Genomic DNA, 54,887 nt, shown 5'->3' with positions numbered 1-54,887 from the left:
TATCGGCCTTCTACGAGGAGTCCGCCGAGACCGTTGCCGGTCATCTGGATGCCGGTAGGATGGTCGCCGTGCTGTCGGAAGGCGATCCGCTCTTCTATGGCTCCTACATGCATCTGCATGTGCGCCTCGCCCATCGTTTTCCGACCGAGGTCATTCCCGGCGTTACCGCCATGTCGGGCTGCTGGTCGGCGACCGGCCTGCCGATCGTCCAGGGCGACGACGTGCTGACCGTGCTGCCGGGCACGATGAGCGAGTTCGAACTGACCCGGCGCCTCGCCGACACCGATGCCGCCGTTATCATGAAGGTCGGCCGCAACCTGCCCAAAATCCGGCGGGCGCTGGAGGCCACCGGCAAGCTGACACGCGCCGTCTATGTCGAGCGCGGCACCATGCCGGGCAGCGTCTCGATGCGGCTCACCGACAAGCCGGACGACAAGGCGCCCTATTTCGCCATTGTGCTCGTTGCCGGCTGGTCCGGACGCCCTGTCGCGTCGGCGGGTGGCGCATGAGCGGCCGCCTCACTGTCATCGGGCTCGGACCTGGCAACGCCGATCAGGTGACGCCGCAGGCGAGCCACGCCGTCGCCGAGGCAAGCTTCTTCTACGGCTACAAGCCCTATCTCGACCGGCTGGAATTGCGCCCGGACCAGACCCGCATCGCCTCCGACAATCGCGAAGAGCTTGCCCGCTCCAACGAGGCGCTGGCGAAGGCGGCCGAAGGTCACAATGTCGCCGTCGTCTCCGGGGGCGATCCAGGCGTCTTCGCCATGGCGGCGGCCGTCTGCGAGGCGATCGAAGCCGGCCCCTCCGAATGGCGCGCCATCGACCTCGCAATCGTGCCTGGCGTCACCGCCATGCTCGCTGTCGCTGCCCGCATCGGGGCACCGCTCGGCCATGATTTCTGCGCCATCTCGCTGTCCGACAATCTGAAGCCATGGGACCTGATCGAACTGCGCCTGCTGGCGGCCGCCGGCGCCGGCTTCGTCATCGCGCTTTACAATCCCATCAGCAAGGCGCGCCCCTGGCAGCTTGGCCGCGCCTTCGAATGTCTGAAAGCCATTCTGCCGGGCACCACGCCCGTCATCTTCGGCCGCGCCGCAGGCCGGCCTGACGAGCGCATCGAGGTGTTCCTGCTGGCGGATGCCGATGCCGACAAGGCGGACATGGCAACCTGCATCATCATCGGTTCGCCGGAAACCCGGATCATTAGGCGCGGTAACAGGCCGGCGCTGGTCTACACGCCGCGCTCCGCGGCAGGCTCGACAAGATGATCGACCATGTCGGCAAGCTGATCAACGGTCGCAGCCGAAGGAACCTCCGGCAGCACAGGCCTGCGCACCATGACGACGTCGAGGCCAAGCGCCCGCGCCGCGGCGATCTTGCCATAAGTCGCCGCGCCGCCGCTGTTCTTGGATACGACGATGTCGATGCCGTGCCGCTGGAGCAGCGTGTGTTCCTCCGCCTCGCGAAACGGCCCGCGCGCCAGGAGATAGGTGGCATCGGGCACTGCCAGCTTCGGCTCGACCGGATCGACGCTGCGGATGAGATAGTGGTGCTGGGGCGCGGCTTCGAAAGCCGCGACCTCCTGCCGGCCGAGAGCCAGGAATACACGGCGCGGCGCCGGTCCAAGCGCCTGCACGGCATCGCCTGTCGTATAGACCTGCGTCCAGCGATCGCCCTCGACAGGCTCCCAGCCGGGACGGCGCAGAGCGACGATCGGCACCCCAGCCATGCGCGCGGCCTGCGCCGCATTGGCGGAAATTCGCGCCGCGTAGGGATGCGTGGCGTCGATCAGCAGCTCGATGCTTGTCTCCTTGAGATAGGCGGCCAGACCATCGGCGCCGCCAAACCCTCCACTGCGTACCGGCACGCCCTGCGTCACCGGGCTTTCGGTGCGGCCCGCCAGCGACAGCATCACCGAGTAACCGGCTGCCAGTTTTCCAGCCAGTTGCCGGGCTTCGGTGGTTCCGCCGAGGATCAGAATGCGGTGGGTCATCATGCCTGCTAAGAGTCTACGCGGCGCCAACCAAAAATGGCTCACCATCGTTGGCATAGGCGAGGACGGTGTAGCCGGTCTCGGCGACGAGGCCAAGCAGCGGATCGCCGACGCTGAAATCATCTTTGGCGGCAAGCGGCATCTGGCGCTCGTCTCATCATTCGCCAAGGGCGATCCGCGCCCATGGCCGGTTCCCTTCGATGCCAAGATGCACGACGTGCTGTCGCTCGCCGGCAAGCGCGTTTGCGTTCTTGCCTCCGGCGATCCCTTTTTCCACGGCGTCGGCGTCACCCTCGCCCGCAAGGTCATGCCGCGGGAGATGCATGTCATTCCCGCGCCGTCGGCCATTTCGCTGGCGGCCGCTCGCCTTGGCTGGGCGCTGCAGGACATCGAAACCGTCTCGCTGCATGGCCGCCCCATCGACCTGATCCGGCCATTGCTGCAACCCAACGCACGCATCCTGGCCCTGACATCCGACGGCGATGCACCGGCGGCAATCGCCCGCCTGCTCACCGAGCTTGATTTCGGCGCCTCGCGGTTGACGATCCTGGAGGCATTGGGCGGGCCGAACGAGAACCTGCGCACGGCCCGGGCCGATGCCTTCAACCTCGAAAACATCAATCCGCTCAATGTGCTGGCGCTCGAAATTGAATCTGGTCCGGATGCGCGTATCCTGCCTTTGACATCAGGCCTCGCCGATCATCTGTTCGACCATGACGGCCAGATCACCAAACATGACATCCGCGCCATCACGCTGTCGGCGCTGGCGCCGAGGCGCGGCGAACTGCTGTGGGATATTGGCGCCGGCTCCGGTTCCATCGGCATCGAATGGATGCTCACCCACCCTTCGATGCGCACTGTTGCCATCGAAGCCGACCCGATCCGCGCCGCCCGCATCAGCCACAACGCTGCTGCCTGTGGCGTTCCCGGCCTCATCGTGGTCGAAGGCAGCGCACCCAAGGCGCTTGCAAGGCTCGATACGCCAGATGCGATTTTCATTGGCGGGGGCGGCAGCGACGCCGGCGTGCTGGCCGCCGCCATCAAGGCGCTGCGCGCCGGCGGCCGCCTCGTTGCCAATGCCGTGACGCTGGAAATGGAGATTCTGCTTCTTGCCCGTCATACCGAGCTCGGGGGCGATCTGACCCGCATCGCCATATCCCGCGCCGCGCCTGTCGGTTCGATGCAGGCCTGGCGGCCGGCGATGCCGGTTACCCAATGGAGTTGGATCAAGCCATGATGGTCGCGGGCATCGGCAGCCGAAAGGGCGTGAGCGTCGAGGACGTGCTTGCCGCGATAGAAACCACGCTCGAAGCGCACGGGCTGGCGATGACGGCGCTCTCGTCGCTCGCCACCGCCACGCTCAAGAAAGATGAACAGGCGATCGCTGCCGCAGGTCGCACACTCAACCTTCCCGTCATCGTTGTCGATGAGGCAGCGCTTAAAGCAGCGTCGACGAAGGCGCTCAGCAACTCCAGCCTCTCGCAGGATCTGGCCGGCACACCGTCGGTTTCCGAAGCATCGGCGCTGGCCGTCGCCGGCGAAGGCGCCAGGCTGCTGGGACCACGCATCGTGCTCGGCCCGGTCACCTGCGCCATCGCCATCAGCGGAGACGCGGCATGACCGTGCATTTCATCGGCGCCGGTCCGGGCGCCGCCGACCTCATTACCCTGCGCGGCGCGCGGCTGCTGGCAAGCTGCCCGGTCTGCCTCCATGCCGGCTCGATCGTGGCGCCCGAATTGCTGCAGCATTGCGCCCCGGGAACGACGCTGATCGACACCGCGCCGATGTCGCTCGACGAGATCGAGGCCGAATATCTTGAAGCCCATAAGGCCGGCCATGATGTCGCGCGGCTGCATTCCGGTGACCTGTCGGTATGGAGCGCGGTTGCCGAACAGATCCGCCGGCTGGAAAGGCACGGCATTCCCTACACGCTGACGCCGGGCGTTCCCTCTTTCGCTGCCGCGGCGGCTGCTCTGCGGCGCGAGCTGACCATTCCCGAAGTCGCCCAGAGCCTGGTGCTGACCCGCGTCTCCGGCCGCGCTTCAAAAATGCCGCCTGGCGAAACGCTGGCCGGCTTCGGCCGCACCGGCGCCACGCTTGCCATTCATCTTGCCATCCACGCCGTCGATCGCATCGTCGCCGAGCTGACGCCGCTCTATGGCCGCGATTGCCCGGTGGCGGTCGTCTTCCGTGCCTCCTGGCCGGACGAGCGCGTGCTGACCGGCACGCTGGAAACCATCGAGGCGCAACTGGCCGCCGACCCGATGGAGCGTACGGCCATCATTTTCGTCGGCCGCTCTCTGGCAGCGGAAGGCTTTGGCGAGAGTTCATTGTACGACGCCCACTACCAAAGGCGTTTTCGCGGACGGGACGGATTGTGAGCGACAGCACCAAGAATAAGGGCGAGAACGCCGCGCTCCAACAGGCGCTTGCCCGGCTGAACTTCAAGCCGCGGACGCTTGAGCCCGGCCATGTCTGGCTCGCCGGCGCCGGCCCCGGCGATCCCGGCTGCCTGACGCTGGAAGTGCTGGCGGCGCTGAGTGAGGCGGATGCGCTGGTCTACGATGCGCTGGTCTCCCCGGACGTCGTCGCGGTTGCCGAAAACGCCGAGCTTTTCTTTGCCGGCAAGCGCGGCGGAAAACCCTCGATGAAACAGGACGACATAACCGCCCTGCTGGTCCGGCTGGCGCGCCAGGGCCGCCGCGTTGTCAGGCTGAAGGGCGGCGACCCCTATATTTTCGGCCGTGGCGGCGAAGAGGCGCTGGCGCTGGCGCGGGAAAACATCCCGTTCCGCGTCCTGCCCGGCCTCACCTCGGGCCTCAGCGCGCTGGCCGCCACCGGCATCCCCGCGACCATGCGCGGCATCAACAAGGCGGTAATCCTGGCGACCGGCCATGCCGCCGGCACCGATGACGATCTCGACTGGGCCGCGATCGCGCGCACCGGCCAGCCTGTCGTGGTCTACATGGGCATGGCCAATCTGCCCGTAATATCGGCCGCATTGCTCGACGGGGGGCTGGCGCCATCGACGCCGGCGGCGGTGATCGTCGCCGCGACGACGCCGCAGGAACGCATCGTCGTCGCCACGCTGGCCACCATCGCCGAGAAAGCCGCCGCCGCCAGCCTCTCCTCACCGGCGCTGATCGTCGTCGGCGGCATCGTCGCCATGCGCGCGGCGCTGGCGGGTGCGTCGTGAGCGCCCGCGCGATCATCATCGGCGCGCCGCGCTCCGGCTCGGGCAAGACCAGCGTCACCATCGGTATTTTACGCGCACTCACCCGGCGCGGCCTGAAAGTGCGCGGCGCCAAGTCCGGCCCCGATTACATCGATCCCGGCTTCCACACCGCCGCCACCGGCCTGTCCGGCGTCAATCTCGACAGCTGGGCGATGTCGCCGTCGCTGCTCAACGCACTGGCCGTGAATGCCGCCGACGACGCCGATTTTGTCATCCTCGAAAGCGCCATGGGCCTGTTCGACGGCATTCCGGCCGCGCCGGGCCGCAGCGGTTCGGCGGCCGATCTGGCACGGCTCTACGGCCTGCCGGTGCTGCTGGTGCTGGACGTTTCCGGTCAGTCGACCACGGCGGCGGCCGTCGCCAAGGGGTTCGCTACCTATGATCCGGAGGTTCGCATGGCGGGCGTCGTGCTCAACCGGCTGGGCAGCGAGCGCCACCGCCGGCTGTCCGGCGACGCCATCGAGGCGATCGGCCTGCCGGTCGTCGGCGCCATCCTGCGCGATCCCACCTTGAACCTGCCCGAGCGCCATCTCGGCCTCGTCCAGGCCGGTGAATATGATGACCTGATGGCGCATCTCGACCGGTTGGCCGACATGGCGGAAAAGTCGCTCGACCTCGACGCCGTCATGGCGCTGGCAACACCTCTCGCCCCGGAGCCCGGCAGCTTCGACGATGCGCTGCAGCCGCCCGGCCAGCGCATCGCACTTGCCGAGGATACCGCCTTCACCTTCCTCTATCCGCACGTCGCGGCCTACTGGCGCAAGGCCGGCGCGGAGATGGTTCCGTTCTCGCCGCTCGCGGACGAGGCGCCCGACAACAGCTGCGACGTCTGCTGGCTGCCCGGCGGTTATCCCGAGCTTCACGCCGGCCGTCTCGCCGCTGCTGCGAATTTTCGGAGAGGAATGGCAAGGTTCGCCGGGACGAAGCCCATCCATGGTGAGTGCGGTGGCTTCATGGTGCTTGGCGAAGCTCTGGAAGATGCATCTGGCGAAACACACAAAATGCTCGGCCTGCTCGGCCATTCAACCAGCTTCGCCAGGCGCAAGATGAACCTCGGTTATCGCGAAGCACGGCTGCGCGCCGACTGTCCGCTCGGCCCGCGGGGCGCGTTGATCCGCGGGCACGAATTCCATTATGCGCAGATGACGGCTACCGGCGATGACGAGCCCCTGGCCGACCTCGCTGACGGGCAAGGCAATCCGATCGGCGCCTCGGGCTACCGGCGCGGCCAGGTCAGCGGCACCTTCTTCCATGCCATCGCAAGGGGCTGAGGCATGAAGTTCCCGAAGGTCACCCTTTCGCCCCGGCAAATCCCCAGCGATGTTGCCCTCTGCCTGGTCTTCTTCACCAGGCTGCCCTTGCCCGTCATCGACTTTCGCGGCCGCAGCCTTGCCGCCGCGATCTGGGCCGCCCCGGTCGCCGGCCTCGTCGTCGGCCTGATCGGCGCCATCGTCTTTGCCACGGCGGAACGGTTTGGCCTTGCCATCGGGTCGGCGGCAGCCCTTGCCTTGGTTGCAACCGCGGTCACCACCGGCTGCCTGCACGAGGACGGGCTGTCCGATGTCGCCGACGGCTTTGGCGGCGGCAAGTCGCGCGGCCGCAAACTCGAGATCATGCGCGACAGCCGCATCGGCGCCTATGGCGCCATGGCGCTGGCCCTGTCGCTGCTCATCCGCTGGAGCGCACTCTCGGAATTCGTCGATCCCACACAGGCCCTCTTCGCCCTCTTGGCCGCCCATGCCGCCTCGCGCGGTGTATTCGGCGCCTTCATGCATCTCTTGCCGCCGGCGCGCGACGATGGCCTCTCGGCCGGCGCCGGCACCGTCTCGCGGGAAATCGCCATAGCCGGCGCCGTGCTCGGCGCCATCCCGCTCCTCCTGCTTGGAATCGGCGGCGCCATCGCCGCGCTTATCCTGCTCGGCCTGCTCTTTGCCGCCTTCCACGCGCTTTGCCTCAACCAGATCGGCGGCCAGACCGGCGACACGATCGGCGCTATGCAACAGGTGAGCGAAATCGCGGTGCTGCTCGTCGCTTCCGTAGCCCTTTCCTGACTCTGTTTCGGAGAATTTCCTTCCATGCCTTTCAAATCCCTAGATGAATTGCGCGCTGCTTGCCTAGACCTGCCTGATGGCGATGACGCCGCCGCGAGCGCGGTCGCTCGCCGCCAGGACACGTTGACCAAGCCGCAGGGCAGCCTCGGCCGGCTTGAGTCCATCGCCGCGTGGCTGGCGCGCTGGCAGGGCCGCGACATGCCTAGGCTCGAGCGGGTGAAAGTTTTCGTCTTCGCCGGCAACCACGGCGTTACCGCGCAAGGCGTGTCGGCTTATCCTTCGGAAGTCACGGTGCAGATGGTGGCGAATTTCGCCGGCGGCGGTGCGGCCATCAACCAGCTCGCCCGCATCGCGGGCGCCGAACTCGATGTCATTCCGCTCGATCTTGACCATCCGACCGGCGATTTCACGCAAACGCCGGCGATGGACGACAAGACGTTTCTTGCCGCGGTCTCGGCCGGCTACGATGCGGTGACTGATGATCTCGATCTCGTCTGCTTCGGCGAGATGGGCATCGGCAACACCACGCCGGCCGCCGCGATCTCGGCGGCGCTGTTCGGCGGCGGTGCGGAAAAATGGACCGGACGCGGCACCGGCGTCGACGATGCCGGCCTCAAGCGCAAGGTGGTCGCCATCGAATCGGGCCTGGAGCGCCACGCCGCCATTCTTGCCGACCCCCTGGGGGTTGCCGCGGCGCTCGGCGGCCGCGAACTCGCCGCCATCTTCGGCGCCACGCTTGCCGCCCGTCACATGGGCATACCGGTGCTGCTTGACGGCTTCGTCTGCACCGCAGCCGCGGCACCTTTGGCAAAGCTGCACTCCACAGGCCTTGCTCATACGATCGCCGCCCACGTCTCGGCTGAATCGGGTCACCGCGGCCTGCTCGAAGCGCTCGACCTGCCGCCGCTGCTCGACCTCGGCATGCGGCTCGGCGAAGGCTCCGGCGCTTGCCTCGCCGTCAACATCGTCCGCTCGGCGCTGGAGTGCCATGCGAGGATGGCGAGCTTTGCCGAGGCCGGCGTGTCGGAGAAGTAACATCTTCCGGTTGTAGCGATTCTCGAATAGATCTGGTGGATGAAAAAGCTTCACCCGGCTGCCGCTGCTATGACTATCGCCGTGCTGCTTGCTGGTGTGCTTCGGCACAGTGGATATTCAACTTACGGCCCGATCGACACCGCAATTCTCGTTGTTTTTCTGGTTTTCTTCTGGTGGCTCATCAGCGATTTCTCAGGCGGAAAGGCCGCCATTGATGCCGACGACGGTCGGAGCGCGGACAACGGCATGGCTTTTCGGTTCGGCAAGTTTCTGAGCCGCGTTTTTCGGCGCCAATCGTAGTCTTTGACCAAGCTGCAAAATCCTACATCTCTCCTGGCCAAAGGCGGCCCGGCGGCGAAAGCAGCCGATGAACGAGCGCGGCAATTGAACCGGCCCATTCAGGTCTTTCCACCAAGTCTTTGAAGAATTTGGTGGGTGCGCACAGGATTGAACTGTGGACCCGCTGATTAAGAGTCAGCTGCTCTACCAACTGAGCTACGCACCCACTCGGCCGGCAAAAACCGGCGTTGGCGGGCATATAGCCGCCGATGCCGGTCCTGTCCAGCCCTGCCGGAATCATTTCCCGACAAATCGCTGAAGTGACGCAGATGGTCAGACGAACAGCTTGCCTTCCGCCACCTTGACCGCGTTGCCACCGATGCGCGCCGAGACCAGTTTTCCGCCCTGTACACTTAGTTCCAGGCGGATACGCGAGGGCCGCCCCATCTCCAGCCCCTGTTCGATCCACAGCTGCGAAACGCCATCCGTCGGAGCGTCGAAATGCATGACGGCGCCGGCGAAAGCCGCCGCCGCCGAGCCGGTCGCCGGGTCCTCGTAGGAAGGCGTGCCGGGCACGATCATGCGCACATGGAAGGCGCTCTCGTGGTTCACCGTCTCTCGGCAATAGACATAGGGACTGGCAAAGGCCCATTCGCTCTTGCGCGGCGCCAGTTCCGACCAGGCCTGATTGTCGAGCCGGATCCGGCCGGCCGCCTCCAGATTGGCCACCGGTATGGTCACATAGGGCACGCCCGCCGACCAGAACGCGACGCGGTGATTCTCGAAACCGATCTCGTGCGGCGCCAGGCCAAGGGCGGCGCCGATCGCCACCGGGTCGGCTTCGAGCTTCAGCGGCTCCGGCAACTTCGCCAGGTCGAATTCGGCGAATGTCGCGCCATCATGCTTGCTGACGGCGCAGCGCACCGGGCCGATGTTTTCCTCCAGCACGAAAATGCTCGCAGCGCCATCATTGTCGGCCATTTCAGCGAGCGCGATATCGGCCAGTTCGGCCAGCGCGATCGCCGAACCCACGGTCGGGTGGCCGGCGAAAGGCATTTCATAGTCGGGCGTGAAGATGCGGATGCGGGCGCGGTGCTTGGGATTGTCCGGCGGCAGCACGAACACCGATTCCGACAGGTTGAACTCTCGCGCGATGGCCTGCATCGCAGCCGTGTCCAGTCCGCCGCTGTCCAACACCACCGCCAGCGGGTTGCCGGCCAGCCGATCGGTCGTAAACACATCGTAAAGCAAGTAATCGCGTCTCATGGAGGAAACCTTCCGCTTTGATCCGAATTTCTGCCTCAATCCCAACATGAGCGAAATTTAATTTGATATTCGAACCATTAGCACTGATCTGTGCACTCATAGGGACTTATTGCGCTTCAGGGGGTCCGGCGTGGACCAGATTGTCAATCTGCCAAAGACGGAATCGGATTCCGCCATCGAGACCGCGCTCGGGCTCGACCAGACGGGGCGGCGCAAGAATCGCCGCCGCGGCTGGCTCTATGCGCTGCTGGCGCTGATCGTCCTTGTCGCGGCTTTTGCCGGCTACCAGTGGTATGCCGGCTCGCCGGTCAAGATCGACTATACGACGGCGCCCGCCGCCAAGGCCGACCTCACTGTCGAGGTTTCGGCGACCGGCACCTTGCAGCCCCTCACCCAGGTCGACATTTCCAGCCAGCTCTCGGGCATCATCCGTTCAGTCTCGGTCAACGAGAACCAGCAGGTCAAGAAGGGCGATGTGCTGGCCGCGCTCGACACCGCCAAGCTGCAGGTGCAGATCGAACGCGCCGAGGCATCCGCCAAGGCGGCCGCCGCCAATGTCGCGGACGCCACCGTGACGCTGGCCGAGAATGAAAGCGCGCTCGTGCGCGCCGCCGCCCTCACCAAGCGCGGCATGGCCACCGACCAGTCGCTCGAAGCGGCGACCGCGACCCGCGACCGTTCGAAGGCAGCGCTCGATAGCGCCGAGGCCAATCTCGCCATCGCCAACGCCGACCTGAAATCGCAGCAGACCGACCTTGCCAACAGCACCATCTATGCGCCGATCGACGGCATCGTGCTGACGCGCTCTGTCGACCCCGGCCAGACGGTCGCCTCCTCCTTGCAGGCGCCGGTGCTGTTCATCATCGCCGCCGATCTCAGGAACATGGAACTGGTGGCGGCGGTCGACGAAGCCGATATCGGCGCGGTGAAGCCGGGCCAGCATGCCCGCTTCACCGTGGATGCCTTCCCGGAGCGGCCGTTCGACGCCGAGATCCGCGACATCTCCTACGCCTCGGTCACCACCGACGGCGTCGTCACCTACAATGCGCGGCTCGAGGTCGACAACAACGAGCTGTTGCTGCGCCCCGGCATGACCGCCACTGTTTCGGTCGTCACCCGGCAGGCTAAGGACGTGCTGACCGTCCCCTCCTCCGCTTTCCGCTATCGTCCTGCGCAGCAGGCCGCCCGCGGCTGGAGCCTGAGCGACCTGTTCACCGGCCGCATGGGACGTCCCGGCGGCAATCGCCAGCGCCAGGCGGCAGCGCCGCCGACCGACGGCTCACGCATGCTCTACGTGCTGGAGAAAGGCCGTCCGCATCCGGTCAACGTCAGGATCGGCTCGACCGACGGCGAGCTGACCGAGATCACCTCGGGCCTGTCAGAGGGGGCGCAGGTCATCACGGCCTCGCAGCAGCGGAGCTGACTTCGTGGCGATGGGCGCCCCCCTCATCACCTTCGACAAGGTCTGGAAGAGCTACGGCCATGGCGAAGCCAAGGTGCACGCGCTGGCCGGCGTCGACCTGGCGATCCGGCGCGGCGAATTCGTCGCCATCATGGGCCCGTCCGGCTCCGGCAAATCGACGGCGATGAACATCATCGGCTGCCTCGACACGCCGACCGCCGGCACCTATTCCTTCATGAGCGTCGATGCTGGCCGGCTCGACCGCAACCGCCGCGCCATGCTGCGCAACCTCTATGTCGGCTTCGTCTTCCAGGGCTATAATCTGCTGGCGCGCACCACGGCGGCGGAAAATGTCGAACTGCCGCTGATCTATCGCGGCGTGGCCGGCCGCGAGCGCCGCGATCTTGCCATGCAGGCGCTGGCGCAAGTCGGCCTTGTCGGTCGCGAGCATCACACGCCGGCCGAGCTTTCCGGCGGCCAGCAACAGCGCGTGGCGATCGCGCGCGCCATCGTCACGAGGCCGACGCTGCTCGTCGCCGACGAACCGACCGGCAATCTCGACACTGCCCGCACGCACGAGATCATGGAGTTGCTGACGCAACTGAACAAGGAGCTTGGCCTGACCATCACCATGGTCACCCACGAGGCCGACGTCGCCGAATATGCCGAGCGCACGGTGCGCTTCCTCGACGGCCATGTCGCCTCCGACACCATGACCGTCGAGGTGGCCTGACAATGCTCTGGGAAACCGTCCGCCTCTCCTTACGCTCGATCCGCCGCAACATGCTGCGCTCGTTCCTGACCTTGCTCGGCATCGTCATCGGCGTCGCCGCGGTCATCGCCATGCTCACCATTGGCGCCGGCACCACCGCCAAGGTCAAGGACGACATCGCCAAGCTCGGCAGCAATCTTCTGGTTGTGCGCTCCGGCCGCCCGGCCGGTCCCGGCGGCCCGGGCGGGCTCGACCAGGTCGTCCGTCCGCTCACCGAAAAGGATCTTGCCGCGCTCATTGCCCATCTGACAGGCGCACGCGCCATTTCGCCGGCCTCGCAGAGGCAGGTCCGCGTCATCTTCGGTACCGAGAGCCTGACCTCCGGCGTCACCGGCACCGACAGTGCCTATCTCGATGCTCGCGACTGGAAACTGGTCTCAGGCCGTTCGTTCAGTGAGTCCGAGACCCGCTCGGGCACCGGCGTATGCCTGATCGGTGAGACGGTGCGCCAGCAGTTCTTCGGTGCCGGCGACCCGGAGGGCGAAATCATCCGCGTCAACCGCACCTCCTGCAAGATCATCGGCCTGCTCGAGCCGAAGGGCTATACCGGCTTCGGCCAGGACCAGGACAATGTCGTGTTGATGCCGCTGCATGCCTATCAGCGGCGCATTGCAGGCAACCGCAACATCGACAACATCTACGTCGCCGCCGACGACCGCACCCCGACCAGCGAGCTGCAGCCGCGCGTCGAGGATATTCTGCGCGACGCCAGACGCCTCACGCCCGACCGCGAAAGCGATTTCGCGATCCGCGACATGACCCAGATCGCCGATGCCATGGCCAGCGCCACCACCACGATGACCGGCATGCTGGGCGCGGTCGCCGGCGTCAGCCTGCTGGTCGGCGGCATCGGCATCATGAACATCATGCTGGTGTCGGTCACCGAGCGCACCCGCGAGATCGGCATCAGGCTCGCCATCGGCGCGCATGAAAAGCACATCCTCATCCAGTTCCTGGTCGAGGCGACGGTGCTGTCGCTGCTCGGCGGCATCATCGGCATCCTGATCGGGCTCTCGCTGGCCGGTCTCGCCTCGGCGACGCTGGCCATTCCCTTTGCGCCGAGCCCGGCAGTCATCCTGCTCGCCGTCGGCTTTTCCGCGCTGATCGGCATGGTCTTCGGCTTCTTCCCGGCGCTGCGCGGCGCCAGGCTCGACCCGATCGACGCGCTGCGGCATGAATAAGGCGATTGGAAAGCAAAGGCGCGGCTACGACGCTGTTTCCCAGGGATTGATCGTATTCAATCCGGCGGCCGCGAATGGGCCGGTGTCGCGGGTGGCGACCGTAAGACCGTTTGCTGCGGCCGTGGCCGCGATGTAGGCATCCGCATTGCCGATCGCCTTGCCTGAGGCTCTCGCCTTTACCATGAGGTCGGCATAGGCGCGCGACGCGTCGAGGTCGAAAGGCAGAATGCGGCCTGCAAACAGTGGCAACACATCCTGATCGAGACGATTGTCCGCGCACGCACCCGATGTTTGGGGTTGCAGGCAGCCACTCAGACCTTCGTATGCCGGCATTGGCGATCAGCACGGAAGGTAAGGTTTAGTCCGCGTTCGCAAAATGCCACTCGATCAGCGGCTTCATGTGCGGCATCAGCCCGTGCGGCAGGTCGGCGGCGTGGCGGATGATGACCGGACCGACGATCTCCGGTTCGGCCTCGGTTGCGACGAAGGCCGAGATGCGCCGCGCGATCTCCTCGGCGGGCTCGGGAACCCGGTATCGGCGGAAGATCACCGTGCCGCTTTCCGTCGACAGGGCATGGTAATGCAGGCCGCGTGCGGCGCCTGAAATGTCGAGGCCGGTTTCTTCCCGCACCTCGCGGATCATATTGAAATCGACATCGACGAGGCCATCGCGAAAATCGGCCGGTTCGAAGGAACCGGCGGCGAAATAGACGCGGCCGGCAGTAACGGTGTGGGCGGCCATGCGAATCGCCACCAGCGCATTGTCGCCGGCCACGAGCATGGCATGGGCATAGGCGTGCTCGGCGCCCGAATTCTCGCGCCGCTTCCGCCAGAGCATGAAGGTGGAGTAGTTGACCGCGTGGCACCGGCCGACGAGGCGATTGTCGCGCCAGGCAAGTCGCGAGAGCAGCACCACGGGACCGTCGAACAGCGCGGGGTTGGCCGCGATCTCGTGCTGCCAGTTCGCGGCGATCGCCTCGGCATTGTCCAGCGCGAAAGGATGCGGGCCGGGGTCGAGCCTGACATCGACGGCGTCGACCGGCAAAATGACATTGCGCGGCAGGTCGAAGCTCACGGTTCAGGCCATGTCCAGCGTGATCGCCACCGGACAATGGTCCGATGCCTTCGGCCGGTCCCAGCCGGCGCGCGGAAAGCGCTCCACTTCCTGGCCGGCAGGAAAGATCGTGCGCCAGGGCTGGCCGTTGCGGATGATGTCCGGGACGGCGGTGGCGTTCTTAGCCGCCAATCCCTTGGACAGCAGGATATAATCGAGCTGGCACAAATGCCGCTCTTGCGGCCCACGCGTGTGGTAGAAGGTCCAGCGGTTCATTTCCGGCCGCCTCTCGACCACGTTTTCGCAAAAACCGCCGGCCGTCAGCACGTTGATGCAGGACAGGTTCTCGTCGACCACCTCGAAACGATAGCCGTCGAATTCGTCGCCGGCGATCTTCACGCGCTGGCGGTAATCGTTCATGTCGCCGCAGATCGCCCAGCGCTTGTCGGCTGCATGATCTGCCCCGAAGCGCTCCTCGATGATCCGGCGCACCGCCTGCGCCTCCGCGATGCGGATCGGCATCGTCGCTTCACGCCCGTCGAGCCCGTTGCGGGGCGAGCCCATCGACTTGAAGTGCACGAGATAGAGCGTCAGCGGCGAGCCGCCCACGGTAATGTCCACTTCCAGGCAGTCGCGCCGGAAGATGCGTTCATTGGGCTGGTTGCCGAGCGCCGCCAGCTCCGGCGTGTGCAGCCCGAACTGTTCATAGGTCACATAGGCGTGGCTGGTCATGCGCACGAATTCGATGGGCTGGCCCTGCGCGGTCTCGCTGCGCATCATCACGGCGACGTCGATGCCGCGCGAATCATTGCCGGCAGCGGTGTACTTCTGGCGGTAGCCCTGCCCCACCATCTTGAAAAGATAGCCATATTCGAACGCCTTGAGGGCTTCGATATTGTCGACCTCCTGCATGCAGATGATATCCGCGCGCGTGGCCGCTATGGCCAGCGCCGTCAGCTGCCGCATGTCGTCCGACTGCGCGATGGCGCGGGCCTGCTCCAGCATCTTGTACTCGGCCTCGCTCTGGATATCGAAGAGAGCCAGCGTCCGGTCCTCGTTGAGCTGGTTGCGGTATCCGGAGAAATCGAACCTGTTCATCAGGTTCTCGACATTGAAGGTTGCAAGACGCAGCGACATATCATGACCTTTGCCCGCAAGCGCGGCAGAAAACAAGGCCGGGCAACCACCAGCTGGAATCGATTGATCCTGGCGCGCCTCGCGCCATGGTTGAGGGAACCTTTCCGTTCATCCGCCGTTCAGACGCAAAGACCCACAGTGGGCCCATCCCAGGGTCGGCGTGGGGTCTGTTCTCTTGGAGAAGTGCAATGAACGCGCTCTTTTCTTCCACAGTCAAATCCGGGCTGATAGCGCTCGGTATCTTCTCCGGCATCACGGCACCATCCGCTGCCGGACCAATCCTTCAGCCGGAGCTGTCGATCCCAGCCAGCACCGCGGCGCCGACGGTCACGCCTGTGCGTGACAGCTGGGCCGGCGGCAACAACCGGAGCTTCAACAACGACTGGAGATGGCGCCGGTCGGGCGGGTGGAACCACGGCAATTGGAACCGCGGCGATTGGGGCGGCCGTCACTGGAGCGGTCGTCGCTGGAACGGCGGCGATGATTGGCGTTGGCGCCGCCACCATTATCGCGGCCGCTACTATGATGACAGCGCCAGCGCCGCGATCCTGGGGCTTGGCTTGGGGCTCGGCCTCGGCAGCATGTACAACAACTACAATTACTACGATGCACCGCCGCGCCGCTACTATCGCGCCGGCCGGCTGTCGAGCGCCCATGTCCGGTGGTGCTACAATAGATACCGCTCGTATCGCGCTTACGACAACACCTTCCAGCCCTACAACGGCCCACGCCAGCAGTGCTACTCGCCCTATCGCTGAGCCAGGCCGCACAATCCTGCAATAAAAAACGGCGCCGCGCGGCGCCGTTTCTTTTGGAGCGTGGATCGCTCAGTTCTTCGCCTTGTCGACCAGCTTGTTCTTGGAGATCCACGGCATCATCGCGCGCAGCTTGGCGCCGACTTCCTCGATCTGATGGCTGTCGTTGTTGCGGCGGATGCCCTTGAAACGCGACAGGCCGGCACGGTATTCCTGCATCCACTCCGAGGTGAACTTGCCGGTCTGGATATCCTTCAGCACCCGCTTCATCTCGGCCTTTGTCTCTGCGGTGATGATGCGCGGCCCCGAGACATATTCGCCCCATTCGGCGGTGTTCGAGATCGAGTAATTCATGTTGGCGATGCCGCCTTCATAGATCAGGTCGACGATCAGCTTGACCTCGTGCAGGCACTCGAAATAGGCCATTTCGGGCGCATAGCCGGCTTCCACCAGCGTCTCGAACCCGGCGCGGATCAACTCCACCAGGCCGCCGCACAGCACGACCTGCTCGCCGAACAGATCGGTCTCGCATTCCTCGCGGAAATTGGTCTCGATGATACCCGAACGGCCGCCGCCGACGCCGCAGGCGTAGGAGAGCGCGAGGTCGAGTGCGTTGCCCGAAGCATCCTGGTTGACGGCGACCAGGCACGGCACGCCGCCGCCCTTCTGGTATTCGCCGCGCACCGTATGGCCGGGCCCCTTCGGCGCGATCATGACGACGTCGACCGTCGACTTCGGCTCGATCAGGCCGAAATGCACGTTGAGGCCATGCGCGAAGGCGATTGCCGCGCCGTCGCGGATGTTCGGCGCGATCTCGTTTTTGTAGATGTCGGCCTGCAATTCGTCGGGCGTCGCCATCATCATCAGGTCGGCCCATTTGGCGGCGTCGGCCACGCTCATCACCTTGAGCCCGTCGGCCTCGACCTTCTTGGCGGTCGCCGATCCGGCCTTGAGGCCGATGGCGATCTCCTTGGCGCCGGAATCCTTGAGGTTGAGCGCATGCGCCCGGCCCTGGCTGCCATAGCCGATGATGGCGACCTTCTTGCCCTTGATCAGGTTGAGATCGGCATCACGATCGTAATAGACGCGCATTTTTGTCTTCCTTCCCGTTTAAAGATCAGAGGCCTTGCGGCCCGGTTTTTGCTCCGAAAAGAGCGAGAAACTGCTGCGTCGCGCGGACGGCATCACCGCCGATCGCCGCCTCAGTCAATTCCAGCCGGTCGCCAAGCAAGAGACGGATCTGCACGTCGCGGGCGACCAGCCCGAAAAAGGTACGGAACGCCGTCTCGGCGTCCGAGAAATCGAGCAGCCCGGCCTGGCGGCCGGCCTCCAGCACCGGCTTCAGGCGCTTGGCGAGGGCAAAGCGCCCGTTCTCCAGCACCACCGCGCCAAGATCATCCTTGCCCGAACCGGCATGGCCGACCGCCACCCGGTTGAGTGCGATCGAAGTGTCGCTGGAAATGACCTTCAACCAGTCGGAAGCAAATCGCTCCAGGCTCGCGGCCAACGACGCAAGGTCGAGCCCCCTGCCGTCGACCGCCGTCACCCGCACCTTCGAGGCCTGCCATTGCACCGTCGCCGTCAGCAGTCCGTCGCGGTCGCCGAACCATTTGTAGAGCGTTTCCTTGGAGCAGCTCGCCCGCCGCGCCACTGCGGTCATGGTCAGATTGTCGCCCTCTTCGACCAGCAGGCGGAGCGCTGCATCCAGGACCGCCTTCTGACGCTCCGTCAGCGCTTCGCCGTTGTCGATATCGGCATTTGCCTGCAACACGCTCTGTTCCCGTTTGATGGTAGAGCCGTAGATCGCCCGAGCTCAGTACCGTACGTTACGGTTCGGCATATTGCGCAATCCGAAGATCGGCGCAAGGCCAAAATGACGAAATGTCTTTCCCGTGTCCCCGCAGCCGCGCAACGCGTATGTTCAGTCGCCGGCTGGCGGATCGCGCAACCGCCCGAGCAAGGCCGATACCGTGTTCAGTTCTTGCGGCGAGAGCTTGTCGCCAACCAGCTCCGCGATCGACCTGCCATAGACGGCCCACATACGGCGGCGCGTCTCTCGTCCCTTGGCCGTGATGCGGACGGTTTGGCCGCGGCCGTCATCAGCCACCGGCAGCTTCTCGACAAACCCATCGGCTTCAAGTCGGGCCAGCAGCCGCGAAATATTGTACTGCGCGAACAGGGTTCGTTCGATCAGCTGGAACGGCCGCAAGCCGCCCTCGCCCGCCTCAGCGAGTTCGTGCAGCACGTCATACCAGGCAAGCGGCGGCAGGCCGCCTTCCTTCAGCGCGTCTTCGGCACGTTCCACCAGCTGGCGTGATACCCGCATCAGGCGTGCCCAGGTCTTGATGGCCTCCGGCGATGGCATGGCTGTCTCGATCATGACGGCATCATAAGAGGTAGATGCAATTGCATCAAGCTTGCCGACCAATGCATTTGCATCTAGATAGATGCCAATGCATCGATATTGAGAGGCAAATCCGATGAAGCATGCCAACACCCTCATTCTCGTCAGCCATCCCCTTTGCCCCTATGTCCAGCGTGCGGCGATCTCGCTGAACGAGAAAGGCGTGCCGTTCGAGCGCGTCGACATCGACCTCGCCAACAAGCCTGACTGGTTCAAGGCGGTCTCGCCGCTCGGCAAGGTGCCGCTGCTGCGCGTGCAGCGGGGGAACGATGAGACGGTGATCTTCGAATCCGCCGTCATCCTCGAATTCCTCGAAGAAACCGAGGCCAATCCCCTCCACCCGGCCGACCCCTATGCCCGTGCCCGGCATCGTGCCTGGATCGAGTATGGCTCAGCCATCCTCAACGCCGTCGGCCGGTTCTATTCGGCGTCGACCGAGGCAGGATTCCTTGCCGAGTCTCGGACGCTGTCGGAAATGTTCGATCGTGTGGAGACCGAATTGGCGGGCGAAGCCGGCCGGACTGGACCATGGTTCGAAGGCGGGCGCTTTTCGCTCGTCGACGCAGTCTACGGCCCTGTCTTCCGCTACATCGATACCTTCGACCGGATCGGCGATTTCGGCATTCTGGACGGCAAACCGCTCGTCCAGGCCTGGCGCCAGGCATTGAGTGGACGCCCGTCCGTCAAGCATGCCGTGGCGCAGGACTATCCACTGCGCCTGCATGCCTTCCTGCGGGCGAAGGGATCGTATCTTTCGACGGTCATTCGCAAGAACGATCCGGCCAGCGCGCTTCCGCCAGCCCAGTTCGCCTGAACGGATGGACCACCGTGCCGGCCACCATTGAGGCGAGGAACTGCGGCGCCGGGGGATTTTCGCCACCGTCGCCACCAGCCTGTTCCGGATGAAGGGCAGCGCCAATGCCCCCAAGCCGAATAGGCCGGGACAATCCTTCGGCGGCCGGGTGAAATCAAGTCGCGGCGCCGCCCCGCGGCTTATGCCTGGGCGGCATCGAAATCGGCGCGCGCTTCACGCACCGCATCATGGTTGAGTTCGGCCCATAGGATGAATTGGTGCAAGGCGCCGAACATCGAATGTCCGAGATCGGTCAGGCTGTACTCGACGCTCGGCGGCTTGGTTGGGAACACTTCGCGATGCACATAGCCGTCGCGCTGCAGATCGTGGAGCGTCTGGGTCAGCATGCGCTGCGAGATGTCAGGCACCAGCCTGCGCAATTCGCCAAACCGATAGGGCCTCTCGGCCAGCGCCATCATCAGCAGCGAACTCCATTTGCCGCTGACGCCGTGGATGACATTGCGAACCGGACAATCGGCAAAATTGCCGCCCCCGCTCATCGCTTTGTAGATCTCCAGCTTCGATTTCAGATTGATGACCTTGCCGTCCATCGCTGGTTCCCTGGATGTGCCTACCTCCCGAAAAACTGCCTTCTTTACGGCGACAGGTCAATTCCTATTTTAGTGCTGGTCTCTTTCTGAGACCACTAGAGCACCCGCCGCTTCGGCACAAATCAGGATCTCCGATGACCAAAACCCTTCTCGTCACCGGCGCCTCCGGCCAGCTTGGCCGCGGCGTCATCCGCTATCTCCTAGACGCGCATGAAACTCCGCCTGCAAAGATCATCGCCACCACGCGCAATCCCGAAAGCCTGGCAGATTTGGCGGTGCGCGGCGTCGTTGTCAGGGCCGCAGACTTCAACGACGCCGCTTCGCTGGAAACCGCGTTCAAGGGTGCTGACAAGGCGTTGATCATTTCGACCGGCGATCTCGATCTCAAAAACGGCAAGCGCCTGAAGCAGCACGAGAATGCAGTCGCGGCGGCCAAAAACGCCGGCGTTTCGCATCTGCTCTACACCTCGATGCCCAACCCGGAACCGGTGTCGCCGGTCCTGTTTGCGGGTGACCACTACAGCACCGAGCAGGCAATCAAGGCTAGCGGCATCCCCTACACGATCTTCCGCAACGGCTGGTACCAGGAGAACCTGTTCATGGCGCTGCCGCACGCGATCGCCTCGGGGCACTGGTACACGTCCGCCGGCGAAGGCCGCATCGCCCATGGCGCACGCGACGACATGGCAGCGGCGATCGCCGCCGGTGTCGCTTCCGGCTCGACCGACAGCAAAACCTACACGCTGACTGGCCCGCAAGCGTACACGACGGCCGAGATCGCCGCCCTCGTCAGCGAAGTCACCGGCAAGCCGCTCGATGTCATGCAGGTTTCGGATGATGTCCTGACGGAAGGGGTAAAGGCATCAGGCGTTCCCGAGGATTTTGCCGGCGTCATCGTTTCCTTCGACGTCAACACGCGCGCCGGCCGCATCGCCATGGTGACGGATGCGGTCGAGATGCTTTCCGGCAGGACGCCAAGGACGTTGAGACAATTCCTCGAGGCGAACAAGGCTGTCCTGGCCGGTTGAAATCCACGCGGCGGGAAGTCTGTTCTCGACTTCCCGCCGCCCCTACTTCGATGTTTTGATCAGGCCATGCCGGATAAGGCTCTCTCCGGTCGCCGCCAGCGCATCTTCGCGCGAACGTGGCTTCCAGCCGAGCATGCGCACCGCCTTGGCATTGGTGGCATTCTTGACCTTGCCCAGCTCAGGCACGAGCTGCGCGACTTCCGGATTGAACAGTGCCACCATGCGCACCAGCCAATCGGGAAGCTCTCTGGTCGAAACGCGCTTCGCCGCATTGCCGAGCCGCTTTCTCAAGGTTTGCGCGATTTCCCGCACGGTCATGAAATCGCCGGCGACCGCCAGGAAGCGCTCGCCGTTGGCAGCTGGATCGGTCATGGTGCGGACATGCAGGTCCGCCACGTCGCGTGCATCGACGGCGCCGAAGGACAGGCGCGGCAGGCCCGGCATGGCGCCATTCATCATGCGTTGGACAAATTCGGTGGAGGTCGAATGGTCCGGGCCAAGCACAGGCCCGAAGATGCCGACGGGGTTGACGGCAGCAAGCTCCAACCCGCCACCCTCGGCGGCGATAAAATCCCAGGCCGCGCGCTCGGCGAGCGTCTTCGACTTCACATAGGCGCTGACCCTTCCCATCGGATCGGTCCAGCTCTCCTCGGTGAACGGACGGCCGTCGGGCGGCATCTTGCCGTAGCCGACAGCCGCGAAGGAGGACGTCAGCACGACGCGTCTGACGCCGGCATCTCGTGCCGCCCGCAGCACCCGCAACGCGCCTTCACGGGCCGGAATGATCAGCTCGTCATCATGCTTGGGCACGCCGGGCGGGAACGGCGAGGCGACATGCAGGACATAGTCGCAGCCCGCAGCGGCTAGCGGCCAGCCGGCATCGCTCATGAGATCGGCGATTGCAAAGGAGAGCCTGTCATCCCACTCGACGCCACCTGCCTTGAGCATGGCCAGGACATCGGCTTGCCGCCTGGCCGAGCGCACAGTCGTGCGCACGCGGTAGCCAGCCTTCAGCAGTTCAAGGATACAGTGGGCGCCGAGAAAGCCAGATCCGCCGGTGACAAGCACCAATTCACCGCTCATGCCCGTCCCCCGAAGCGTCAGCCCAAGGCGATCGAGACAGTCAGATCGCCACCTGCGTGCCGATCTCTACCACACGGCCGGTCGGTATCTGGAAATATTCGGTGGCGTCGGCCGCCGTGCGCGCCAGCCCGATGAACAGCCGGTCCTGCCATACCGGCATGCCGGAATTGGGCGAGGCTTTCAGCGAGCGCCGGGACAGGAAGAAGGACGTTGTCATGATGTCGAATTTCCAGCCTTGCTTGCGGCAGATCGCCAGCGCGCGCGGGATGTTGGGCTGCTCCATATAGCCGAAGGTCAGCGTCACCCGCATGAACAGCTCGTTGACCGTCTCCATCTTGACCCGGTCGCTGTCGGGCACCACCGGCTGCGGCGCGGTCACCACCGAGAGGATCACATTCTGCTCGTGCAGGACCTTGTAGTGCTTCAGGCTGTGCATCAGCGCGGTCGGCGCGCTGAGCGGATCGCTGGTCAGGAACACCGCGGTGCCGGATACCAGCTGCGGCTTCTTCTTCAACAGATTGCCGGCCAGGAAATCGAGCGGGATCTCGTTGCGGCGGGTCTTGTCGAAGAGATAACGGCTGCCGCGCACCCAGGTCCACATGGCCAGCACGATGGTGAAGGCCACCGCCAGCGAGGCCCAGCCGCCTTCGAACACCTTGACGATGTTGGAAGCAAAGAAACCGACATCGATGAAACCGAACAAGGCTGTCATCGCGACCGCCACCCACAGCCGCCATTTCCAGATGCGGGTCATGACGACAAACAGCAGCACCGTGGTCACCAGCATGTTGCCGGTCACCGAGATGCCGTATGCCGAAGCCAGCCTGCTGGATTCGCCGAAGCCCACCACCAGCATCATCACCACCAGCGCCAGCAACAGGTTGACGCGCGGCATGTAGATCTGGCCGGACTGCTTTTCCGACGTGTGCAGGATTTCCAGCCGTGGCAGCATGTTGAGCTGCACCGCTTGCCTGGTCAGCGAGAATGCGCCTGAAATCACCGCCTGGCTGGCGATGACCGTCGCGGCGGTCGCCAGCACCACCATCGGGATCAGCGTCCAGCCTTCGTTCATTTCGAAGAAGGGATGTCCGACCACGCCGTTCTTGGCCAGCACGAAGGCGCCCTGGCCGGCATAGTTGAGCAGCAGGCAAGGGAACACGATCGCCAGCCAGGCGAGCACGATCGGCTTGCGGCCGAAATGGCCCAGATCGGCATAGAGCGCTTCGGCGCCAGTGACCGCAAGGAAGATGGCGCCGATGGTGACGAAGGCGACATCGGGCGAATTGATCAGGAAGGCGACGATATAGTGCGGGCTGATCGCCCACAGGATTTCCGGATCGGCGATGATATGGTTGAGGCCGGACAGGCCGATAGCCAGGAACCAGACCGCGGTGATCGGGCCGAAGATCAGCGCCACGCCGCCGGTGCCGAAGCGCTGCACCGAAAACAGAACCGCCAGGATGACCAGTGTCAGCGGCACGACATAGGGCTGGAAGGTCGGCGTGACGACATTCATGCCCTCGACCGCCGAGAGCACCGAAATTGCCGGGGTTATGACGGCGTCGCCGAAAAACAGCGAGGCGCCGACGATACCGATGCCCAGGATGATCGCCGAGCGCTTCGGGAAACTGCCGCGCGCCAATGCCATCAACGACAGCACGCCGCCTTCGCCGCGGTTGTTGGCGCGCAGCACGAACATGATGTATTTGATGGTGACGATGATCGTCAGTGACCAGATGATCAGCGAGAGAACGCCAAGAATGTCGCCACGGTCGGCCACTTCGCCGCCCGACGACGCCACCAGCGCCTCGCGGAACGCGTAGATCGGGCTGGTGCCGATATCGCCGTAAACAACGCCGAGCGCGCCGAGCATCAACACCTTGGTGCTGTGCTGCTCGATTTCAGGATGGCTCGATTGTTCGACGGTTTCTGCCTCACTACCAGTGTTGGCAAGGGCCATGAACGACACTCCGATAAGCGGGCGGTGCTCTACGCTTGCTGCGATGCAATATCAAGTACCGTCGCGTTATGGCTGCCATGCTTTGCACGCGAGGCTGCCACCATTACCACCCGCAGGCCCTGAGAAAGCGGCCCACCGTGCCGGCCATGCCATACTCCAACGCGTCGGCTGTCAACCCATGTCCGATCGACACTTCGGCCAATGCCGGAACGCGTCGCGCCAAGGCCGGCAGGTTGCTCACCGTCAGATCGTGCCCGGCATTGACCTCAAGGCCCGCAACAAAGGCCGCATCGGCCGTTTTTCCCAGTCTTTCCAGCTCCTTGGCCGCCTTGGCGGAATCGGCATGGCAACTGCCATAAGGTCCCGTGTAAAGCTCGATGCGGTCGGCGCCGGTATCGCGCGCGGCGTTTATGCCGGCAGGATCCGCATCGGAGAACAACGAGACCCGGAAACCGCCCTTCTTCAGGCGTCTCACGATCGGTGTCAGGAACGCTGCATCGGCGATGAAGTTCCAGCCATGGTCCGACGTTGCCTGGGAGGGATCGTCGGGCACCAGGGTCACCTGTTCCGGCTGGTGCTTTTCCACGAGCGCCAGGAAATGCTCGGTCGGATGGCCCTCGATGTTGAATTCGGCCCGCGGGAACTCATCGTCGATCAAGGCCCTGATCTCAGGCAGGTCTGAAAGGCGGGTATGGCGCTCGTCCGGGCGAGGATGCACCGTCAGCCCATGCGCTCCCGCCGCAAGCGCGATGCGGCCAAGCCTGATCACATCAGGCCACGGCAGGTCGCGCCGGTTGCGCAGCATGGCGATGGCGTTGAGATTGACGGAAAGCTTTGCGGGCATGGCTTCGGATCCTGCTCGATTTCGGCGCATCTATACCGCCTTTGACGGGAACAGATAGGGGGTTTCCGGTGTTCCAGAAGATCGCATGACGTTTGTGAAAGGATACGATCCCTTGAATTTCCTCGAAGCCGTGCCGGCAATCCGGCGCATCGATACGGACCGTGAGGATCTCTTCGCCATCGATATCGTCGGCCATGTCTCGGCGGCCGACGCGGAAAACCTGTTCGGCCTGCTCGAAGCGGCTTACGCGCTTCACCCGCGAATCGATGTGCTGGTGCGCGTGATCGATCATGACGGCGTCGACTGGAGCGACATATCGGACGAGACGCTGCGACAGGGCGCGGTCCAGGCCGCAGAGCATATCGGCCGTTGTGCCGCGATCGGCGAGCCGGACTGGACGGCGCAGGCGCGAGACTTCCTCCCTACCCCGCCGCCGGTCGAACTCAGGCATTTCAAAGACGAGGCCGATGCCTGGCAATGGCTCGGCGCCAGGCAACTGGGCTCCGCTACCTGACGATCGTCAACCGTTCGGCCGCCCGGGTGATCGCGGTGTAAAGCCAGCGCTGGCGCGTTTCCTTGAACGCCCAGCTTTCGTCGAACAGCACGATCTCGTTCCACTGCGACCCCTGCGCCTTGTGCACGGTCAGGGCATAGCCATAGTCGAAATCATCGAACCGCTTCTTCTGCTGCCACGGGATATCGGCGTCGGGATCCTCGAACGCCGCCTTGAGCAGCTTGATCTTGGCGACACCGCGGTCCGGATCATCCTCTTCGGGCGACACCAGAAGGTTGATGCCAGGTTTCACCGTCTCGCGCGACGAGGTCATCACCTTCCACAGCGAGCCGTTGAGCAGGCCCTTGGCGGGGTCGTTGCGCAGGCACACCAGCTTGTCGCCGGCCTGCGGATAGTCGGCATTGAACCCCTTGAGCTCGCGCAGGCGCTGGTTGTAGCGGCGGCGCGTGCGGTTGGTGCCGACCAGCACCTGGTCCGCCCTCAGCACTAGGTCCTGGTTGACGTCTTCCTTGCCGATCACCTGCGCAGTGCCGTAGTCGCCGCGCATGAATTCGCGCCCCTCGCGCACGTCGAGCGCCAGCCGCAGGATCGGATTGTCGCGCGCCTGCCGGTGGATTTCGGTGAGCAGGAAATCCGGCTCGTGGTCGGTGAAGAAGCCACCGCCCGAGATCGGCGGCAACTGGCCGGGATCGCCCAGCACCAGGATCGGCGTGCCAAAGCTCAAGAGGTCACGGCCAAGCTGCTCGTCGACCATCGAGCATTCGTCGATGATGACCAGTTTCGCACGCGAGATCGGGCTCTGCCGGTTGAGCGAAAAAGTCGGCGACATCGACGTCTTGCCGGTCACCTCGTCTTCGACCGATTCCTCCCCCTTGGGCCTGTAGATCAGCGAATGGATGGTGCGGGCATTAACCGCGCCCTTGGAGCGCAGCACCTGCGCCGCCTTGCCGGTGAAGGCGGCGAACTGCACCTGGCCGTCGACATGTTCGGCGAAATAGCGCGCCAGCGTCGTCTTGCCGGTGCCGGCATAGCCGAACAGCCGGAACAATTGCGGCTTGCCGGCCTTGAGCCAGCGCGCGACCGCTTGCAGCGCCTCGTCCTGTTGGGGTGAAAATTCCATCTGATCGTGTGACCGGATTCGCAAGGGAAAGACAAGATGGCGGCCACCGCCATCGAGGCAGCCGGCGGCAAACAAGGTTATCAGGCGAGGACGGGAACGTAAAGGGAACGGGCGGCGTGTCCGCACGATCACCCGACGGCGTGCGGATCGTTCTCCAGCAGGATCGGCTTGCCGTGCGGCGTGGCATGCGCGGCGCGCTCCCAGGCCCGTGCCATTGCATCGACATCGGGCTTGGCGGCCAATCCTTTCGACGCCAGCAGCGCTTCCAGCGCCGCCAACCAATGTTCGTAATAGTCATGGCCGTCAGCCCCGGCGCCGGGTTTCTTCACTTCGGCCGACAGTGCCTGCGCCCACTCGCTCCACGAAAACAGGCCCTTGTCGTGCAGCGCCACCGTCATCGCGAAGGCTTCGGCCTGCCAGGGCTCGGCGAAGACGGGCGCATCGAGGCCGGCGGGCAGACCGGCAGGCCCGTTCGCCTCAGGCCGGTTCAAGATAGTTCTCCCAGGCATCGATGGACACGGTCAGCGTCGGATCGGCCCCGTCGCCCCAGATCTCGGCTCCGTCGAAAACCACCGTATAGACCCATTGCGGGTTCTCGCCCTGCCCATGCGCGTTGGTGTCGGGGAATACAAAGCCGTCGCGCACCGCTTCGATCCTCCCATGCTTGCCGCGCGCGTAGCGCGGCAGCCTGGTGTGGCCGGTCGGATTGAAATTCCTGGTCCGCACGCGGTCGCCGGCCCTGAACCGCGGCGCCGTTTCGACCGGCCGGTTGCACGGAGCGCCCTTGGCCAGCACTGCCGGAACGTCATCGGCCTTCAGCACCCGTTTCGGCGTCGCGGCCGCATCGATCGCCTCGCCTGCCTTGAGATCACGCTCGCTGACGAAACCATGGCGCTTGAGCAGGGTTTCCAGCGCCTTAATCCAGATCTGGTAGTAGCTGGAGGCATAGTAGTCGGCCGGATGCAACGATTCCCGCGCATGCCGGCTCTCATCGATATTCCAGGCACCCATTGCGCCGGCGGTGAGCGTCACGCCGAGCGCCCGCCGCTCCCAGTCGGCATGGAAATACGGCTCGTCCCGTTCCGGCGCCACCGGTCCGAATCCCATCTGTCCGCCGAGATCCTGCGGGCCGTTCATGCCGGGCCCCCTGTTTGTTCCGGTTTTTGGGCTAGCACAGTGCCGATCATCGCATCGCGGCTTACCAATTCTGACAAGCGCTCCTCGCTCCAGCCTTCGGTTCCTTGAGGCCGCATCGGGACGACGAGATAGCGCAACTCCGCCGTCGAATCCCAGACGCGTATCTTTGTTGAGGCCGGCAGCGTCAGCCCGAATTCCTCAAGCACGCCGCGCGGATCGATGACCGCGCGCGAGCGATAGGGCGGCGCCTTGTACCAGACCGGCGGCAGGCCGAGCACCGACCACGGATAGCAGGAGCACAGCGTGCAGACGACGAGATTGTGAGTCTCTTCGGTGTTGAACACCGCCTGCATGTGCTCGCCTTGCCGGCCGGTATAGCCCAGCGATCCGATCGCCGCCGTAGCATCGCGCTTCAGCCAGTCGGCAAAAGCGGGATCGCTCCAGGCCTTGGCCACCACCCTCGCGCCGTTGCGGGGACCGATCTTAGTCTCGTAGGTATCGACGATGACATCGATCGCGGCCGGATCGATCAACCCCTTGCGGGTGAGAATGGTTTCCAGCGCGCGCACGCGAGCGGCAAACGGATCGAGTTCGTTGTCGTGGTCATGATCGTGGGACATGGTCATAAACTACGGCTGGGATCCGCCGGCCGCAAGCATGACGACTTGGGCCAGTGGGCGCGACGCGGATACACTACTCCGCGGCCGTCTTTTGCGGCTCGCCTCGGATTTCGTCATCATCGTCGAACAGCGAAGGCTGATCCTCCGCTTCGACCAGATGCAATTCGGGCTTGCGCTTCGGCATCAGCCCGACCAGCCAGCCCGAGAAATTTTCCATGTAGACATAGATTACCGGTGTGACGAACAGCGTCAGCGCCTGCGAGGCGAGCAGACCGCCGACAACGGCGACGCCCAGCGGCTGGCGCAGCTCCGCGCTGGCGCCCGTGCCGAGCGCGATCGGGAACGTGCCCATCAAGGCGGCCAGCGTCGTCATCATGATCGGCCGGAACCGCATCAGGCAGGCCTTGTGGATGGACTCGGTGGCCGACATTCCTTCTCGTCGCAATTCGAGCGCGACGTCGACCATCATGATGCCGTTCTTCTTGACGATGCCGATCAGCATCAGGATGCCGATCACCGCGATGACGGACAGGTCCATGCCGGCGAAGCGCAAGGCGACAACCGCTCCCAGCACAGCCGATGGCAAGCCTGTGAGGATCGTGAGCGGATGGATGAAGCTCTCATAGAGAATGCCAAGCACGATATAGATGGTCAGGATCGCGCCGCCGATCAGCAGGCCCTGGTTGGCGAGCGAATCCTGGAAGGTCTTGGCTGTGCCGGCAAAGCTGGTCGAGATCGTCTCCGGCATGCCGATCTGCTCCTTGAGCGCGTCGATGCGGCTCACGCTGTCGCCGAGCGCCACGCCTTGCGGCAGATTATAGGAGATCGTCACGGCCGGAAGCTGGCCGAGCTGGTTGACCGTCAAGGCGCCGGCCGTGCGATCGACCCGGGCGAAGGCGCCAAGCGGAACCAGGGAGCCGCTCGCCGTCCTCATCTGGATGGCCAGCATCCGCTCCGGCGACCACTCGATCTTGGGATCGAGCTCGGTGATGACTTCGTAGCTGTCGGCGGAGCCGAAGATCGTCGAAACCTGGTCGGTGCCGAACCCGCCATAAAGCGCCGAGCGCAGCGTGTCGGTGTCGATGCCGAGCTGGGCCGCCTTGTCGCGATCCACCACCAGCGTCGCCTGCAGCGCATTGTTCTGCAAATCGCTGGTGACGTCGGTGAAGGTCGCATGATCGGCCGCCATCGCGTCATTCAGTTTCTGCGCCCAGATGTCTGTCTGGCCGGTGTCGAGGCCCTGAACCACGAGCTGGTAGGCGCTGGCAGACGAGCGCGAACCCAGCCTCAGATTCTGCACAGGCTGCATGTAGGTCTCGATGCCCGCGACGCCGGCCAATTGCTTGCGTAGATCCGCAAGCACCTTCTCGATATTGGGCCGCTGGTCCTTGCCCTTGAGCTGGACGAAAAGCTGCCCCTGGTTGAGCGCATTGTTGCCGCTGCCCGCCGACCACGCAACATGGTCGACATAGGGCGAATGCGAGAACACGCTGGCCACCTGCCCCTGCAGCTTTGCCATGGCGTCGAACGAGATGTCCTGGCGCGCAATGGTCGTCACCGATATCTGGCCGATATCCTCCTGCGGGAAAAAGCCCTTCGGCGAGACCTCGATCAGCCACACCGACGCCGCCGCGGTGCCTATGAAGACCAGGAACACCAGGAAAGTGTGCCGCAGACAGAAGCTCAGGATCCGGTCGTAGCCGCGGGTGATGAAATCGCGCCTGTGGCCATCGCCATGCGCCTCGCGGTCGGCCTTGGTCACCGACAGCAGCCGCGAGCACAGCATCGGCGTCAGCGTCAGCGACACGAACATCGACGCCAGGATGGCGACCGTCACCACGACGGCGAACTCGTTGAAGATGCGCCCGATGACGCCGCCCATCAGAAGCACCGGGATGAACACGGCCACCAGCGAGATCGAAATCGAGATGATGGTGAAGCCGATTTCGCGCGCGCCCTTCAGCGACGCATCGAAAGCCGACAATCCGTCCTCCTCCATGTGACGGAAGATGTTTTCCAGCATCACGATAGCGTCGTCGACGACGAGGCCGACCGCGAGCGTCAGGCCCATCAGCGAAATGTTGTCGATGGAAAAGCCGAACAGGAACATCGCGCCGAGCGTGGCGATCAACGAGATCGGCACCGCCACGGCCGGGATGATGGTCGCCGTAACGCGGCGCAGGAACACGAAGATCACCATGACCACCAGCGCGATGGTCAACAGCAGCGTGAACTGCACGTCGTCCACGGCCTGGCGGATCGAGGTCGAACGGTCGTTGAGCAGCTTGATCTGGGCGGCGGCCGGCATCTGGTCCTGGAAGGACGGCAGCATCGCCTTGACCTTGTCGACGACGTCGACAGTGTTGGCGTCGGGCTGGCGCTGCACCGCCATGATGATCGCGCGCGTGCCGTCATACCAGCTTGCAGTCGTCGTGGTCTGCACCGAATCGACGACGCGTGTCACCTCGCCCAGCCGCACCGGATGACCGTTTTTGGTGGCGATGATGAGGTTGGAGAATCCGGCGGCGTCGGTCAGCTGCGTATTGGCCGTGATCGTCAACTGCTGTTTGTTGTTCTTCAGAACGCCCAGCGGGGTGTTGGAGTTGGCGGATGCGATCGCCGCCTGCAGCTGGTCGATCGAAATGCCGCGCGCGGCAAGCGCGGTCGGGTCGATCTGGATGCGGACTGCATATTTCTGCTGGCCGAAGATGGAGACCTGCGCCACGCCGTCGATGGTCGACAGCGACGGCGAGATGACGTTTTCGGCGAAAGCATCGAGATCGGTCAGCGGAACCGTATCGCTGACCAGCGACATCAAAAGGATCGGCGCGTCGGCCGGATTGACCTTGCGATAGCTCGGCGGCGAGGTCATCTGCGGCGGCAGCGATCTTTGCGTGCGCGCGATCGCTGCCTGCACGTCCGCGGCCGCGGCATCGATGTCGCGGTTGAGCACGAACTGGATGGCGATCGAGGTCTGGCCGAGCGAGTTGGTGGTCGAGATCGAATCGATTCCGGCAATGGTGGCGAATTGCTTGATCAGCGGCGTCGCCACCGACGTTGCCATCGTTTCCGGCGAGGCTCCGGGTAGCTGAGCCGAGACGTTGACGACAGGGAATTCGGCACTGGGCAGCGCGGCCACCGGGAGGAACTTGTAGGCGAACAGCCCGCCCAGAACGAGGGCGAACGACATCAGGAGGGTGGCGACAGGCCTGCGAATGCAGAACTCGGAGATCATTGGGCCGCCTCGCCGGCCTTGTCCGCTTGCGCGATCTTGGGTGCTGCCTGGTCGCCGGATCCGGCGGATGCGTTGCCTTCGTGCACGGCAGCCCCGTTCTTCAGTCGCGTCTGGCCTTCGATAACAACCTTCTCGCCGCTTTTCAGGCCATCGCTGATGGCGGCGCTCTGACCCACGGTCAGCGCCACTTGCACCGGCCGCATTTCGACTGTGTTGTCAGGCTTGACCACATAGACGAACGGCCCCTTCTGGCTGGGCTGCACCGCGACCGTGGGGACGGACGTCATCTGCGGCATGATGCCGGCGTCGAGCACGACATTCACATATTGGCCCGGCCACAGCGACAGATCGGCGTTGGGTATGCTGGCTCGCGTTGCGATGGTGCCGGAAGCGGTATCGACGCTGGAATCGACGAAATCGAGCGTGCCCTTGCCAATGGGTGTCGGGTCGCCGTCCTGGGTCAGGGTCACTGCCCCTTGCTGTGGCTTTGCCAGTGCCTTGTGCAGCAGCGCAAGGTTGCTTTCGGGCAGGTTGAAGTTCACCTGCAGCGGATCCATCTGGGTGATGGTGACGAGCGGGGTCGAGGTGCTGCTGCTGCCATTGCTCGTGGTCACGAGATCGCCCACGGCAACGTTGACCGCGCCAAGCCTGCCGGAAATCGGCGCGGTGATCCTGGCAAAGCCAAGCTGGACATTGTCTGCATCGATTGTCGCCTTGTCGGCATCGACAGTCGCTGCCGCCGCCTTCTGCGCGGCAACGGCCTGGTCGTAGGTCTGCTGCGTACCGGCCTGCTTGGCGACAAGATCCTTGGCGCGCTGAAGATCGGAATTCGAACTGGCAAGCAGCGCCTGATCCTTGGCGAGCGTCGCCTGATCCTTGGCGAGCTGCGCCTTCAAGGCACGGTCATCCAGCGAAAACAGGAGATCGCCGGTTTTCACCATCTGCCCGTCCTTGACGTCGATCGACACGATCTGGCTGGACACGCGCGCGTTGATGCTGACCACGGCGGGAGAGGAGACGAAGCCGATGGCGTAGCGCCGGACCGGGAAATCGGCCGTCGTTGCCGTGGCCGAGATGATCGAGGCCGAACGGGCGCCAGTGCCGCCAGCCGCCTGCTTGCCCCCTGCCTGCGGATCCTGGCTATCCGGCGCCGGCTTGTCCGACGCGACCTGATTTACACCGATGATCTGCCGGGCCCTGCTCAGCGCATCGGGAGACAGATAGAGCCAGGCCGCGCCTGCGCAGGCGACCGCAAGCAATGAAAGAATGACTTTTCCACGCATCGACAAAAGACCCTCTCCGTCCGACACGCCATAGCCAGGTGGTCGTATTCTAGCTCAAATCACGACGCCCTGCCGCGATTTCGCTGAATAGAATAGGACAGGGCTTTGGCGGAAAAGGGCCAAAACACGGCATTACGAAGATTTAATGTGCACTGCACAATGGATGGGCTGGCCACCATGATCGCGTGCAAAAGGCGGATCGCGAACCTGGACAACTCACCGCAGCATCGGCCAAAGCGTCGCGGCCAGCAACACGCCCATGGCGATGTTGAACCATTTCAGCCGCACTGGATCGGACAGGAAACCGCGCAGCGCCGTGCCGAATCCCGCCCACACTGAAACGCTCGGCAGGTTGACGATGGTGAAGGCCACCGAGATCAGCGCCACCGACAGGAACGGATGCTCCGGATTGGAGTAGACGGCCATGGCGGTGATCGCCATCACCCAGGCCTTGGCATTGACCCACTGGAACGCCGCCGCCTCGATGAAACGCATCGGCCGCGCCTTCGTCTCGCCTTTGCCGCTGAGCGAGCGTGACATGGCGATTTTCCAGGCAAGGTAGAGCAGATAGGCGGCGCCGGCGATCTTGAGCGCGGTGTGCAGCGCCGGGAACGCCGTCAGCACGGCGCCAAGACCAAGGCCGACCGCCAGCAGCAAGACAAGAAACCCGATGCTGATGCCGAACATATGCGGCACGCTCCTCACCAGGCCGAAATTCACACCTGAGGCGAGCAGCATCAGATTGTTAGGCCCGGGCGTGATCGAGGTCACGAAGGCGTAGACAAGCAAGGCGAGGAATGCGTCGAGCGACATGATATCCTCCCAGATAAGCCAGTATTATTGTCTCTTCCAACGACCGCACAAATGCCACCCTCGGCCGGTGGCCGGTCCCGTCGTCACGCTGTGGAGAAACTTACCGGTGCTACATCCCCTGCGGGCCACGGTTCATCGCCGCCACGCCGGTGCGGCAGATTTCGACCAGGCCGAGTGGCTTCATGATGGCGATGAACTGGTCGAGCTTGGAGCCCTTGCCGGTGATCTCGAAGATGAAATGCTCGGTGTTGGCGTCGATGACGCTGGCGCGGAAGGCGTCAGCCAGCCGCAGCGCCTCGACGCGGGCTTCGCCGGTGCCGGCGACCTTGACCAGCGCCAGTTCCCGCTCCAGCGGCCGCTCCTGGCCGAACTCCTGCGAGCGCACGGTGAGGTCGACGACGCGGTGGACCGGCACGATGCGCTCGAGCTGGTGCTTGATCTGCTCCAGCACATGCGGCGTGCCGCGCGTCACGATGGTGATGCGCGACAGATGTTTCTCATGCTCGGTTTCCGAGACCGTCAGGCTCTCGATGTTGTAGCCGCGCCCGGAAAACAGGCCGATGACCCGGGCAAGCACGCCCGGCTCGTTGTCGACCAGCACTGAAAGCGTGTGGTTCTCGGGCTTTTCCGTTTCCTTGGCGATGAAATAGGCGGAGCCGGTCGGTTGTAGCTGTGCGTTCATGATGTGAATCTCGACTTCAAACTCTTGGATCTAGTCTCTGTTTACGCACGGCTTCTCGCGACAGCCCTGCCTCTGTCCGCTGCTAAACCAGTTCCCTGCCCTTGGCGTCGATGGCGTTGGCCACCGCTTCGTCCGTCGCCTCGTCCGGCAAGAGCATCTCATTGTGCGCCTTGCCCGACGGGATCATCGGGAAGCAGTTGGCGAGCGTCGCCACGCGGCAGTCGAACAGCACCGGCTTCCTGACCGAGATCATCTCCTTGATGGCATCGTCCAGCTCGTCCGGCTTGTCGCAGCGAATACCGTGGCCGCCATAGGCTTCGGCCAGCTTGACGAAATCAGGCATGGCTTCGGTGTAGGAATGCGACAGCCGGTTGCCGTGCAACAGCTGCTGCCATTGCCGCACCATGCCCATATACTGGTTGTTGAGAATGAAGATTTTGATCGGCGCGTCGAACTGCACCGCGGCACTCATCTCTTGCATCGTCATCTGCACCGAAGCGTCGCCGGCGATATCGACGACCAGCGCGTTCGGATGCGCGATCTGCACGCCCAGTGCCGCCGGCAGGCCGTAACCCATCGTGCCGAGCCCCCCGGACGTCATCCAGCGGTTCGGCTTCTCGAAATGGTAGTGCTGGGCCGCCCACATCTGGTGCTGGCCGACCTCCGTCGTGATGTAGGTGTCCATGTCCTTGGTCAGGGCATAGAGCCGCTGGATGGCATATTGCGGCATGATCACGTCGTTGTTCATCTTGTACGCGAGCGAATCGCGCGCGCGCCATTTGGCGATCTGCTCCCACCAGGGATAGAGCGCCTTCTTGTCGGCCTTGGCGGTTGCCCGCCACAGCCGCACGAGATCCTCCAGAACCCGGCCGACATCGCCGATAATGGGCACGTCGGTGTGGACGTTCTTGTTGATCGAGGACGGATCGATGTCGATATGGATCTTCTTCGAGTTCGGCGAGAACGCGTTGAGCCGGCCGGTGATGCGGTCGTCGAAGCGCGCACCGATGCAGACCATCACGTCGCAGTCATGCATGGCCATGTTGGCTTCGTAGGTGCCGTGCATACCGAGCATGCCGAGCCAGTTCTTGCCAGATGCCGGATAGGCGCCGAGCCCCATCAGCGTCGAGGTGATCGGGAAACCGGTGAGGTCGACCAGTTCGCGCAGCAGATGGCTCGCTTCCGGACCGGAGTTGATGACGCCGCCGCCGCTGTAGATGATCGGTTTCCTGGCACCGGCCAAAAGCTCGACCGCCGCCTTGATCTTCTCCAGATCACCCTGCACCTTCGGCTGATAGCTGGTGCGTGGCGCGGTTTGCGGAGAAACGTAAAAACCCTTGGCGAACTGCACGTCCTTCGGGATGTCGACCACGACAGGACCGGGACGGCCGGTGGTGGCGACATGGAAGGCCTCATGGATGGTTGCGGCAAGTTCGTTGACGTCCTTCACCAGCCAATTGTGCTTGGTGCAGGGGCGCGTGATGCCGACCGTGTCGCACTCCTGGAAAGCGTCCGAACCGATCAGCGAGGTCGGCACCTGCCCGGTCAGGCACACCAGCGGGATCGAATCCATCAGCGCGTCCTGCAAAGGCGTCACCGCGTTGGTCGCGCCCGGACCCGATGTCACCAGCATGACGCCTGCCCTGCCGGTCGAGCGCGCATAGCCCTCGGCCGCGTGGCCGGCGCCCTGCTCGTGCCTCACCAGGATGTGCTCGACGTCGTCCTGCTGGAATATCTCGTCATAGATCGGGAGAACCGCGCCGCCCGGATAACCGAAGACATGCTTGACGCCATTGTCCTTCAGCGCCTGCACCACCATTTCGGCGCCAGTCATTTCGCGCCGCTCGCTCTGTCCGTTGCTCATCGGTTTGGTCCCGTACTGTCCGCCATCTGGCGATTTGCTGGTCGTTTAGTCGTGTTTAAGGCAATAAAAAAGGCCCCCGAGGGAGCCTGTGTGTTGCGCATGGGAGGTTTTCGCCCGGCGGTTACACCGCCTTGCCCACGCGCCTTCCTACGAGAATGAGTGCCTTTTTCATGGTGGCGAACCATAAGGGTGAAAGCAGCCGTTCGTCAATGGGGTCGATTCCGCTTTCATGCCGGCTTGCCCGGTGCATGGCACGAAGCACGCGCACGCCGTCATTTAGACCCGGCTCGACGTCGGGTCGCTGGTCAAACCCTTGAAAACAAAGCGAACTATTTGGCGACGTGACGCGGCCCATGGTTTGCCGCGATACTGCCCGAGGCCGGACCCCAAGCTCGGCAAAGGCAGCTCGCAACGAGGCCGATCAACAAAAACGCGGAGGAAACTGATGCTCGACAAGGCCCCGAACAGGAAGCTTTCCGACCTTCTCGAACGATTTGGCGCGGCCCTTGCCGCCGGCGACGTCGACAAGGCGGTCGAATGCTTCCAGGAAGATTGTTATTGGCGCGACCTCGTCACCTTCACCTGGAATATTAAGACCATGGAAGGCCGCGATCAGGTGCGTGACATGCTGGAAAGCCAGCTGTCGAAGACGAAGCCATCACATTTCGCCATCGCCAGGGGCGAGGACGCGACCGAGGCGAACGGGGTGATCGACGGCTGGATCAGCTTCGAGACGGATGTGGCGCGCGGCTTCGGCCATATCAGGTTGAAGGACGGCAAGATCTGGACGCTGCTGACCACGATGGTCGAGCTGAAAGGGCATGAAGAGCCGGCCGGCTTCGCCCGGCCGATGGGCGCCAAGCACGGCTCCGGCAAGAACCGCCCGACCTGGAAGGAAGAGCGCGAAAAGGAAGCGGCCGAGCTTGGCTTCAAGACGCAGCCCTATACGGTCATCATCGGCGGCGGCCAGGGCGGCATCGCGCTTGGCGCGCGGCTCCGCCAGCTCGGCGTGCCGACGATCATCATCGAGAAGAATGAACGTGCCGGCGACAGTTGGCGCAAGCGCTACAAGTCGCTCTGCCTGCACGACCCGGTCTGGTATGACCATTTGCCCTACATCGATTTTCCCCGGAACTGGCCGGTTTTCTCGCCCAAGGACAAGATCGGCGACTGGCTGGAAATGTACACCAAGGTGATGGAGCTGAATTACTGGTCCTCAACCGAGGCCAAGAGCGCTTCCTACGACGAGGAGAAGAAGGAATGGACAGTTGTCGTCCACCGCGACGGCAAGGACATCACGCTGAAGCCGAAGCAGCTGGTGTTGGCCACCGGCATGTCCGGCCGTCCCAATCTGCCGAAGTTCAAGGGCATGGAGAATTTCAAGGGCGATCAGCACCACTCCTCCAAGCACCCCGGCCCCGACCAATATGCCGGCAAGAAGGTTGTCGTCATCGGCTCGAACAATTCCGCGCACGACATTTGCGCAGCACTGTGGGAAGCCGGCGTCGACGTCACCATGGTGCAGCGATCGACCACCCACATCGTCAGATCCGACACGCTGATGGATATCGGGCTTGGCGCGCTCTACTCGGAGCAGGCGGTGCAGAACGGTATGACCACCGCCAAGGCCGACCTCATCTTCGCCTCCCTGCCCTACAAGATCCTGCACGAGTTCCAGATTCCGCTTTATGAGAAGATGAAGGAGCGCGACGCGGCGTTCTACAAGGGCTTGGAAAAGGCGGGGTTCATGCTCGACTGGGGCGACGACGGCTCCGGCCTGTTCATGAAATATCTCAGGCGTGGCTCCGGCTACTACATCGATATCGGCGCTTCGCAGCTGATCATCGATGGCGCCATCAAGCTCAAGAGCGGCGTCGATGTGGCCGAGATCAAAGAACATTCCATCCTGCTCAGCGATGGCACCGAACTGCCGGCGGACGTCATCGTCTACGCCACCGGATACGGCTCGATGAATGGCTGGGCGGCGGAGCTGATCTCAAAGGAGGTTGCCGACAAGGTCGGCAAATGCTGGGGACTCGGCTCGAACACCACCAAGGATCCCGGCCCATGGGAAGGTGAGCAGCGCAACATGTGGAAGCCGACGCAGCAGGAGGCGCTCTGGTTCCATGGCGGTAACCTGCACCAGTCGCGCCATTATTCGCAGTTCCTGTCGCTGCAGTTGAAGGCCAGGCAGGAAGGCATTGCGACGCCCGTCTATGGGCTGCAGCAGGTTCACCACAAGGGATAAGCCAGATCGTGGCGAAAAACCGAGGGAGGCGCGGTTTTGGACCGCGCCTCCCTTTCCTGATCGGTGCGATCGGCTACGCCGCCTGGTCGGCCGCGAACCGCGCCACCACGCGTTCTAGCAACGGCACATAGTCGCGAAACGTGCGCGTCCTCATGTCGGCGACCTTGCCGCCCTCGTCCCAGATGCGGACGCGCACCGCCTCTTCGTGAAACGGGTTCTTGCGGAACCCGGCCACCTCGTCCGGGCTCATCGGCCCGCCCTGCAACGACAGCGTATGAACCGAAGCCGGCGACAGCTTGTCGAAATAGGTCGGGTCGGTGGCGCAGAGATAGCGCTTGGCCGAGACATGCAGCCTGACGCATTCGACGATGACCGGCGGGAAGAACGGCGCCAGCACCTCGCCGCCGGCCTCGTCATGGTGCTTGTCCTCGACGTCATCGGGCGAATAGGTACCGAACTCGCTGGTGTAGTGGCCGATATCGTGCAGCAGGGCTGCTGCCACCAGTTCTTCCGGCGCACCATCCTGCTCTGCGAGCCAGGCGCCCTGCAGCATATGCTCGGACATCGTCACCGGCTCGCCGAGATAGGATTCGGCTCCCCGGCGCTCGAAGATATCGGCGATGAATTCGACGATGTTGCCGGCGTTCAGATCATGTGCGTTCATTCCGCCGCCTCCTTGAAACCGTGCTCGATCGCCGCCAACGTCGACAGCAGGCCGTCCTTGTCGGCATAACAGCCCTGCAGCCAGCGTTTGCCGGTTCCCGAAAACGCCTTGCGCGCATGCATGACGCGGGTGTTGTCGACGATGAAGGCCTGCCCCGGCTCAAGCTTGAACGTTACTTCGAAAGCCGGATCCTCGATCAACTCCGCAAAGCGGCGATAGGCGGCGTAGTAGGCATCCATCTCGGCGAAAGGCACGTCGATGGTCGGCGCCAGCGAGCGGTTGTTGAAGCGGATGCAGATCAGTTCGCCGTCCGGCCCGAGTTCGATCATAGGCCGCTTCGCCTGCAGCCGCACGCCGGACGATCCGGCATATTCGAAACGGGCAGGATGCGAACTCAGGAGTCGGAAGCCTTCGGGATTCTCGGCCTGCAGGGCGGCCGCCACGGCGAACCCGTCGACCACGCTGGACTCACCACCCTCCACCGTGTTCTCGATACAGGACAGGATCTGCAGCGTCGGCACCGGGTCGCGATAAGGATTGTCGGTGTGCGCCTGGAGGCCGAGATTGGTGTAGGCCAGATTGTTCGGATTGACCTCGGCGCGCACTTCGAACCAGCGCCCGTAATTGGTCTCCCTGATGTAGCCGAACAGGTCGGAGACCTTGCACAGAGCGCCGGATTCGGCCGGCAGTCCGTCCATCACTGCAAAACCGTAGGCCCTCACCGCCAAGAGCCATTCCCGCAGCACACTGCGGCTGCGGCTTGCCTTCGGATAACCGGCGCGCGGCACCGAATTCTGCATCGTCGCCCTTGTCCAGCGCTGCACCGCGTCGGCGGTCCATCCGGACTGACGGGCCTCGGCGCGATCATAGGCATTGGCTCGAAGCCACGCCTCGGGGAAGCTGACCGTCTTCTTCTCGGGCACGAATCTGATCTCCACGGCATTGCCCTTGATCGAAGCGGCACCGATCCGCGTCTCGGCTGGAATATCGAGGATGGTGATCAGTCGCTGGCCGTTGCCGGCGCTGCGTGTCTTGTCGTCGAGTGCGTTGTCGCGAAGCCACATGGCATGGAACCGGCAGCGTGTGCCGTCCTTCCAGCCCAGTTCGATCATTCTTCCTGCGTCGCCTATCAGCGCATCGGTCAACATGGAGATGTTCCTGTCCATTGCGCCCCGCAGTCCGCTCAGCGGGGCCTCGATTGCATGTTGATCGAGCGAAAGGTACAATTGAAATTATCATTTTTCGGTCAATGGCTGCAAAATCGTAATGCCTGCGAGAACCATCCCCACCTTGCCCCCACTCGACTGGCTGCGCAGCTTCGAGGCAGCGGCGCGGCTTTCGAATTTTACGGCGGCGGCCGCCGAACTCGGCCTGACCCAGGCGGCCGTCAGTCAGCATGTCCGGCTCCTCGAGGATCGGCTGAAGACGCGTCTGTTCTCACGGCTGGCGCGGGGCGTCGCACTGTTGCCGGAGGGCGCCGCCTACTTGCCCCACATCCAATCAGCCTTCGCCACCATCGGCAGCAGCACGGCGGAACTGTTCGAGCCCCGCGCCGTCGAGACCGTCACCTTGCGGGCGCCGATCTCTTTCGCTTTGCTGGTGCTCGTTCCGAAGCTGCCCGACCTTGCCAAGGCGCTGCCGCGCATCCATGTCGACCTGGTGACGATCCATCGCCCGACCGACTATGACCTGCCGGGCTCAGCGCTGGACATCCGTTTCGGCAACGGATCCTTTCCCGGACGCCTGGCCGACAGGCTGACCGCCGAGCGGCTTGTGCCGGTGGCCGCCCCGGCCTTGGCCAGTGATGCCGACTGGACATCCCTGCCGCTGCTCCTGGTCGCCGGTGCGCGCGAGATGTGGGCGGAATGGTTCGCCGCGGCGGGATTGGCCGGTCACCCCAGGCGCTCGCATCGCTTCGACAGCTTCGTGGCTGCGATGGAGGCTGCGCGAGCCGGCGCGGGCGTGCTTCTGGGCTCGCGGCCGCTGATTGACGCGGCACTCGAAAGCAAGGCCCTGGCCAGGCTTTCCGATTTCGAGCTCCCGAGCACATCGGGGCATTTTCTGACCAAGGCACCGATCGCGCGACTGACCGGTGCCGAGCAGGATTTCCGCCAATGGCTGCTGTCGCGCCTCGGCGAGCCATCTCCGACATGACGTTCACCGGCCGATGCGCTTCCAGTAGATGAGCGTGCCGGTCAGCCCGCCATGGGGCTTCAATGCATAGTCCGGTATTTCCCCGGTCAGCGTGAAGCCCAGCCTCTCATAGAGCCCGGACGCCCCCTCTTCGGTCGCCGTATCCAGAACCAGAAGCGTGCGGCCCCTCTCCACCGCAAGGGCCTCGGCCGCTTGCATCAGGCGGGTCGCCACGCCTTTGCCTCGACGATCGAGGCGCGTCATCAGCTTGGCGATCTCGGCCCGGTGCGGCTGGTTGGGCGGACAGTCGAGCAGCAGCGTGACCGTGCCGACCAGCGTGTCTGCCTCCCACGCGCCAAGCACCACCCGCTCACCTCTTGCGGCCGCCGTCAGCGACGTGTCCCAGAACCTGCGGGCGGTTTCCGGCGCCAGCGGATGCATGAAGCTCACCGACCCGCCCGCGGCAACCGTTTCGACCAGAAGATCGCCAAGCAACGCCTGTGTCCGCGCGTCCTGCGTCAACATTCTGATCTCGATGGAATGCATGCTCGTTCTGCCTGGCTGAGATGGAAGGATCGATACGGTCGAACTGGCGTCAATCGAAAGCGCTGAATCGCTTTCCCTTGCGCGCCGTCTTGATCGCGGCAATGCGTTCGGTGTCCTCTTCCTGAAGGTGGCGTCCGCGTTCGAGGAGTTCGAGCGTGTATTCCTCATAGGTAAGTCCCAGCCGTTCCGCCTTGTCCACGCGCATCAGCATGACGTCGCGGCTCGGTGCTTTCCACGCCTTGGCATGCGCGGCCTGCCAGGCCAGGAAAATATAAGGATCGCCCTTGCCCCATGGCGGCCCCTTGTAGTCGTCGAGCGGCGGTCCCCCATTGTGGGAGCGCTTTGGACGTCTCGGCATGATGTCAGGCCCTGACCAGCGCGACGAGATAGTCGGCGCCCGCCTCGAGTGCATGGAAGGTGCAGTCCGACGGCGCGCCAAGCGCCAGACAGTCGCCGGGCTCGAGCCTGTGCACCAGATCGCCCTCGGTGAATTCCAGCCGTCCGGAGATCAGCCATATCTGCTGTTTGATGAAGGCGTAGGATGCCGCGGGCAGGCTGACCTTGGCGCCCGCCGGCAGATGAACCCTGATCAGTTCGAGCGGCATGTCGCCGGCCGGCGAAAGATGCCGCCTGACATAGCCGGTGTCGGGATCGCGCCAGACGGGCTGGTCGCTCGCCCGCAGCAAGCCGCCGCCCTGCAATTCCGCGCGTGCGATAAGGGTCGACAGCGTCATGCCGAAGGCGGCGGCGATCCGCACCAGGAGCGCTGCCGTCGGGCTGGTCATGCCGCGCTCGATCGTGCTCAGCATGGCTTTGGAGACGCCGGAGCGCTCGGCGAGTTCGGCCAGGGACCAGTCCCGTATCGTCCTCTCGGCGTGTATCCGTCTGCCGATTGTGGAGGAGATATCGTTCGCTATATCATTCATTCGTCTATTATAGCGAAAACTGATAACTGGAAAAGAGCCTTGTCGCGACAATTTTCGCCGGCTTCTTAATCCTCCCTACACCATCCGGCCACACTCGACCTTAACCCCGTTCCTGTAGGCTTCGACGTGAGGGAAAATGGGGATTGGCCTGTCCATGTATGTCGAACGCGAAGCCTCGGTCGGAGAACCGACATCGCAGGAGCGCCGCAACGCCGAACAGAACGACAGGCGCATCCTGGGCAATGTCGTGCAATGCGACGGCGCCCGCGCCACCATCAGCGCCTTTGCGGACGACGTCGACGGCGCGGTGACCGGCCTGTGGACGGTCGGCAAGATGATCTCGGTCAATCTCGGCACGACACGCACCGTCGGCCTGGTCTATGCGATCGGCAAGTCGGATCGCGCCTGGAACAGCGAAGGCCAGAACGCCATCGAGGTCAGCATCGAGCTGATCGGCGAAGTGCGCGACGGCGCCGAACCCGGCTCCAAGCCGATCTTCGACCGCGGCATCACCACCTATCCCCATATAGGCGCCATCGCGCACCGCATCCGCAGCCGTGACCTGCAGGCCGTCTACGATCTGGCCGGGCGTCATTCGATCACCATCGGCTCGCTGTCGCAGGACGAGGCGATCGCCGCCAACATCGCCATCGACGACACGCTGGCGCGCCACTTTGCCATTGTCGGCACCACCGGCGTCGGCAAGTCCACCGCCGTCTCGCTGCTGCTGCGCAAATCGATCGCGGCGCGGCCGGATCTGCGCATCCTGATCCTCGATCCGCACAATGAATTCGCCGCGTCGCTGCCCGAATATTGCGTCAAGGTCGATTCCAAGACGCTCGACCTTCCGTTCTGGATGTTCCGGCTCGAGGAATTCGCCGAGGTTCTATTTCGCGGCCGCGAGACCGTGCCCGACGAGATCGATGCGCTGCGCGACCTCATTCCGCTCGCCAAAAACCTCTATCGCAACCCCAATTCCGGTGCCTATCTCAGGCGCGGCAGCGATGCGCTGACCGCCGATACGCCAGTGCCCTACCGCATTGCCGATCTGCTCAAGCAGATTGACGAGCGCATGGGCATGCTCGAAAGCAAGAACGAGCGCCCGACGCTCAAATCGCTGAAGACGCGCATCGAATCGGCGGCAGCCGATCCGCGCTACCGTTTCATGTTCAACTCGCGCCTGATCGAGGACACCATCCACGAGACGATCGGCAACATCTTCCGCGTGCCGCATAACGGCCGCCCTGTGACCTGTTTCGAAATGGCCGGCATGCCGTCCGAAGTGGTCAATTCCGTCTGTTCGGTGCTGGCGCGCCTGGCGTTCGACCTTGCGCTGTGGAGCGAGGGCAAGCTGCAGCTCCTATTGCTGTGCGAAGAAGCGCATCGCTACATGCCGGCCGATGCGCGCCTCGGCTTCGCGCCGACAAGGCACGCGCTGTCGCGCATTGCCAAGGAAGGCCGCAAGTATGGCTGCTATCTCGGCGTCGTCACCCAACGCCCGGGCGAACTTGACCCGACCATCCTGTCGCAATGCTCGACTTTTTTCGCCATGCGGCTCGCCAATGAGCAAGACCAGGCGATCATCCGCTCGGCCATCGCCGACTCGTCCGCCTCCACGCTTGCTTTCCTGTCGTCCATGGGCCAGCGCGAAGCCATCGCCTTCGGCGAAGGCGTGGCCACGACGATGCGGCTGAAGTTCGAGAGACTGCCGGCTGAACTGATCCCCGGCACGGCGAAGCGCGAACAAGCCATGTCGTCGAAAACCGGCGACGATGTCGATCTGGTGACGATAGTGGAACGGCTTCGCAACGTTCCAAAGCCGCAGCAGCAGGCGATGGCCTTTGCCGAAGTGGTCGATTCTGGCCGCCAGGCTGGCGATCCCGACTACCGCAAGCCGCCGGCCGCACGCGTGCAATCGGACGATGATTTCGACATGCGCTACGGCCTAAAGCCCGCCACCTTCGGCATGCGCCCCCAGAACGATTGAGCCTGCAAGCTCTCTGACGACCGGCCGGGAAGCCGCACACAAGCTTCCAAAGGCTTCACATCATCGAACCAGCTTGGTCAAATCCCGAAAGGGAATTCATCAGGCCGGATTGAATGGCGTGGTTTCGAGAAGCCGGAGCGGAGCGGACATTCAGTCCGTGAGCACCGGAAGTCGAAAAAGCCGCGTCAGGCAACCGGCCTCGTGAATTCTTCTTCGGGATTTCAGGCGCAGACGCGGTTGCGGCCTTGCCTCTTGGCCTCGTAGAGCTGGCGGTCGGCGCGGCGATAGAATTCTTCCGCCGTCTCCTTGCGGTCCCAAACGGCAAGGCCGACGCTGGTGGTGATCTTGAGCCGGACATTGCCGGAGAGAACCGACATGTTGGCGATCGCCTTGCGGATACGCTCGGCGAATTTCGACAACAATTCCGCCTCCATGTTGGGCGTGACCACGGCGAATTCCTCGCCGCCCAATCGCGCCACCACGTCATGGTAGCGCGTCATGTCCTTGAGACAGCTGGCGACGGCCTTGAGCACCTCGTCGCCGACGTCGTGGCCGTGTGTATCGTTGACCTGCTTGAAATGATCGAGGTCCAGGATCATCAGCCCGACGGGTTTCTCGATGCGCTTGAACTCCTCGAGATATTCCTTCAGCGCGTCGTCGAAATAGCGCCGGTTCTGCATGCCGGTCAGGCTATCTGTCAGCGCCGCATGTTCGAACGTCTCGGAGCGGGCGCTCAGTGACACGGTCATGGCCCGCAGCTTGCCTTCCTCCGTCGCCTGCCTGCGGATCAGCGGGTAGATGAAGAAGATGCCGAAGAACAGCGCGGTCGCGAGCAGCACGCCCGTCGCGAAAAGCAGCTTGTTGAGGTAGATGACCTTGTCCAGGCCGGAGGCCGTGTGCAGTTCGGTGGCAAAGGATTGCAGCAGTCCATAGGCATGCAGCGTCACCAGGCCGGCGGCCAGGATCACGAAGATAAAGACGAAAAACGCCGATTCCGCCTTGTGGAAACGCATCTGCTCCCCGATGGAAAAATGCCCATCGACCTTATGGCATGGCGGGCCTTACGGAGGGTTAATTTGGACAACCACAACGAGAACCTTTCCGTGAAGGAAAGGCTTTCTAGGTTGCATTAGCAGCAAGCGTTTGGATCGTGGTTTCGATATCGTCACCAGGATGCAATCTTTGCCATTCCGGTCCTAGCTGGTGCCGAAACCAGGTCGTCTGCCGCTTGGCATATTGCCTGGTTGCGATCTTGGCGCGCTCAATCGCCTCGGGAAAACCCGATTGTCCGGCCATCGCCGCTTGCAGTTCGCGAACGCCGATCGCCTTCATCGCCGGCAATTGCGGATCGAGACGAAGCGATGCGAGTTGCCTGACTTCGTCCAGTGCGCCCTTGGCCAGCATCTGGTCGAAACGCCTTTCGATGCGTCCGACCAGCGCGGCCCGGTCCGGCTCGATGACAAAGAAGCGGGCCGTCTGTCTGTCGATGAGCGGCCGGCCCCGCGCGGCCTGCCAGTCCAGGATCGAGCGGCCGGATGCGTCGAGCACTTCGAGCGCCCGCACGATGCGCTGGCTGTCCGTGGGCTTCAACTGCATGGCTGCCCTGGAATCCTCGCGCAGCAGGATGCCATGCAGTTTGACGGCGCCTTGCTCCTTCAACTCGTAGCGCCAACGGTCGCGTACCTGCCGCGGAATGTCGGGCATTTCCGAAATGCCCTCGGCCAAGGCGCGAAAGTAAAGGCCGGTGCCGCCGACGAAGACCGGTCGCCGCGAGAGCGCGCCGTCTTCGATCAGCCTCGTCACGTCGCGCAGCCACGCCCCGGTCGAGTAGGCGGTGCCGGGATGGACATGCCCATAGAGATAATGCGGTGCCCGAGCGAGGTCCGCCGCCTCCGGCCGGGCAGTCAACACGTCGAGAACCGAATAGGCTTGCATGGAATCGGTGTTGACGATCACGCCGCCTATACGTTCGGCCAGGTCGAGCGCCAGCGCCGACTTGCCGCTGGCGGTCGGCCCGGCTATCAGGATCGCATTCTTCACGCGGCCTTCGCCCGCATCCGCACCGGAATTATCGATGCCGCTTGTCGCCACGCTTGTTTCCCATCCCGCCGATCGTGCCTTGTCGCCATCGCTTGCGAATATGGCCTCACGGTCGGTGGGCGCAAGCACTGTTCGCTGGATGGCCGAAGACATTGCCTGCGATCTCGCACTGCCGGCGAATGCACAAGCCGACGAGGCGACCGCCAATCTGCGCGCGGCGCTGGCCGCCGAGCCGATCGACGTGATCGTCCAGCAGTCGGCAACGCGCCGCAAGAAGATCCTCATCGCCGACATGGATTCGACCATGATCGACCAGGAATGCATCGACGAGCTAGCCGACGAGATCGGCGTCAAGGAGCACGTCGCGGCGATCACCGCACGATCGATGAATGGCGAGATCGCCTTCGAGCCCGCCCTGCGCGAGCGCGTGGCGTTGCTCAAGGGGCTCGATGCGGCCGTGGTCGATCTGATCGTTGCCAACCGGTTGACATTGGCCTCCGGCGGCCGCGCGCTGGTGCAGACGATGCGGGCCAACGGCGCCTGGACCGCACTAATCTCGGGCGGCTTCGAGGTCTTCACCTCACGCATCGCCGCCATGCTCGGCTTCCATGAAAATCGCGCCAACCGCCTGCTCGAACAGGATGGCCTGTTTGCCGGGTTGGTCGGCGAGCCGATCCTCGGCCGCGCCGCCAAGGCCGAGGCGCTGATCGAGATCACTGCGCGTCTCGGCCTCACCCCGGCCGATGCCATTGCTGTCGGCGACGGGGCCAACGATCTCGACATGATCCGCCTTGCCGGCACCGGTGTTGCGCTGCATGCCAAACCGATGGTGGCCGCGCAGGCAAAGGTTCGCATCGACCATGGCGACCTGACCGCATTGCTCTATCTGCAAGGCTACAGGCAGGAAGAGTTCGTCCAATGAAACCAATGCGCACCGAGCGCCTGATCCTGCGCAACTGGGACGATTGTGACCGCGAGTTGTTCCATCGCATCAATTCCGACGAACGCGTGATGGAGTTCTTCCCATTCCGTCGCGACCGTGCCGCAGCAGACGCCAAGATGGACGAACTGCGGGCCATCATCGATCGGGACGGCTATGGCTTTGCCGCCTGCGAGATCGCCGCATCAGGCCAATGCATCGGCTTTGCCGGCATCACCGGAACCGATTATCTGCCGTTCCTGCCGGCCGGCACCGTCGAGATCGGCTGGCGGCTGGCGCCCGAATTCTGGGGCAAGGGCTATGTCACGGAAGCTGCCGAGGCATGGCTGGCCTACGGCTTCGAAAAACTCGGCCTTGGCGAGATCGTCTCCTTCGCCGTCGCGGACAACCGCCGCTCCACCGCCGTCATCGAACGCATCGGCATGACCGCCGATCCGTCCGCCGACTTCGATCATCCCGGCATTCCCGACAGCCACTCCGCCCTCAAGCGGCATGTGTTCTACCGGCTGACGAGCAAGGATTGGCAGGCAAGAAGAAGGGCGGCTCGCTAACCGCCCTCCTCAATTAGATTGTTGCAGGCTGTGCCGGATTCAATCCATCCGGATCGTGACGAACCTCAGCTCACCGGTCTTGGACGCCAGCATCAGCAGCGCGTTCTTGCGTCCCTGCTCCTTCAGCGCTCCGATCCGGTCCATCACATCCTTGGGCGTGGCAACCGATTCCTGCGCGATTTCGGTGATCACCTCGCCCGGCTGGATGCCGCGTTCAGCCGCGGCCGAATCCTTGGCGACATCGGTGATGACGACGCCCGACACATCGGCGGCGATGCTGAACTTCTTGCGCGTCTCGTCGTTGAGTTCGCCGACGGTCATGCCAAGCACCGAGGCCGTCGAAACCGCTGGCGCCTTGTCGCCCTTGTCCTGGTCGGTGTTGCCGTTTTCGCCGCTGGCGAGCTTCTCGCTGTCCTCGAGCCGGCCAAGTGTTACCTTCACCGTTTGCTCGACACCCTTGCGCACGATCAGAACGTCGACCGCCTTGCCGACCGGGCTCTCCGCGACCACACGCGGCAGGTCGCGCATTTCGTGGATGTCCTTGCCGTCGAACTTGATGATGACGTCGCCGGCCTGGATGGTGCCGTTGTCGACCGGTCCACCCTTGATGACGCCGGCGACCAGCGCGCCCTTGGCGGTCGCCATGCCGAGGCTCTCGGCAATATCGTCGGTCACCGGCTGGATGCGTACGCCAAGCCACCCGCGCCGCGTTTCGCCATATTGGCGCAGTTGCTCGACAACGCCCGATGCGAGCTGCGAGGGGATGGAGAAGCCGATGCCGATCGAGCCGCCGGACGGCGAAATGATCGCCGTGTTGATGCCGATGACCTCGCCGGCGCTGTTGAACAGCGGCCCGCCCGAATTGCCGCGGTTGATCGCGGCATCGGTCTGGATGAAATCGTCATAGGGGCCTGAATTGATGTCGCGGTTACGCGCCGAGACGATGCCGACCGTGACCGTGCCGCCGAGGCCGAACGGATTGCCGATCGCCATCACCCAGTCGCCGACGCGCATCTTGGTGGAATCGCCGAACTTCACCGCCGTCAGCTTGTGGCCCTTCGGATCGACCTTGAGCACCGCGACATCGGTCTTGGTGTCGGTGCCGACCAGCGTCGCCTTCAGCGTGACTCCATCGGAGAAATTGACCTCGATATCGTCGGCATCGGCGATGACATGGTTGTTGGTGACGACGATGCCCTGCTCGGCGTCGATGACGAAACCGGAGCCGAGCGACTGCACTTTCTGCGAGCCATTGTCCTTGTCGCCGCCACGGTTCTTGAAGAAATCGTCGAAGAAATCCTGGAACGGCGAGCCTTCGGGAAGCTGCGGCATCGGCACCGCGCCCGGACCTTCCGTGCCCTTCACCGTCTGCGACGTCGAGATGTTGACCACCGCGCCGAGCAGGCCTTGCGCCAGGTCGGCCACCGAAGCAGGCCCGTCGGCGGCCATTGTCGGCGTCACGAAGGCCGGAACGGCCACGGTGCCCAGAAGAAGCGCTGCCGCGCCAGCGACGAACGTGCGTCGAGCCGCGCGCAAAAGGGTGTTGGATGTCATCGAGAAGCCTCCCGGCACTTCTGAAAGAGAAAAGCGCTTCGACGGAAACGCCGTGTCGCGCCATGATGGCAAGAAATAGGGCACGTTTGCGGCTATGGCTATTGGCAGAGTGTAAATCCCGCGTTTTTGCACACCCCCTAGCCGCCGCGGATCAGCCAGACGATACCGACGCCGGCGGCAATCGCCACCAGCCCGGCGATCCGCAATGCGTTCTCCGGCAACGACAGCACCTCAGCCGCCAGTTTCCTGGCGAAACCGGGAAAGCCGCCATAGACCAAGCCCTCAATGACGAGGACCAGGCCTATTGCCGCGAAGAAATCCTGCACCGGCCGCTACTGGCCGGTGCCGGGCGAAGTTGCGGGTGCGGTCGCCGGTGCGGCAGGAGGTGCCGGTTGCGGAGCCGCCGGCCTTGCCGGCGCCTCCTTTCCGTCAGGGTCGCGGAAGAAACGGAAGAACTCCGAATTCGGCGACAGCACCATTGTCGTGCCGGTGTTGTCTAGCGCCGTGCCATAGGCGTTCATCGACCGGTAGAAATCGAAGAACGCCGGATCGCGCTGATAAGCCTCGGCAAAGGTGGCGCTGCGCTGCGCCTCGCCCTCGCCGCGCAGGATTTCGGACTCCTTCTGCGCTTCCGCGATGATCTCGACCACCTCACGGTCGGCGCGGGCCTTGATGCGCTGCGCCGCCTCATTGCCGCGCGCCCTCAGCCTTTCGGCCTCAGCCAGACGTTCCGCCTTCATGCGATCGAAGGTCTGCTGCGAGACTTCGGCGGTGAGGTCGGTGCGGCGGATGCGGACATCCTCGATCTGCAGGCCGAGCGAGGTGGCGTCGGGCCGTAGCTGATCGCGCACTTCGCGCATCATCACAGCGCGCTCCTCCGAAAGGGCGGCCTCGAAGTCGCGCAGACCGTAGACGCGGCGCAAGGCAGCGTCGAGACGCGTCCTCAGCCGCGCTTCGGCGAGCTCGATCTGGCCGGATACGGCGGCACGGAAGACACGCGGATCCGAGATGCGGTAGGCGATGAAGGCATCGACCTCATAGAACTTGCCGCCCGAGACCTGGACGCGGATGTTGTCGAGGTCGAAGCGCAGCACCCGATTCTCGATCAACTGCACCGTGTCGGCGTCGAAGAACGAGAACGGCGCCTTGAAGTAGATGCCGGGCTCGGTCTTGACGTCGACGATCTCGCCGAACCTCAGCACCAGCGCCTGCTGGCGCGCATTGACCACGAAGACTGACGAATAGAGCAGGAACAGGATGACCGCCGCGATGACGACGATGACGGGGAGACGGTTGGCCATCACTGGTTACCTCCCGTCGTCGCGCCAAGCGGGGCCGGAGCCGGCGCTTTCTGCTGCAATGCCGGCAGCGGCAGATAGGGGACGACCCCCTGCCCGTTGCCTTGCTCGACGATCACCTTGCCGGAGTCCTTCAGCACCTTCTCCATCGTTTCCAGGTAAAGCCGCTTGCGCGTCACGTCGGGCGCCTTCGCATATTCGTCATAGACGGAGATGAAGCGCTGGGCCTCACCTTCGGCCTCCTGCACCACCCGGTTCTTGTAGGCGGCCGCGTCTTCGCGGACCTGTGCGGCCTCGCCGCGTGCCTGGCCGAGCTTCTGGTTGGAGTACTGGTTGGCCTGCTCGACGAACTTATCCTCGTCCTGCTCGGCGCGCTGCACCTCGTCGAAGGCGTCGGCGACCTCACGGGGCGGCGCCGCGTCCTCGATCGAGATGGCGTTGACCTGAAGCCCGGCCTTGTAGCCGTCGAGCGTGGTCTGGATGATCTCACGCACCGAAGCCGCTATGCCCTGGCGGTCGTCACGGAAGATGTCCTGCGCCGGCCTGCGGCCGACGGCCTCGCGCATCGCGCTCTCGGCGACCTGCCGCAGCATGCCATCCGGGTCGGAGACGTCGAACAGATAGGCGCGGGGATCGGAGACCTGGTAGGCGACCGAGAACTGCACGTTGACGATGTTCTGGTCGCCCGAAAGCATCAGCCCCGACGTGTTGCCGCTGGACGCGCCACCGCCAATGTCGACGAGCTGCTCGGAAATCTTGGCCGTTTCGACGGTTTCGAGCGGCCACCAGTGGAAATGCAGGCCGGGCTGCGACAGCTCGGCCTTCGGCTTGCCGAAGCGCAGCTCGACCGCGACCTCATCGGGCTGCACGGTGTAGACTGCCTGGAACGCCCATAGCACGACCAGCGCCGCGCCGATCAGCCCGAATATGGCCGGACTGGCGCCGCCACCGCCGGGCAGCGCGCGCCGCAGCCTGTCCTGGCCACGGCGGATGATGTCCTCGAGGTCGGGAGGCGAGCCTTGCGGGCCGCTTGGCCCCTTCGGTCCCTGCCCCCAGGGTCCCTGATTGTTGCCGCCGCCGCCCCACGGGCCGCCGCCACCGCCACCTTTGTCGTTCCAGGGCATGAATGTCCTTTCGCTTGGAATTCCCTCAAGCGCCGGAATTTCGGCGCAAATCCAGTCTTGTTCTTCTATAGGGACGCCACGGCATGCTTTCAACGCGATGCTCTGCTGGCATCATCGGTTTTGGGCCGGTCGCGACCCTTTGTCGTCTTTAAACGCCTTTTTTCTTTCAATGGCTCTCGCGGCGTCGCTCGTAAACCGTATAGCGCGTCGCGTGGCTGTCCTTTTCGCCGGCTGGAATCTCCTGCGAACTGACTTCGCGCCAGCGTTTCGGATCAATCGGCGGGAAATGCGCGTCGCCGTCGACAGCGGCCAGCACATGGGTGACGTGCAGCCGGTCGGCCAGCGGCAGCGCCTGCGCATAGATTTCGCCGCCGCCGATGACGCAGACCTCGTTCACCCCGCTCATGCAGCGCCCACGCACATCAGCCAGCTGGATCGCGTTCTTGAGCGTATGCGCCACCTCCACGCCGTCGGCGCGCCAAGTCTTGTCACGGGTGACAACGATGTTCAGCCTGCCCGGCAGCGGCCGGCCGATGCCTTCATAGGTCTTGCGTCCCATGATGATAGGTTTGCCCATCGTGTCTGCCTTGAAGCGCTTGAGATCGGTGGAAAGCCGCCAGGGCAGCCCCCCGTCCCGCCCGATGACGCCGTTCTCGGCGATGGCGACATAGATTGCCACGTGCATCAGTTGCCGTTCCCATTGTCGGATGGATCGAGGATAAGGATGTCGATGTCGCGCTCTGGATAGAAGTCCTCAGCCGTCATCTCGAAACTCGTCGGCCCGACCTTCCTGACATTGTCGCCGCAGAACGAGACCAGGGCTTTGGGATTGTCCTTGTCGACGGTCAGCTTGAACTTGCCGATGCTACCGGCCGCCCAGTTGCCGCCGGTGGTCAGGATGTAGGCGATGCGGCTCTCGTAATATTTTGGATAGCCGTCGGGATCGTTCTTGGCAGCCTTGCGCACTGCGTTCTCGAAGGTGTCGTCCATGCAGTAGCGGGACTTGTAGGCGGCGTACTGTCCCTGGAACTTGCCGTCGTAGAAGAAGCTGACCGACGAGGTGCCGCCGACGCTCGGTTTGTAGCGGTGGGAAACGTGGACGTCCTTGTTGGCCGGAAAGGTCGAGCGCCACCAATAGGTCGAGCGCAATTGCCAGAACGGTGCATAATTGGGTTTCGCGCCAGGGCTGTCATCGACAGTGTCCTCGATGATGATGCCGCGGGTGACCCAGTCGTCCGCCACCGTTTGCGGCAGCTTCCCGAGCGCCGCCTTTGCCGCTTCGCCGAATGGGTTGAAAGGCACGTTCTGCGCCTTCAGGTCGGCACCGATGTCGATGCCGAGCGCGAACGCCTTCTGCTCGAGCTCAGGCTTTGCCGCCACGCCGTCGATCGTCACCTCGAAGCCAAGGAAATTGTCGCTCTGGTTTTCGGGGATCGCCGGCATCTCCTCGGGATCGCCGGAGATGTCGGGCATTGGGAAGGCGACGATCGCGTCGACGTCCTTATCGGTGTTGTTGTGGAAGACGTAATCCACGGTCACCTTTTCCGGCGAGATGAAGAGGTCCTCGCTCTGCATCGCCAGGGCATCGCTGCGCGACAGCACCAGGCCGCCGGTGCCGAGTTCGGCAACGGAATCATTGGCGAACGCGGGTGCGGCCGACAAGGCCGGCACCGCCGTCAGAACATATCGCAACATGAAAGCCCCTCGGCGAGAATGTCGCGACGACCCTAGCGGTTTCAACGTGGCGTTTCAAAGCCCTTCCGCATCCGCGCCACGCCAGTCTGGACTAAAGGGTTGCGATCGGGCAGGAGTTCGCTTCATGCGCAAGCTTCTCGTCATCGGCATCGGCGCCGGCAATCCCGACCATATGACCGTGCAGGCCATAGACGGCCTCAATCGGGCCGACGTGCTGTTCATCCCCGACAAGGGTGCGAAGAAGAACGATCTTGCCGAACTGCGCCGTCACATCTGCGACCGCTTCGTCACCAACCCGAATTCACGCCGCGTGGAATTCGACGTGCCCGTGCGGGCCGAACCGGCGCCTTCCTATCGCTCGACGGTCGATGACTGGCACGAGGCAATCGCCGCCATCTATGAAGACCTGATCCGCGAAGAGATCGCCGCGGATGGTTGCGGCGCCTTCCTGATCTGGGGCGACCCCTCGCTCTACGACAGCGCGCTGCGCATCCTGGAGCGCGTACGCCTCAGGGGCAACGTCGCCTTCGAACTGGAGGTTATTCCCGGCATCACCGCCATTCAGGCGCTCGCCGCCAGCCACGCGACAGCGCTGAATCGCATCGGCGATTCCATCCTGATCACCACCGGCCGCCGGCTGACGGAAGAAGGCATGCCGCAAAATGCCGGCAGCGCCGTCGTCATGCTTGACGGCAAATGCGCCTTCAACACGCTCGCCGACCAGGATCTTTTCATCCAATGGGGCGCTTATCTCGGCACGCCGGACGAAATCATCGTCTCCGGCCGCCTTCGCGACGTCGGCGCCGAAATCGAGAAAATCCGCGAGCAGGCCCGCAGAGAAAAGGGCTGGATCATGGATACGTACGTGCTGAGGAAGGTAGGGGAGTAGGGCAGTAAGGCAGTAAGTGAACGAGACATCAGGAGCCGGAACACAAGAAAGCACACGAAAAATTCGACGCGCCCGAGTTGGTCTGCCCTACTGCCCTACTGCCCTACTGCCCTACTGCCCTACTGCCCTACTGCCCTAC

General features: G+C 63.9%; 57 protein-coding genes, 1 tRNA gene and 1 pseudogene (1 of these 59 running past the window's edge). 23 read left to right on the top strand and 36 right to left on the bottom strand.

The genetic code is table 11. The features are described 5' to 3' along the window. Positions 1 to 509: the 3' portion of a precorrin-2 C(20)-methyltransferase gene (locus tag LB541_RS24530; RefSeq protein WP_140521148.1), read on the top strand. It extends 262 nt beyond the left edge of the window; 509 of the gene's 771 nt are visible here — the last part of the coding sequence; its start codon lies off the left edge, out of view; it ends in the stop codon at positions 507 to 509. Further along, positions 506 to 1,270 (top strand): precorrin-3B C(17)-methyltransferase, encoded by a 765-nt coding sequence (locus tag LB541_RS24525; protein WP_140521149.1) that lies wholly within the window; start codon positions 506 to 508, stop codon positions 1,268 to 1,270. Before LB541_RS24530 ends, LB541_RS24525 begins: the two co-directional genes overlap by 4 nt. Here LB541_RS24525 and LB541_RS24520 read toward each other — a convergent pair. After that, positions 1,234 to 1,995 (bottom strand): cobalt-precorrin-6A reductase, encoded by a 762-nt coding sequence (locus tag LB541_RS24520; protein ID WP_140648767.1) that lies wholly within the window; start codon positions 1,993 to 1,995, stop codon positions 1,234 to 1,236. The two genes, LB541_RS24525 and LB541_RS24520, sit on opposite strands and share 37 nt — an antisense overlap. A gap of 1 nt (position 1,996) precedes the next feature. Between LB541_RS24520 and cbiE the strand changes: the two genes are divergently transcribed. Genes cbiE through LB541_RS24480 form a run of 8 tightly spaced genes read left to right on the top strand, consistent with a single transcriptional unit; the run spans position 1,997 to position 8,616 of the window. After that, positions 1,997 to 3,232 carry a precorrin-6y C5,15-methyltransferase (decarboxylating) subunit CbiE gene (cbiE, locus tag LB541_RS24515; RefSeq protein WP_224619833.1) on the top strand — a complete coding sequence of 412 codons (1,236 nt, stop codon included), beginning with the start codon at positions 1,997 to 1,999 and terminating at the stop codon, positions 3,230 to 3,232. Continuing rightward, positions 3,229 to 3,615 (top strand): cobalamin biosynthesis protein, encoded by a 387-nt coding sequence (locus tag LB541_RS24510; RefSeq protein WP_140631014.1) that lies wholly within the window; start codon positions 3,229 to 3,231, stop codon positions 3,613 to 3,615. The genes cbiE and LB541_RS24510 overlap by 4 nt, the downstream gene beginning before the upstream one ends. Beyond that, entirely contained in the window at positions 3,612 to 4,376 is a 765-nt protein-coding gene (cobM, locus tag LB541_RS24505) for a precorrin-4 C(11)-methyltransferase (RefSeq protein ID WP_224619831.1), read from the top strand. Before LB541_RS24510 ends, cobM begins: the two co-directional genes overlap by 4 nt. After that, positions 4,373 to 5,191, top strand: coding sequence for a uroporphyrinogen-III C-methyltransferase (gene cobA / locus LB541_RS24500; RefSeq protein ID WP_224619829.1), 819 nt, complete (start codon positions 4,373 to 4,375; stop codon positions 5,189 to 5,191). Before cobM ends, cobA begins: the two co-directional genes overlap by 4 nt. Further along, positions 5,188 to 6,501, top strand: a complete 1,314-nt coding sequence (locus LB541_RS24495) for a cobyrinate a,c-diamide synthase (RefSeq protein WP_224619827.1) — start codon at positions 5,188 to 5,190, stop codon at positions 6,499 to 6,501. The genes cobA and LB541_RS24495 overlap by 4 nt, the downstream gene beginning before the upstream one ends. Positions 6,502 to 6,504: 3 nt before the next feature. Then, positions 6,505 to 7,281 carry an adenosylcobinamide-GDP ribazoletransferase gene (gene cobS, locus LB541_RS24490; protein ID WP_224619825.1) on the top strand — a complete coding sequence of 259 codons (777 nt, stop codon included), beginning with the start codon at positions 6,505 to 6,507 and terminating at the stop codon, positions 7,279 to 7,281. A gap of 24 nt (positions 7,282 to 7,305) precedes the next feature. Next, a complete protein-coding gene (gene cobT, locus LB541_RS24485; RefSeq protein WP_224619823.1) occupies positions 7,306 to 8,316 on the top strand; it encodes a nicotinate-nucleotide--dimethylbenzimidazole phosphoribosyltransferase in 1,011 nt (336 codons plus the stop codon). A 39-nt stretch (positions 8,317 to 8,355) separates the two neighbouring features. Next, positions 8,356 to 8,616, top strand: coding sequence for a hypothetical protein (locus LB541_RS24480; RefSeq protein ID WP_224619820.1), 261 nt, complete (start codon positions 8,356 to 8,358; stop codon positions 8,614 to 8,616). Between the two features lie 129 nt (positions 8,617 to 8,745). Here the strand turns inward: LB541_RS24480 and LB541_RS24475 are convergent. Both LB541_RS24475 and LB541_RS24470 read right to left on the bottom strand, forming a co-directional pair. Beyond that, a tRNA-Lys gene (locus tag LB541_RS24475) sits at positions 8,746 to 8,821 on the bottom strand. Positions 8,822 to 8,928: 107 nt separating this feature from the next. Then, a complete protein-coding gene (locus LB541_RS24470) occupies positions 8,929 to 9,861 on the bottom strand; it encodes a PhzF family phenazine biosynthesis protein (protein ID WP_140495414.1) in 933 nt (310 codons plus the stop codon). A 130-nt stretch (positions 9,862 to 9,991) separates the two neighbouring features. Between LB541_RS24470 and LB541_RS24465 the strand changes: the two genes are divergently transcribed. From LB541_RS24465 to LB541_RS24455, 3 genes are read left to right on the top strand one after another with little or no spacing between them, the layout of a single operon-like run. Then, on the top strand, positions 9,992 to 11,284 hold the full coding sequence (locus tag LB541_RS24465; RefSeq protein ID WP_140495412.1) for an efflux RND transporter periplasmic adaptor subunit: 1,293 nt from the start codon (positions 9,992 to 9,994) through the stop codon (positions 11,282 to 11,284). A gap of 4 nt (positions 11,285 to 11,288) precedes the next feature. Continuing rightward, on the top strand, positions 11,289 to 11,996 hold the full coding sequence (locus LB541_RS24460) for an ABC transporter ATP-binding protein (RefSeq protein ID WP_224619818.1): 708 nt from the start codon (positions 11,289 to 11,291) through the stop codon (positions 11,994 to 11,996). A gap of 2 nt (positions 11,997 to 11,998) precedes the next feature. Beyond that, positions 11,999 to 13,216, top strand: a complete 1,218-nt coding sequence (locus LB541_RS24455; protein WP_224619816.1) for an ABC transporter permease — start codon at positions 11,999 to 12,001, stop codon at positions 13,214 to 13,216. Positions 13,217 to 13,240: 24 nt separating this feature from the next. Here LB541_RS24455 and LB541_RS24450 read toward each other — a convergent pair whose 3' ends face one another. Genes LB541_RS24450 through LB541_RS24440 form a run of 3 tightly spaced genes read right to left on the bottom strand, consistent with a single transcriptional unit; the run spans position 13,241 to position 15,407 of the window. Then, positions 13,241 to 13,549 carry a PIN domain-containing protein gene (locus tag LB541_RS24450; protein ID WP_140495406.1) on the bottom strand — a complete coding sequence of 103 codons (309 nt, stop codon included), beginning with the start codon at positions 13,547 to 13,549 and terminating at the stop codon, positions 13,241 to 13,243. A 25-nt stretch (positions 13,550 to 13,574) separates the two neighbouring features. Next, a complete protein-coding gene (locus tag LB541_RS24445; RefSeq protein WP_140495404.1) occupies positions 13,575 to 14,291 on the bottom strand; it encodes a hypothetical protein in 717 nt (238 codons plus the stop codon). Positions 14,292 to 14,294: 3 nt separating this feature from the next. Continuing rightward, on the bottom strand, positions 14,295 to 15,407 hold the full coding sequence (locus tag LB541_RS24440; protein WP_140564195.1) for an endonuclease/exonuclease/phosphatase family protein: 1,113 nt from the start codon (positions 15,405 to 15,407) through the stop codon (positions 14,295 to 14,297). A gap of 188 nt (positions 15,408 to 15,595) precedes the next feature. On the opposite strand from LB541_RS24440, the gene LB541_RS24435 reads away from it, so the two are divergent. After that, positions 15,596 to 16,165, top strand: a complete 570-nt coding sequence (locus LB541_RS24435; protein WP_140564196.1) for a BA14K family protein — start codon at positions 15,596 to 15,598, stop codon at positions 16,163 to 16,165. Positions 16,166 to 16,234: 69 nt separating this feature from the next. On the opposite strand, the gene ilvC is transcribed toward LB541_RS24435, so the two are convergent. The 3 genes from ilvC to LB541_RS24420 form a co-directional block, all read right to left on the bottom strand. Continuing rightward, positions 16,235 to 17,254, bottom strand: coding sequence for a ketol-acid reductoisomerase (ilvC, locus tag LB541_RS24430; protein WP_140495398.1), 1,020 nt, complete (start codon positions 17,252 to 17,254; stop codon positions 16,235 to 16,237). Positions 17,255 to 17,279: 25 nt separating this feature from the next. Next, positions 17,280 to 17,930, bottom strand: coding sequence for a TetR/AcrR family transcriptional regulator (locus LB541_RS24425; protein ID WP_263482980.1), 651 nt, complete (start codon positions 17,928 to 17,930; stop codon positions 17,280 to 17,282). Positions 17,931 to 18,083: 153 nt separating this feature from the next. Beyond that, positions 18,084 to 18,542, bottom strand: a complete 459-nt coding sequence (locus LB541_RS24420; protein WP_140516702.1) for a MarR family winged helix-turn-helix transcriptional regulator — start codon at positions 18,540 to 18,542, stop codon at positions 18,084 to 18,086. A 100-nt stretch (positions 18,543 to 18,642) separates the two neighbouring features. Between LB541_RS24420 and LB541_RS24415 the strand changes: the two genes are divergently transcribed. Next, a complete protein-coding gene (locus LB541_RS24415) occupies positions 18,643 to 19,380 on the top strand; it encodes a glutathione S-transferase family protein (RefSeq protein WP_140648762.1) in 738 nt (245 codons plus the stop codon). Here LB541_RS24415 and LB541_RS24410 read toward each other — a convergent pair. Together LB541_RS24410 and LB541_RS24405 are read right to left on the bottom strand one after the other, a co-directional pair. Further along, positions 19,328 to 19,488: pseudogene (locus LB541_RS24410) on the bottom strand (FAD-dependent monooxygenase); the annotation flags it as partial. The gene LB541_RS24415 and the pseudogene LB541_RS24410 overlap by 53 nt on opposite strands. A 71-nt stretch (positions 19,489 to 19,559) precedes the next feature. Beyond that, a complete protein-coding gene (locus LB541_RS24405) occupies positions 19,560 to 19,970 on the bottom strand; it encodes a winged helix-turn-helix transcriptional regulator (RefSeq protein ID WP_140648760.1) in 411 nt (136 codons plus the stop codon). A gap of 134 nt (positions 19,971 to 20,104) precedes the next feature. On the opposite strand from LB541_RS24405, the gene LB541_RS24400 reads away from it, so the two are divergent. After that, positions 20,105 to 20,998: an SDR family oxidoreductase gene (locus LB541_RS24400; protein WP_140648758.1), complete on the top strand. Its 894-nt coding sequence runs from the start codon at positions 20,105 to 20,107 to the stop codon at positions 20,996 to 20,998. Positions 20,999 to 21,040: 42 nt separating this feature from the next. On the opposite strand, the gene LB541_RS24395 is transcribed toward LB541_RS24400, so the two are convergent. The 3 genes from LB541_RS24395 to LB541_RS24385 form a co-directional block, all read right to left on the bottom strand. Continuing rightward, positions 21,041 to 22,081 (bottom strand): SDR family oxidoreductase, encoded by a 1,041-nt coding sequence (locus LB541_RS24395; RefSeq protein WP_140761130.1) that lies wholly within the window; start codon positions 22,079 to 22,081, stop codon positions 21,041 to 21,043. A gap of 40 nt (positions 22,082 to 22,121) precedes the next feature. Beyond that, positions 22,122 to 24,041, bottom strand: a complete 1,920-nt coding sequence (locus LB541_RS24390) for a potassium transporter Kup (protein WP_140495382.1) — start codon at positions 24,039 to 24,041, stop codon at positions 22,122 to 22,124. A 103-nt stretch (positions 24,042 to 24,144) separates the two neighbouring features. Beyond that, positions 24,145 to 24,885, bottom strand: a complete 741-nt coding sequence (locus LB541_RS24385; protein WP_140564199.1) for a pyridoxine 5'-phosphate synthase — start codon at positions 24,883 to 24,885, stop codon at positions 24,145 to 24,147. A 112-nt stretch (positions 24,886 to 24,997) separates the two neighbouring features. Here LB541_RS24385 and LB541_RS24380 point away from each other — a divergent pair, with 112 nt between their 5' ends. Beyond that, complete coding sequence (locus LB541_RS24380; protein ID WP_140521265.1) at positions 24,998 to 25,399, top strand: STAS/SEC14 domain-containing protein; 402 nt, start codon at positions 24,998 to 25,000, stop codon at positions 25,397 to 25,399. On the opposite strand, the gene LB541_RS24375 is transcribed toward LB541_RS24380, so the two are convergent. The 9 genes from LB541_RS24375 to LB541_RS24335 all read right to left on the bottom strand — a co-directional run bounded on the left by LB541_RS24375 (position 25,392) and on the right by LB541_RS24335 (position 36,153). Next, entirely contained in the window at positions 25,392 to 26,519 is a 1,128-nt protein-coding gene (locus LB541_RS24375) for an ATP-dependent RecD-like DNA helicase (RefSeq protein ID WP_140516474.1), read from the bottom strand. The genes LB541_RS24380 and LB541_RS24375 overlap by 8 nt on opposite strands. Positions 26,520 to 26,647: 128 nt before the next feature. Further along, on the bottom strand, positions 26,648 to 27,010 hold the full coding sequence (locus tag LB541_RS24370; RefSeq protein WP_181167329.1) for a nitrile hydratase accessory protein: 363 nt from the start codon (positions 27,008 to 27,010) through the stop codon (positions 26,648 to 26,650). Continuing rightward, positions 26,997 to 27,656 (bottom strand): nitrile hydratase subunit beta, encoded by a 660-nt coding sequence (gene nthB / locus LB541_RS24365; RefSeq protein ID WP_140898179.1) that lies wholly within the window; start codon positions 27,654 to 27,656, stop codon positions 26,997 to 26,999. The genes LB541_RS24370 and nthB overlap by 14 nt, the downstream gene beginning before the upstream one ends. Continuing rightward, positions 27,653 to 28,276, bottom strand: a complete 624-nt coding sequence (gene nthA, locus LB541_RS24360) for a nitrile hydratase subunit alpha (protein WP_140495374.1) — start codon at positions 28,274 to 28,276, stop codon at positions 27,653 to 27,655. Before nthA ends, nthB begins: the two co-directional genes overlap by 4 nt. A gap of 73 nt (positions 28,277 to 28,349) precedes the next feature. Then, positions 28,350 to 31,511: an efflux RND transporter permease subunit gene (locus LB541_RS24355; RefSeq protein ID WP_140554980.1), complete on the bottom strand. Its 3,162-nt coding sequence runs from the start codon at positions 31,509 to 31,511 to the stop codon at positions 28,350 to 28,352. Then, positions 31,508 to 32,794 (bottom strand): efflux RND transporter periplasmic adaptor subunit, encoded by a 1,287-nt coding sequence (locus LB541_RS24350; RefSeq protein WP_140648748.1) that lies wholly within the window; start codon positions 32,792 to 32,794, stop codon positions 31,508 to 31,510. The genes LB541_RS24355 and LB541_RS24350 overlap by 4 nt, the downstream gene beginning before the upstream one ends. A gap of 216 nt (positions 32,795 to 33,010) precedes the next feature. Beyond that, positions 33,011 to 33,607 carry a LysE family translocator gene (locus LB541_RS24345; RefSeq protein ID WP_140516483.1) on the bottom strand — a complete coding sequence of 199 codons (597 nt, stop codon included), beginning with the start codon at positions 33,605 to 33,607 and terminating at the stop codon, positions 33,011 to 33,013. A 109-nt stretch (positions 33,608 to 33,716) separates the two neighbouring features. Then, entirely contained in the window at positions 33,717 to 34,289 is a 573-nt protein-coding gene (gene ilvN, locus LB541_RS24340; RefSeq protein ID WP_023676680.1) for an acetolactate synthase small subunit, read from the bottom strand. A gap of 82 nt (positions 34,290 to 34,371) precedes the next feature. Continuing rightward, a complete protein-coding gene (locus LB541_RS24335) occupies positions 34,372 to 36,153 on the bottom strand; it encodes an acetolactate synthase 3 large subunit (RefSeq protein WP_140516486.1) in 1,782 nt (593 codons plus the stop codon). 445 nt (positions 36,154 to 36,598) lie between these two features. Here LB541_RS24335 and LB541_RS24330 point away from each other — a divergent pair, with 445 nt between their 5' ends. Beyond that, on the top strand, positions 36,599 to 38,401 hold the full coding sequence (locus tag LB541_RS24330; protein ID WP_224619812.1) for an NAD(P)/FAD-dependent oxidoreductase: 1,803 nt from the start codon (positions 36,599 to 36,601) through the stop codon (positions 38,399 to 38,401). A gap of 73 nt (positions 38,402 to 38,474) precedes the next feature. Here the strand turns inward: LB541_RS24330 and LB541_RS24325 are convergent, their stop codons facing one another. Together LB541_RS24325 and LB541_RS24320 are read right to left on the bottom strand one after the other, a co-directional pair. Continuing rightward, entirely contained in the window at positions 38,475 to 39,065 is a 591-nt protein-coding gene (locus LB541_RS24325; RefSeq protein WP_140495362.1) for an HD domain-containing protein, read from the bottom strand. Then, positions 39,062 to 40,213 (bottom strand): gamma-butyrobetaine dioxygenase, encoded by a 1,152-nt coding sequence (locus tag LB541_RS24320; protein WP_224619810.1) that lies wholly within the window; start codon positions 40,211 to 40,213, stop codon positions 39,062 to 39,064. The genes LB541_RS24325 and LB541_RS24320 overlap by 4 nt, the downstream gene beginning before the upstream one ends. 118 nt (positions 40,214 to 40,331) lie before the next feature. Between LB541_RS24320 and LB541_RS24315 the strand changes: the two genes are divergently transcribed. Beyond that, positions 40,332 to 41,219, top strand: coding sequence for a LysR family transcriptional regulator (locus tag LB541_RS24315; RefSeq protein ID WP_140559560.1), 888 nt, complete (start codon positions 40,332 to 40,334; stop codon positions 41,217 to 41,219). 3 nt (positions 41,220 to 41,222) lie between these two features. Here LB541_RS24315 and LB541_RS24310 read toward each other — a convergent pair whose 3' ends face one another. From LB541_RS24310 to LB541_RS24300, 3 genes are read right to left on the bottom strand one after another with little or no spacing between them, the layout of a single operon-like run. Beyond that, complete coding sequence (locus tag LB541_RS24310) at positions 41,223 to 41,744, bottom strand: GNAT family N-acetyltransferase (protein ID WP_140495357.1); 522 nt, start codon at positions 41,742 to 41,744, stop codon at positions 41,223 to 41,225. Between the two features lie 49 nt (positions 41,745 to 41,793). Next, positions 41,794 to 42,102, bottom strand: coding sequence for a hypothetical protein (locus tag LB541_RS24305; RefSeq protein ID WP_140623168.1), 309 nt, complete (start codon positions 42,100 to 42,102; stop codon positions 41,794 to 41,796). 4 nt (positions 42,103 to 42,106) lie between these two features. Further along, positions 42,107 to 42,670: a helix-turn-helix domain-containing protein gene (locus LB541_RS24300; protein WP_140623166.1), complete on the bottom strand. Its 564-nt coding sequence runs from the start codon at positions 42,668 to 42,670 to the stop codon at positions 42,107 to 42,109. 154 nt (positions 42,671 to 42,824) lie between these two features. Between LB541_RS24300 and LB541_RS24295 the strand changes: the two genes are divergently transcribed. Next, positions 42,825 to 44,657: an ATP-binding protein gene (locus LB541_RS24295; RefSeq protein ID WP_140553686.1), complete on the top strand. Its 1,833-nt coding sequence runs from the start codon at positions 42,825 to 42,827 to the stop codon at positions 44,655 to 44,657. Positions 44,658 to 44,878: 221 nt separating this feature from the next. Here the strand turns inward: LB541_RS24295 and LB541_RS24290 are convergent, their stop codons facing one another. Continuing rightward, a complete protein-coding gene (locus LB541_RS24290) occupies positions 44,879 to 45,670 on the bottom strand; it encodes a GGDEF domain-containing protein (protein WP_140495351.1) in 792 nt (263 codons plus the stop codon). A 106-nt stretch (positions 45,671 to 45,776) separates the two neighbouring features. After that, entirely contained in the window at positions 45,777 to 46,748 is a 972-nt protein-coding gene (miaA, locus tag LB541_RS24285; protein WP_224619808.1) for a tRNA (adenosine(37)-N6)-dimethylallyltransferase MiaA, read from the bottom strand. Between miaA and serB the strand changes: the two genes are divergently transcribed. Both serB and LB541_RS24275 read left to right on the top strand, forming a co-directional pair. Beyond that, positions 46,732 to 47,619 (top strand): phosphoserine phosphatase SerB, encoded by an 888-nt coding sequence (gene serB, locus LB541_RS24280; RefSeq protein ID WP_224619806.1) that lies wholly within the window; start codon positions 46,732 to 46,734, stop codon positions 47,617 to 47,619. The genes miaA and serB overlap by 17 nt on opposite strands. Next, on the top strand, positions 47,616 to 48,188 hold the full coding sequence (locus tag LB541_RS24275) for a GNAT family N-acetyltransferase (RefSeq protein ID WP_224619803.1): 573 nt from the start codon (positions 47,616 to 47,618) through the stop codon (positions 48,186 to 48,188). The genes serB and LB541_RS24275 overlap by 4 nt, the downstream gene beginning before the upstream one ends. 39 nt (positions 48,189 to 48,227) lie before the next feature. On the opposite strand, the gene LB541_RS24270 is transcribed toward LB541_RS24275, so the two are convergent. From LB541_RS24270 to LB541_RS24245, 6 genes are all read right to left on the bottom strand, one after another. Continuing rightward, entirely contained in the window at positions 48,228 to 49,742 is a 1,515-nt protein-coding gene (locus tag LB541_RS24270) for a DegQ family serine endoprotease (RefSeq protein WP_140664672.1), read from the bottom strand. A gap of 137 nt (positions 49,743 to 49,879) precedes the next feature. Further along, positions 49,880 to 50,068, bottom strand: coding sequence for a DUF2065 domain-containing protein (locus LB541_RS24265; protein WP_140521173.1), 189 nt, complete (start codon positions 50,066 to 50,068; stop codon positions 49,880 to 49,882). Positions 50,069 to 50,074: 6 nt separating this feature from the next. After that, entirely contained in the window at positions 50,075 to 51,043 is a 969-nt protein-coding gene (gene hflC / locus LB541_RS24260; RefSeq protein ID WP_140521174.1) for a protease modulator HflC, read from the bottom strand. Further along, positions 51,043 to 52,164, bottom strand: coding sequence for an FtsH protease activity modulator HflK (gene hflK, locus LB541_RS24255; RefSeq protein ID WP_140495337.1), 1,122 nt, complete (start codon positions 52,162 to 52,164; stop codon positions 51,043 to 51,045). The genes hflC and hflK overlap by 1 nt, the downstream gene beginning before the upstream one ends. Before the next feature lie 166 nt (positions 52,165 to 52,330). After that, on the bottom strand, positions 52,331 to 52,849 hold the full coding sequence (locus LB541_RS24250) for a dihydrofolate reductase (protein ID WP_140675346.1): 519 nt from the start codon (positions 52,847 to 52,849) through the stop codon (positions 52,331 to 52,333). After that, positions 52,849 to 53,859, bottom strand: a complete 1,011-nt coding sequence (locus LB541_RS24245) for a DUF4424 domain-containing protein (protein WP_224619801.1) — start codon at positions 53,857 to 53,859, stop codon at positions 52,849 to 52,851. Before LB541_RS24245 ends, LB541_RS24250 begins: the two co-directional genes overlap by 1 nt. Before the next feature lie 124 nt (positions 53,860 to 53,983). Between LB541_RS24245 and cobF the strand changes: the two genes are divergently transcribed. Further along, positions 53,984 to 54,748: a precorrin-6A synthase (deacetylating) gene (cobF, locus tag LB541_RS24240; protein WP_140675351.1), complete on the top strand. Its 765-nt coding sequence runs from the start codon at positions 53,984 to 53,986 to the stop codon at positions 54,746 to 54,748. Positions 54,749 to 54,887 lie beyond the last annotated feature (139 nt).

Origin of the sequence: Mesorhizobium sp. BR1-1-15, from assembly GCF_020165475.1 — a bacterium.
GTDB lineage: Bacteria > Pseudomonadota > Alphaproteobacteria > Rhizobiales > Rhizobiaceae > Mesorhizobium.
Note: the sequence above shows the minus strand (reverse complement) of the source record. Positions and strands in the feature narration are given on the sequence as shown.

What these genes read in the sequence shown, in the direction of transcription:
- LB541_RS24525 (WP_140521149.1), top strand. Translation starts at nt 506, where the DNA reads ATGAGCGGCCGCCTCACTGTCATCGGGCTCGGACCTGGCAACGCCGAT.
- LB541_RS24520 (WP_140648767.1), bottom strand. Translation starts at nt 1,995, where the DNA reads ATGACCCACCGCATTCTGATCCTCGGCGGAACCACCGAAGCCCGGCAA.
- cbiE (WP_224619833.1), top strand. Translation starts at nt 1,997, where the DNA reads ATGCCTGCTAAGAGTCTACGCGGCGCCAACCAAAAATGGCTCACCATC.
- LB541_RS24510 (WP_140631014.1), top strand. Translation starts at nt 3,229, where the DNA reads ATGATGGTCGCGGGCATCGGCAGCCGAAAGGGCGTGAGCGTCGAGGAC.
- cobM (WP_224619831.1), top strand. Translation starts at nt 3,612, where the DNA reads ATGACCGTGCATTTCATCGGCGCCGGTCCGGGCGCCGCCGACCTCATT.
- cobS (WP_224619825.1), top strand. Translation starts at nt 6,505, where the DNA reads ATGAAGTTCCCGAAGGTCACCCTTTCGCCCCGGCAAATCCCCAGCGAT.
- cobT (WP_224619823.1), top strand. Translation starts at nt 7,306, where the DNA reads ATGCCTTTCAAATCCCTAGATGAATTGCGCGCTGCTTGCCTAGACCTG.
- LB541_RS24480 (WP_224619820.1), top strand. Translation starts at nt 8,356, where the DNA reads ATGAAAAAGCTTCACCCGGCTGCCGCTGCTATGACTATCGCCGTGCTG.
- LB541_RS24470 (WP_140495414.1), bottom strand. Translation starts at nt 9,861, where the DNA reads ATGAGACGCGATTACTTGCTTTACGATGTGTTTACGACCGATCGGCTG.
- LB541_RS24455 (WP_224619816.1), top strand. Translation starts at nt 11,999, where the DNA reads ATGCTCTGGGAAACCGTCCGCCTCTCCTTACGCTCGATCCGCCGCAAC.
- LB541_RS24450 (WP_140495406.1), bottom strand. Translation starts at nt 13,549, where the DNA reads ATGCCGGCATACGAAGGTCTGAGTGGCTGCCTGCAACCCCAAACATCG.
- LB541_RS24440 (WP_140564195.1), bottom strand. Translation starts at nt 15,407, where the DNA reads ATGTCGCTGCGTCTTGCAACCTTCAATGTCGAGAACCTGATGAACAGG.
- LB541_RS24435 (WP_140564196.1), top strand. Translation starts at nt 15,596, where the DNA reads ATGAACGCGCTCTTTTCTTCCACAGTCAAATCCGGGCTGATAGCGCTC.
- ilvC (WP_140495398.1), bottom strand. Translation starts at nt 17,254, where the DNA reads ATGCGCGTCTATTACGATCGTGATGCCGATCTCAACCTGATCAAGGGC.
- LB541_RS24420 (WP_140516702.1), bottom strand. Translation starts at nt 18,542, where the DNA reads ATGATCGAGACAGCCATGCCATCGCCGGAGGCCATCAAGACCTGGGCA.
- LB541_RS24415 (WP_140648762.1), top strand. Translation starts at nt 18,643, where the DNA reads ATGAAGCATGCCAACACCCTCATTCTCGTCAGCCATCCCCTTTGCCCC.
- LB541_RS24405 (WP_140648760.1), bottom strand. Translation starts at nt 19,970, where the DNA reads ATGGACGGCAAGGTCATCAATCTGAAATCGAAGCTGGAGATCTACAAA.
- LB541_RS24400 (WP_140648758.1), top strand. Translation starts at nt 20,105, where the DNA reads ATGACCAAAACCCTTCTCGTCACCGGCGCCTCCGGCCAGCTTGGCCGC.
- LB541_RS24395 (WP_140761130.1), bottom strand. Translation starts at nt 22,081, where the DNA reads ATGAGCGGTGAATTGGTGCTTGTCACCGGCGGATCTGGCTTTCTCGGC.
- LB541_RS24390 (WP_140495382.1), bottom strand. Translation starts at nt 24,041, where the DNA reads ATGGCCCTTGCCAACACTGGTAGTGAGGCAGAAACCGTCGAACAATCG.
- LB541_RS24385 (WP_140564199.1), bottom strand. Translation starts at nt 24,885, where the DNA reads ATGCCCGCAAAGCTTTCCGTCAATCTCAACGCCATCGCCATGCTGCGC.
- LB541_RS24375 (WP_140516474.1), bottom strand. Translation starts at nt 26,519, where the DNA reads ATGGAATTTTCACCCCAACAGGACGAGGCGCTGCAAGCGGTCGCGCGC.
- nthB (WP_140898179.1), bottom strand. Translation starts at nt 27,656, where the DNA reads ATGAACGGCCCGCAGGATCTCGGCGGACAGATGGGATTCGGACCGGTG.
- nthA (WP_140495374.1), bottom strand. Translation starts at nt 28,276, where the DNA reads ATGTCCCACGATCATGACCACGACAACGAACTCGATCCGTTTGCCGCT.
- LB541_RS24355 (WP_140554980.1), bottom strand. Translation starts at nt 31,511, where the DNA reads ATGATCTCCGAGTTCTGCATTCGCAGGCCTGTCGCCACCCTCCTGATG.
- LB541_RS24350 (WP_140648748.1), bottom strand. Translation starts at nt 32,794, where the DNA reads ATGCGTGGAAAAGTCATTCTTTCATTGCTTGCGGTCGCCTGCGCAGGC.
- LB541_RS24345 (WP_140516483.1), bottom strand. Translation starts at nt 33,607, where the DNA reads ATGTCGCTCGACGCATTCCTCGCCTTGCTTGTCTACGCCTTCGTGACC.
- ilvN (WP_023676680.1), bottom strand. Translation starts at nt 34,289, where the DNA reads ATGAACGCACAGCTACAACCGACCGGCTCCGCCTATTTCATCGCCAAG.
- LB541_RS24335 (WP_140516486.1), bottom strand. Translation starts at nt 36,153, where the DNA reads ATGAGCAACGGACAGAGCGAGCGGCGCGAAATGACTGGCGCCGAAATG.
- LB541_RS24330 (WP_224619812.1), top strand. Translation starts at nt 36,599, where the DNA reads ATGCTCGACAAGGCCCCGAACAGGAAGCTTTCCGACCTTCTCGAACGA.
- LB541_RS24325 (WP_140495362.1), bottom strand. Translation starts at nt 39,065, where the DNA reads ATGAACGCACATGATCTGAACGCCGGCAACATCGTCGAATTCATCGCC.
- LB541_RS24320 (WP_224619810.1), bottom strand. Translation starts at nt 40,213, where the DNA reads ATGTTGACCGATGCGCTGATAGGCGACGCAGGAAGAATGATCGAACTG.
- LB541_RS24315 (WP_140559560.1), top strand. Translation starts at nt 40,332, where the DNA reads ATGCCTGCGAGAACCATCCCCACCTTGCCCCCACTCGACTGGCTGCGC.
- LB541_RS24310 (WP_140495357.1), bottom strand. Translation starts at nt 41,744, where the DNA reads ATGCATTCCATCGAGATCAGAATGTTGACGCAGGACGCGCGGACACAG.
- LB541_RS24305 (WP_140623168.1), bottom strand. Translation starts at nt 42,102, where the DNA reads ATGCCGAGACGTCCAAAGCGCTCCCACAATGGGGGACCGCCGCTCGAC.
- LB541_RS24300 (WP_140623166.1), bottom strand. Translation starts at nt 42,670, where the DNA reads ATGAATGATATAGCGAACGATATCTCCTCCACAATCGGCAGACGGATA.
- LB541_RS24295 (WP_140553686.1), top strand. Translation starts at nt 42,825, where the DNA reads ATGTATGTCGAACGCGAAGCCTCGGTCGGAGAACCGACATCGCAGGAG.
- LB541_RS24290 (WP_140495351.1), bottom strand. Translation starts at nt 45,670, where the DNA reads ATGCGTTTCCACAAGGCGGAATCGGCGTTTTTCGTCTTTATCTTCGTG.
- serB (WP_224619806.1), top strand. Translation starts at nt 46,732, where the DNA reads ATGCCGCTTGTCGCCACGCTTGTTTCCCATCCCGCCGATCGTGCCTTG.
- LB541_RS24275 (WP_224619803.1), top strand. Translation starts at nt 47,616, where the DNA reads ATGAAACCAATGCGCACCGAGCGCCTGATCCTGCGCAACTGGGACGAT.
- LB541_RS24270 (WP_140664672.1), bottom strand. Translation starts at nt 49,742, where the DNA reads ATGACATCCAACACCCTTTTGCGCGCGGCTCGACGCACGTTCGTCGCT.
- hflC (WP_140521174.1), bottom strand. Translation starts at nt 51,043, where the DNA reads ATGGCCAACCGTCTCCCCGTCATCGTCGTCATCGCGGCGGTCATCCTG.
- hflK (WP_140495337.1), bottom strand. Translation starts at nt 52,164, where the DNA reads ATGCCCTGGAACGACAAAGGTGGCGGTGGCGGCGGCCCGTGGGGCGGC.
- LB541_RS24250 (WP_140675346.1), bottom strand. Translation starts at nt 52,849, where the DNA reads ATGCACGTGGCAATCTATGTCGCCATCGCCGAGAACGGCGTCATCGGG.
- LB541_RS24245 (WP_224619801.1), bottom strand. Translation starts at nt 53,859, where the DNA reads ATGTTGCGATATGTTCTGACGGCGGTGCCGGCCTTGTCGGCCGCACCC.
- cobF (WP_140675351.1), top strand. Translation starts at nt 53,984, where the DNA reads ATGCGCAAGCTTCTCGTCATCGGCATCGGCGCCGGCAATCCCGACCAT.